This is a genomic window from Anaerovorax odorimutans, from assembly GCF_024459955.1.
In the GTDB taxonomy this organism is placed as follows: domain Bacteria; phylum Bacillota; class Clostridia; order Peptostreptococcales; family Anaerovoracaceae; genus Hominibacterium; species Hominibacterium odorimutans_A.
On the sequence record NZ_JANFXK010000025.1, the window covers coordinates 1 to 41,871 of the forward strand.

Genomic DNA, 41,871 nt, shown 5'->3' on the forward strand with positions numbered 1-41,871 from the left:
CTGGGTGTATACCGAACAGAGAGACGGAAAACTGATGAACGTGGCCCTGGAGCTTCTGGGCGAGGGGCGCAGGCTGTCCCGGGAGATCAGCGGGGAAACGAAGGTGTGCGCGGTGCTGGTGGGCCATGAGACGGACCACCTGATCCAGGAGCTGTACGCCTACGGGGCCGACCGGATCTATCAGATCGACCATCCGCTGCTGGCCCATTACACCACCGACGGATACGCCAGGGCGATCACCGACGCCATCCGGCGGAAAAAACCGGAGATCGTGCTCTTCGGGGCCACCCACGTCGGAAGGGACCTGGCCCCCCGGATCGCCGCCAGGCTGGACACCGGCCTCACCGCCGACTGCACCAGACTGGACATCGACACCGCCGATTACATGGAGTACCTGGAAAAGAACACCACCGCCAGCCTGGCGGGGCTGGACGCGGATGACGGCGACAAGGGCCTCAAGCAGACCCGGCCGGCCTTCGGGGGCAACCTGATGGCCACCATCGTCACGCCCAGCACCCGGCCGCAGATGGCCACGGTGCGCCCGGGCGTCATGGAAAAGCTGGAGAAGGACGCGGGGAGGACCGGGGAACTGGTGAAGCTGGCTCCGGAGCTGGCCCCGGAGGACCTGCGGGTGGAAGTGCTGGAAGTGGTGAAGGAAGCCAAAGAACTGGTTTCCCTGACCGACGCCAGGATCATCTGCAGCGGCGGAAGGGGACTGGGGGACGCCTCGGGGTTCGCCCTCATGGAAGAATTCGCGAAAAAAGTGGGCGGCGTGGTGGGAGCCTCGCGCGCGGCCGTGGATTCCGGATGGATCGATCAGTCGCATCAGGTCGGGCAGACGGGCACCACCGTGAAGCCGAACATTTATTTTGCCTGCGGGATATCGGGGGCCATCCAGCACCTGGCCGGAATGCAGACCTCCGATATCATCGTGGCCATCAACAAGGACCCGGAAGCGCCGATGATGCAGCTGGCCGACTACGCCATCTGCGGCGACCTGAAAAAGGTCATCCCCGAGATCATCGCTCAGTGGGACGCCGAATAATGGAGGTGAGAGCATGACAAGAGAAGTTGTAATTGTAGACGGAGTCCGTACGGCTTTTGGCAGAATGGGCGGCGCCCTGAGGCCGTATACACCGGCACAGCTGGCAGGTATGACCATCAAAGGCCTTTGCGAAAAGACGGGGATACTGGAAAAAGGCGCCATAGATGCCGTATTCGCGGGGAGCGCGTCGGGAGACGTAAATACCCATAACCTTGCCAGATACGCCACATTGCTGGCAGGGCTTCCCTATGAGACATCATCCACATTTATAGAGATGCAGTGCGGTTCGTCCATCGCCTGTATCAACAATGCGGCCCTGCAGATTCAGGCCGGTCTTATTGATACGGCTGTCTGCGGCGGAGCGGAATCTCACAGCCAGACATATTACAAATATTCCACAGCCGTGGAACCATATAAAGCGATTGCTCCCGCAGCGGCGCCGCTGCGCCTCGCGCCGGACGATGCCGACGATATCTCTATGATTGCCATCTCCGACTTAATGGCTGAGAAGTGGGGCGTTGACAGACAGTCCTGCGACGAATTTGCGCTGAGGAGCCAGGAAAGAGCAGCGGCTGCTGTTGAAAAAGGATATTTCAAAGAAGAAATACTCCCTATTCCCGTAAAATACGGCAGGAAGGGGCCGGAAGTAACCGTAGATAAAGACGAACATCTGCGGCCGCAGACAACGATGCAGGGGCTGGAACAGCTGAAACCGGTATTCGCGGATGGCGTGACGACAGCCGGCAACTCCTCGGGAAGAAATGACGGCGCGGCATTTGTCCTCATGATGAGCAGAGAAAAAGCCGAAGAGCTGGGATATAAGCCGATGGCAAAATGGGTAGTGGGCCTGGATGTTGGCGTTGATCCTAAGATTATGGGAATCGGGCCGGCATACTCCAATTGCAAAATTTTAAATAAAATGGGTCTGAAAATGAACGACATTGATATCTATGAGTGTAATGAGGCCTTTGCTGCCCAGAATCTCAGTGTAATCAAGGAAATGGAAAATATGACCGGAGAGACGATGAACATGGAAAATTGGAACCCCAACGGGGGAGCTATCGCCTTCGGACATCCCAACGGAGCATCCGGCGCCAGAGTCTGCATCTTTGCCATGAAAGAACTGGTGCGGCGCGGCGGCAGATACGGAATGTTCTCTTCCTGCTGCGGCGGCGGGCTTGGTGTATCAACACTGATTGAAAACTTGCAGGGACGTTAGGAGGAAAGAGACAATGGATATTAAAAAAGCGGGCGTGGTAGGCGCCGGCATGATGGGTGCGGAAATTGCCTTATGCTTCGCACAGGCCGGAATCGAGACAGTCCTCAGCGACACTTCCCGGGAAATAGCGGAAAAAGGTAAAGAAAAGCAGACGGCGATCCTGGATAAAAGCATAAAAAAAGGAAAAATGGATGAGGCAGCAAAGGAAGCTTCTTTGGCAAAAGTAACGCCTACGGGAGATCTTTCCGATATGGCGGACTGCGACTTTATCGTAGAGGCCGTACTGGAAAATCTGGAAATTAAGCAGGGAATCTATAGACAGTTGGATGAAATCTGCAAAGAAAGTACAATCCTTGCCAGCAATACCTCCAGTATCTCCATTACAAAACTGGCATCAGCCGTGGGGGAAAAGAGAAAAGGTAAATTTATCGGCACCCACTTCAACTCACCTGCCAGCGTCATGAAGCTGGTGGAAGTCATCCCGGCCCTTTTGACCGATAATGAAACAGTTGACATTACCACCCAATTATTGCAGGACATCGACAAAGAGCCGGTAAAAGTAAAAGATGTGGTGGGCTTTGGCCTCAACCGTCTGTTCCACTGCTTTTATCTGGAGGCCTGCAGGCTGGTGGAAGAAGGCGTGTGTACGCCGGAGGATGTGGACAAAATCTGTAAATACGGACTGGGGCACCCGATGGGGATCTTCGCCCTTCTGGACATTACAGGACACGACCTCAATCAAAGCGTTGACCAGATCCTGTTTGAAGGTTACGGAGAACGCTTTCGGCCAAGTCCGGTAATCCAAAGACTGGTGGATTCGGGGAGACTGGGCAGAAAAACGGGCGCAGGCTTCTACGATTACAGTAAATAGGAGGCGGACCACATGGCACAGGTATTATTGAAAAAACAAGGAACCATCGCGATCATCAGCGTTGACAGACCGGAGGCTTTAAACGCCCTCAGCAGAAGTATCATTGATGAAATGGATGATCTGGTGGAAGAAGTTATGAAGGATCGGGACATTCGCTGTCTCATCCTTCATAGCAAGAAAAATTTTGCCGCAGGGGCGGATATTAAGAAGATGATCGAGTGCAATGAGCAGGAGGCGAGAGCCTTTCTCTTTTCCCCCACCTATAACAAGATCGCGGATCTGAGCATACCGGTCATAGCAGCCATTGAGGGTTACGCGCTGGGCGGCGGCATGGAGCTGGCTATGACGGCGGATATCCGCATTGCCGGTGAGGGCGCAAAGATGGGATTCCCGGAGGTGACACTGGGAATCATGCCCGGAGCAGGAGGAACGGTTCGCGTTCCAAGGATCATCGGCGAAGCCAGAGCGAAGGAACTGATTTTTACAGGCGACGTTATCACGGCAGAGAGGGCGGAGGCAATGGGCCTTGTCAATCGCGTGACTGCGGACGATCAGGTCTTTGATGAAGCTATGAAGCTGGCTAAAAAGCTGGCTAAAAGAGCGCCAATTGCTTTGGCCGCCGCTAAAGCTACAATCAGGTCGGGCCAGGAAGAGCCGGACCAAAACAAAAGTATTGACATTGAGGCAGCAAACTGGGCAAAACTTTTCACCACCGAAGACCAAAAAGAAGGTATGCGTGCGTTTCTCGAAAAGAGAAAGCCGGCCTTTCAGAACAAATAGCCAAGAGGAGGCGACACAATTATGACATCAAAAGAAATGCTCAATCATCTGGTGGCAAAGCACTATGAAGGTGCTCTGCAAGCTAAGAAAGAGGGACGACCCGTCGTCTGGGCCACTTCGATCTGCCCGCAGGAACTGCTGGAAACAATGGGTCTGGTGACCGTTTACCCAGAGAATCACGCGGCTGCCATCGGAGCAAGAAAAGAGGCGCTGACCTTTATTGAACATTCCGAGGCCGAAGGCTATTCCGCGGATATTTGTTCCTATGCCAGAGTAAACATGGGATACGCGGATATCCGACACGCCGAGGCGCAGGACATTCCGCTTCCGGATTTGATTTTCTGCTGCAGCAACATCTGCAATACGGTCATTAAATGGTATGAAAATCTGGCAAAAAAGCTGAATATACCGCTGATTATGTTTGACATGCCATTTAACCATACATACGAGGTGCCGGCCCACAGTGTAAAGTACATGAGGGGGCAGATCGAATATGCCATTAAGCAGCTGGAGGATTTTACGAAGAAGAAATTTGATTATGATAAGTTCGGTGAGGTTATGAAGCTTTCCAATGCTACCTGTGAGTGGTGGAAAAAAGCGACCGATTGGGCCAAAGTAAAACCATCGCCGTTAAACGGCTTTGATATGTTTAACTATATGGCGATGATTGTCTGCATGAGAGGTAACGAGGACGGACACAAGCTGTTCAAGCTATGGCACGATGAGATGGAGGCCAAAGCCAAGAAAGGAAAGGGACCCTGGAACTCCGCTGAGGAAAAGTATCGGATCATCTGGGACGGGATCGCCTGCTGGCCGCATCTGGCCGTAACCTTCAAAACTCTGAAAAAATACGGCATCAATATGGTAACGTCCACTTATCCCGAATCCTGGAATGTGCGCTACGAGACCAATGATCTTTCCGGTATGGCAAAGGCCTATGCATCCAACTATGCCAACCGCAATTTGGATTACGACACCGACAATATGAAAAAACTGGTCGATGATTTCAGCGTAGAGGGAATCGTTTATCACTCCAACAGAAGCTGCAAGCTGATGGACTTCCGCCAGTATGAGGTTCAGAGAAGAATCGCCGAAGCAACAGGAATTCCTTCAGTTGTGTTTGACGGAGACCAGACGGACCCCAGGAATTTCTCAGAGGCGCAGTACGAGACAAGAATCCAGGCGTTGGTCGAGATGATGGAAAAAAACAAGGAAGCGAAGAGGAGGGGTTAAGATGAGCTACCAGGATATTATTAAGAAATTAGAAACCGCGGCTCTCCACCCGGCAAAGACCGTTACCGAGCAGATTCGTAAGACCGGAAAGGACGCTTTCGGCTGTTTCCCGATCTACACGCCGGAAGAAATCATCTATGCGGCAGGTCTTCTGCCCGTAGGCATGTGGGGCGGAAAAACAGAGCTGAAGCTGGCGGATAAATACCTGCAGAGCTTTTGCTGCTCCATCATGCGCTCCAACATCGAATACGGCTTGAAGGGGACTTATAACATGCTGAAGGGAATTATCCTTCCTACCTTCTGCGATACGCTGAAATGTATCTGCGAAAACTGGAAGGCCGCGGTTCCCCATATACCCATCGTACCGATTGTTTATCCCCAAAACCGCAGCATTGACGCAGGTTTTGTATATATGACTGAGGAATTACAGCGGGTAAAGGGAGAAATGGAAAAAATAACAGGTCGTACACTCAGCGATGACGATTTGGAAGAAGCCTGGGAGCTTTACGAAGAATACCGACGGACCATGAGGGAATTTACCGATACGGCGGCCGAGTATCCTCAGATCATTGGAGCCAAGAGGAGGCATCTGCTTATTAAAGCCGGATACTTCATGGATAAAAGGGAATATACGCAGGATATACGTGAGATTATCGCTGGCTTGAAAGACGAAGAAAAGAAACCGTTTGCCGGAAACCGAGTGGTCGTCACCGGGCTTCTGGCGGAGCCCGCGGAGCTGCTGGATATATTTGAAGAAAATCAGCTGGCGTTTGCTGCCGATGACCTGGCTCAGGAATCGAGACAATTCCGCACTCCGGGAGGAACAGAGGGCAGCGTATGGCAAAGGATGGCCGGAAGAATCTGCGATCAGCGGGGAGATACCTTTCTCTATGAAGAGGAGAAATCCAGGGGACAGATGCTCATTGACATGGTGAAAGAGAAGGAAGCCGACGCAGTTGTAATCTTCATGATGAAGTTCTGTGATCCTGAGGAATTCGACTACCCAATCTATAAAAAAGAGCTGGAAGCAGCAGGCATACCGATGCTGTATCTGGAGATTGATCAGCAGATGGATTCCTTTGAGCAGATCAGAACCAGAGTTCAGAGCTTTGCGGAGATGCTTGCTTAAGAGGCAGGGACAACGCAGAAAGGGAAAGGACGATGTATTTAGGAATTGACATTGGCTCATCTTCATCGAAGGTTGCCATTTTAGACGAACAAAAAAGAATAGCGGCAGTCTCTGTTCTCAATCTGGGCACCGGAACAGACGCCTATGAAGAGGTGATGAAAGACGCAATGGAGCAGGCAGGGGCGCGCAAAGAAGATATCAAGTTCGTCGTTGCCACCGGTTATGGAAGAATCAATTTTAAGGGCGCCGATAAACAGATTACGGAGATTACCTGCCACGCAAAAGGCGCAAGCTTTCTAATGGAGGATATCCACACTATCATCGACATCGGCGGGCAGGACGCAAAAGCGATCAAGCTGGGCGAAAACGGGCAGGTGGCCAACTTTGTCATGAATGAAAAATGTGCTGCCGGAACCGGCCGCTTTCTGGAGGTCATGGCGAGAGTCCTCGGCTGCAGGATTGACGAACTATCATCCTTTGCCGAAAAATCCACAAAAGAAATATCGATCAGCAGCGTCTGCACAGTCTTTGCTGAGAGTGAAGTTATTTCAAGGCTTTCTGCGGGTGAAAAGGTATCAGATGTCGCGAGAGGCGCCCATATGGCTATTGCCAAACGTGTTATGGGCATGGCCGGAAGAGTCGGATACGAACCCAAAGTGGTCATGACCGGCGGTGTCGCTTTGAACCAGGATATGGTAAGATGTATGTCAAAGGAAATGGGCTGCGAGGTTGCGGTAGCCCCCTACTGCCAGGCAGTGGGTGCCATCGGAGCCGCGGTCTCGGCATACGATATCAGCCATAAAAAGGAGAAATAAAATGGAAACGATTAAAATGAATAAAAACCAGATTAAAGAAATCATCCCACACAGAGAGCCAATGCTTTTAATAGACGAGGTGCTGGAAATGGTACCCGGCGAGACAATCCGAACAGCCTTTTATCTGGATCCGGAGCTGGATTTTTTCCGGGGACATTTCCCGGGCGAGCCGGTGATGCCGGGCGTGCTGACCGTGGAATCCATGGCGCAGACCGCGGATGTGCTGCTTTTGTCCATGGACAAATACGCGGGCAAAGTGCCTCTTTTCATTGGCATTGATCAGGTGAAGTTCAAAAGAAAGATTGAGCCCGGCGATAAAATTGAGATTGAAGCAAAAATTGTGAAAGTAAACGAACCGAAAGCAGTCGTTACCTGTGAAGCTGTCGTCCATAATAAGGGCGAAGTCTCTACGACAGGACTGGTGACGCTGGCAATGCGCTGAAAAGCGCCGGACAGAAAGGACACTGATATAAGATGGACTGGAAAAAAACATATAGAGAAAGAACTGTCAGCGCTGAGGAGGCGCTGAGCCATATAAAATCAGGCGACAGTATCGTACCTGCTCACGCAGCGGCAGAGCCTCAGTACCTGATTAACAAACTGCTGGAAAGAAAGGACGAACTGCAGGGCGTAAGAATCAACCAGGGCCTTAACATAGGCGATGCGCCCTATGCGGCTCCCGAATACAAGGAGGCCTTTGTCAATGTGAGCTTTTTCTGCGGAAAAAACAACAGAAAATGCATCCAGGAGGGCAGAGGAGAGTTCCTGCCGATTCATTTTTATGCGCAGCCGCGGGCTATCCGTGAAGGAATCATGCCCTGCGATATCGCATTGGTGCAGGTGACGCCTCCCGATGAAAACGGCTATGTCAATATGGGAACCTCGTGCGATCAGACACGTGTAGCCATTGAGAAAGCAAGGGTATCTATCGCACAGGTCAATCACAAAATGCCTCACCTGTGCGGCGATACTCTGGTACACGTATCGGATATTGACTATTTCGTAGAGCATGACGAGGATATCTATGAGATCCCGCTCATCAGCAGCGACGATCCGGTAGCCGAAAAAATCGGCTATAATATTTCGACCCTGATTGAGGACGGAGCTACTCTGCAGATGGGGCAGGGAACCATTCCCAACGCGATTCTTAAGTTTCTGGAAAATAAAAAAGACCTGGGAATCCACACGGAGGTATTTTCCGATAATCTGATTCCCCTTGTAAAAGCGGGTATCGTTAACGGCAGAAAAAAATCCATTAACCGGGGAAAGATTACTTCCACCTTCGTGCAGGGAACAAAGGAATTGTATGAATATGTGGATAACAACAACATGATCCAGCTGATGCCGGTGGACTACACCAATGATGTCGCTGTCATTGCCCAAAACGATAATATGGTCGCTATCAATTCAGCATTGGAGGTGGACCTCATGGGGCAGGTGGTAGCCGATGCCATTGGCTCGAAAACCTTCAGCGGAGTGGGTGGACAGCTGGATTTTCTTCGAGGCGCTGAGCAGGCGAAAAATGGGAAACCGATTATTGCTCTGCCGTCAACGGCCAAAGGCGGCGAAATTTCCCGAATCTCCGCTGTACTCAAACCAGGAACTCCGGTCACTACCACAAGGCAGGACGTACACTATGTAGTTACGGAATACGGCATTGCCCATTTGTTTGGCAAATCTATCAAACAGAGAGCGGAAGCGCTAATCGGAATTGCCCATCCGAAATTCAGAGACCAGCTGAGAGAAGAATTTAACGACTATTGTAAATCAGCGGGCCAGATCTATTTTTAAGAAATACGACCTTCTTTTAACATTAACAATATATAAACAGAGAGAATGTCTCCAATCTTTGATCGGCAGACATTCTCTCTGTTTTCAATAATATAACGAAAAAAATTTGTTTTAGTGGTCCATTCGTACTTTTTGTTTTATAATAAAGAGTACGCATAAAAAGGCGCAAACGAAAAAATTTATTTAAAGGAGGATTTTACATATATGGAAGCACGTTTTCAGGAAATTTTAAACCATATAAAACAGCCCAAGGAGATACGGCTCAACAATATGCTGGACCCTTTCTTCCTGGGAGCCGATGAAGAGGAAATGACGGCGGACATTCTGTTCTGTACCCAGGAGTGGGAGTGGAATCAGAGGAACGAAATTCACGGAGGCGCGATCGCGTCCATGTTCGATACGGCAATGGGAGTCTGCGCGGCGGCCTTTCAGGGGCAGGGCAGCGTTTCCACCGCCGATCTGCAGGTCAGCTTTATCCGGCCTTTTCTCAGCGGAGCATTCATCTTTTCAACCCAGATTACCAGCATGGGCAAGACCCTGATCCGCGCTACCTGCGTAGCCAGGGAAAAACAGAGCGGTAAGATCGTAGCGACAGCTTCCGGAACATTCGTGCCATTCAAGAAATAAGCCGCAAGCCGTTTTTGACAATTCAGGGAGATAGACCACTATGTACGCAAAATATTTTGTTCTGTTTGCGATTCTGTTTACGGGATATTTTTTAAGAAGGATCAATTTTTTAGACGATAACATGAACCACGGGCTCAATAAGTTTATCGTCTATTTTGCTTATCCCTGCATGATCGTACATAACCTGGGCACGCTGGAGATGAACAGCCGGCTGGTTTTCAATTTCCTGCTCATGCTGCTCCTGACGCTGGCCTGTTTCTTTATCTACGCAGGCTACGAATACTGGTACTGCCGGCTGCGCAAGACGCCCCGGGAGCTTTCCCATATCGTGGAATTTTCCTCGTTTTGCCCCAACAATGGCTTTATGGGATTCCCCATTACGCTGCTTTTTTTCGGGGAAGAGGGCCTTTTCCTGATGCTGGCCCACAACGCGGCCATGAACTTTTTCTTCTTCGCCTATGGGGTCCGGCTGATGCGGCGCAACAAGGACGAGGTGAGAAAACGCACGCCCCGGGCTGTAATCCGGGCGATTCTCAAGGTATTGTTCAATCCCAATATCATTGCTTTGGTAATCGGATTTCTGGTCAGTGTGACCCACGTGGGACTGCCCGGGCCGGTGGATGAATATCTGCTGTATATCGGAAACGTTTCCACCCCTATGGCAATGATCTTCATCGGTTCCACGCTGGCAGGCTGCAATCTGCTGGAGATTGTAAAGGACCATATCGTCATCGAAGCGGCTGTCAACAAGCTGTTTTTGCTACCGCTTTTGACTTATGCTCTGACCGTATTCCTGCCCATTGATCCCCTGATTAAGGCGATGGTGGTGCTGGGATGCTGTTTCCCTGCCGCTGCGATGGTCTCCATGCTGGCCGAGCAGGAGGGCGAGGATCAGACCATGGCCAGCAAGATTTTATTTTTGAGCACCCTGATCTCTGTGGTGACGATTCCGCTGTCCATTAACATTATCAATCAGGTGATCCTGTAAGCAAATTAAAAGGGGAGCTATCGCATGAAGACGATAGCTCCCTTGTCTTATCTATTACAGAAGATGTTCAATTGCGGAAAAGAAATCCTTTTTGGTTTTTTCCAGCTTTTCTTCCGCGTCCTGCTTGCAGGTCCCGGCAATGCAGAAATAAAAACGAATCTTGGGTTCCGTACCGGAAGGTCTGGCTTTGATAAAGCCGCCGTTTTCAAAGGTAAGGCCCACAATGTTGACCTTGGGGAAATCCATATCCTGAAGCCGCCCGTCTTTCAGCTGCCTGCCTTGGCCGTAGTATTCCCGGCTGACGATTTTCTGCCCGCCCAGGCTGCTGCGATCATCCGCGCTGAGGAGTTCCATGATCTTTCCGATCCGCTCCTTTCCGTCCTTGCCCATCAGGGTACAGGCTACCTGCTCATCGAGGAAATAGCCGTACGTTTCAAAGAGATCTTCCAGGACATCCGGCAGGGTTTTTCCTTCCGTCGTCTTGTAATAGAGCGCCGCCTCCGCAACCAGCGCAGCTCCCAGGATCGCATCCTTATCTCTTGCGTAAGTTCCCTTCAGATATCCCAGGCTCTCTTCAAAGCCGAAGAGAAAGCTTCCTTTCCCGGCTTCTTCCATTTTTTTAATCTGCTCTCCGATGAATTTAAAGCCCACCGGAACCTTTTTCAGCGGCACGCCGAATCCCTCCGCCATCTTTTCCGTCAGAGCCGTGGAAACAATGCTCTGGAGCATGATGCCGTCCTCAGGCAGCAGGTTTTCCGCTTTCTGTGAGCCGATAATATAGTTGGCCAAAACCGCTCCCACCTGATTGCCTGTCAAATGCTGATATTTGCCGTCTCTGTCCCTGCACTGGACGCCGAGACGGTCCGAATCCGGGTCCGTGGCAAGGAGCAGATCCGCCTGCTGTTCTTCGGCGTACCTGAGGGCCAGCTCCCAGGCGCCGCTGTCCTCGGGATTGGGCACTTTCACCGTGGAAAATTCGGAATCCGGCTGCGCCTGCTCAGGCACTGTGAAGACCTGGGAAAATCCGTTGTCTGCAAGAATCCGCTCCACAAATACGCGGCCCGCCCCATGGAGCGGTGTATAGACGATTTTCAGGCTGCCGCCTTTTTCCTGATCCATTTTCGGATGAAGCAGCTGCTCCTGAACACAGGACATATAAGGGTCGTCCACATCCTTTCCCACCATCTGTAAAAGTCCTGATTTCAGGGCCTCGTCTTTAGAAAGGACAGGAACGTCCCAGCCGCACTGCGCCATTTTTTCCATGATTTTATCGGCCTGTGCGGGCGGAAGCTGCGCGCCGTCCTCCCAGTAGACTTTGTATCCGTTGTATTCTTTGGGGTTATGACTGGCTGTTACCATGACTCCGGCGATCGCACCCATGTACCGTATGGTAAAGGACAGCTCCGGCGTGGAACGAAGGGAGGAAAACAGATAGGATTTGATACCGTGGGCCGCCAGAACCAGCGCTGTTTCCAGAGCAAATTCTTCGGAAAAACGACGGGAATCATAGGCAATGGCTACGCCCCGCTGTTTGGCGTCTTCTCCGTGATCCGCGATGACCCGGGCAAAGCTTGCGGTCAGCCTGCGAATCAGGTAAATATTCATACGGTTGGTGCCGGCGCCCAGCATCCCCCGCATACCGCCGGTCCCGAATTCCAGATCGCAGTAAAACCGGTCCTCGATTTCCTTTTCATCGGTCAGGGCCGCCAGCTCAGCCCGGGTATCTTCGTCGAAATATGGGCTGGAAAGCCACTGCTGATAACGGTCATTGATTTCTTTATTTAACATATCTCTCTTCCCTCACTTCCTGAGTTGATGTGTGATATACTGAATATATTTAAGACACGGAGGTCCCATATGATTATAACATTGGATATCGGCGGAACAAAGACCCAATCCACATTTTGGGAAAACGGCGTGCCGGTGGAAACAAACAGGATCGACACCGGGTCGGTCACCGACATTAAGCAGCTGCTTTCCGCCGTCATCGGAGGAAGATCCGCAGAATGCCTGTGCATTGCCGCCGCAGGTCCTGTCCGGGGGTCTGTCCTGGAGTTGACCAATACCGGCCAGTGCATTGACCCTCTGCTGCTGAAAAAAGAGTTTCCCCAAATCCCCAATATCCTGCTGCTCAACGATCTGGAGGCTGTCGGATACTCCCTTGCCGCCCTTGGGGCGGATAACCTGCATCCTTTGAAGCCGGGGCGTCCGCAAAGGGGCACAAAGGCAGTGATTTCTTTAGGCACCGGTCTGGGCGTCTGTCTGGTGACTGCCGAAGGAGAAGTTCTCCCTTCGGAAGGCGGCCACATGGACTTTGCCCCCGGAAACCCGCAGCAGCAAAAGATTTTCTCCGTGCTGCGGAAAAAATACGGCCATGTCAGCTGTGAAAGGCTCCTTTCCGGGCAAGGTCTTGTCAACATCTACGCCGCCCTCACCGGAGCGTGGAATCTGTGCCCTCAGCAGGTTACAGAAAAAGCTTCCCGCAGAGAAGCGGCCGCCCTTGAAACTATGGCCTTATTCTCCCAGATCTTGGGAGCTGTCTGCGGCAGCTATGGGCTGATCTTTTTAGCATCGGGAGGGATCTATCTTGGAGGCGGCATTGCTCCCAAGATTTTGCCTCTGCTGGATCGAACAGCTTTTGAAAGGGCTTTTCTGGATAAGGGGCGGCTCAGGGATCTCCTGGAAGAGATACCGGTCCATGTCATACTGGATGAAATGGCTCCGTCCCGGGGAGCTGCCGTCTATGGCGCCAAACTATCGTCCGCTGTCTGATGCCCATTTGCGTACCTTTGATGCCAGCTCCCGGGTCAGCTGCTCAGGCTCCGCACGCCAGGTCCAGTTCCCTTCCGCCCAGCCGGGAACGTTCATCCGGCTTTCATCACCGAGGCCCAGCAAGTCCTGCAGGGGCGTGATAACCCAGGCACCGCTGCTTTTGTACAGTGATTCTATTATAGCATCACTCCCCCGGGGCTGGGTAGCATTTTCTTTGCGCCAGCCTTCAAGGGTCTGATTGTCGTGGGTTCCGGTGTAAAATACCTTGGCAGCAGCCTCCTGCTCCGTCAGCCGCGCCATTTCGTCCCGGGAAAACTGATAGACCAGCATGCCCGGATATCCGCACAGGGCTGCCAGATTTCGCGCCTGGCTGTCCAAAAGACCCAAATCCTCCGCCAAAATGGGAAGCGGGCCCAGCTTTTCTGTTAAGACATCAAAAAATTCTTTGCCAGGTCCGGGAAGCCATAGGCCTTCTTTTGCCGTTTTCCCCCGGGGTATCGCATAAAAGGATGAAAAGCCCCGGAAGTGATCCAGCCGCAGATAGTCAAAGCGCTTCATTGCCTGGGAAATACGCTGCTGCCACCAGGCGTACCCGTCCTTTTTCATCGTGTCCCAATCGTATAAAGGGTTTCCCCAATTTTGCCCGTTTTCGCTGAAATAATCCGCAGGTACTCCGGCTCCGGCCAGAGGCAGGCCGTCGTCCCCCAGAAGAAAAAGCTCAGGATGAGCCCAGGTGTCCGCGCTGTCAAGTCCCGTGTACAGCGGAAGATCGCCAATGATAGAGATCCCCTTGTCGTTGGCATATCTTTTAATGGCGTTCCAGCGGGTCCAAAATCGGAACTGCTGCTGCCGGACCGCCTCTAAAGACTGGGCATGATCCTGCCTGCATTGATCTAAATCCAGCCGGTCCCTCTGGGGCTGAGGCCAGCTTTGCCACGGCAGGCCGGCGAATTTTTTCTTAAGCACGGTATAAAGGGCGAAATCATCCAGCCAAAAGGCCTCGCGGCGGCAAAAATCCTCATAAGCCGCCGTATTGACAGTCTCAAAATCCCGGCAGGGTTCCATCAGGTCCGGGTTTCCCGCAAAGACGGCCGTACTGGAATAGGGGGAGCCTCCCTGGTCTCCTGTGGGATTGAGGGGGAGAATCTGCCAGAGCTTTTGCCCGCAGTCAGCCAGAAAATCGATAAAGGTTTCCCCATGGAGATCCATCCGGCCCGACGGCAGGGAGGAAATATGGCAGAGGACTCCCGCCCGGCGGCCCGGCAGGCGGGGCTGCGGCGAATGTTCCCGGCAATCCAGCACCATGGCCGATAAGGGCGGAAGCTCAACAGGCATAACCCCGTCCCGGGGTCTCAGCTCCTGGGAACGCAGCAGGTCCAGCACATATCCGATTCCCTTTTCCAATTTCAGCTCAAAGGAGACTTCGCCGAAGAGGTGGCGGTTGATAAGAACCAAAAGGCGCTGGCTGCCGCCGGAAAAATACCGCTCGCAGATAAATACATGCTCCCCTTCCCAGGAAAGGCGGTAATCGCCGTCCGTAAGGACCGGATACTGTTTTCTGAGGGCGGCCAGCATCCGGTAATGAGCCAAAAGTTCCTGATCCTCTTTTCCCCAGGGATAGGTTCCACGGTTATAGGGGTCCTCATATCCCTGGCAGCCGGCTTCATCCCCGTAGTATACGGCAGGGACTCCCGGAAGGGTAAACTGAAGGAGGGAGAGCAGCTTTAGCCGCTGCCTGGCCAGCTGGTATTTATCTTCCGGCAGCCGATAGGCTTCCTTCTGCCAGTCTTCAAGAGCCTGCGGGGGATCGCCCAGCAGGGTGAGGATACGGGGCTGATCGTGGCTTCCGATGAGATTGAAGGCGGCATAAAAGTTTTCCCGGGGATAATTTTCCGCCAGGCTCAATAGACCGCGCACCGTGTTTTCCGCCGGCTCGGCACCGCGCATATAATCCAGCAGAAGGCTGCGGAAAGGATAATTCATCGCAGCGTCCAGCTCTTCACCGAGAAGATAGCGCCGCCGTTTGCCGTAGCTGATTTTATTGCTGGCATCCTCCCATACTTCTCCGATGAGGACTCCGTCCGGGTTCTGACAGCGTCCAGCTTTTTTGATTTCCGCGATAAAGGTGTCGGGCAGCTCATCGGCCACATCCAGCCGCCATCCGCTGGCTCCGGCCTTCAGCCAATGGCGGATCACGCTGTCCTTTGCTGCGAACAGGAAATCCTGATAGGAGGGATCGTCCTTATTGACAGCCGGCAGATCCGTTACACCCCACCAGCAGCAATACTGGTCGGGAAAACGGGTAAACCGGTACCAGCTGTGGTAAGGTGAATCGGCCCCCTGACAGGCTCCCGGCTGCCGGTAATTTCCAAAGCGGTTAAAGTATTTGCTGTCAGCCCCCGTATGATTAAAGACTCCGTCGAGAATCAGGCGGATTCCCAGGCGGCGGGCATCCCGGGCCAGCCGGTGAAAGTCCTCCTCCGTGCCAAAGGATGGGTCGATCTGAAAATAGTCGGCAGTGTCGTACTTATGGTTGCTCCGGGCGGCAAAGATAGGATTAAGATAAATGGCGCCTATGCCCAGGCTCTTTAAATAAAGGAGCCGGCTGCGGATTCCTTCCAGGCTGCCCCCAAAAAAAGACCAGCGAGTGACTTCTCCCTGGGAATTCCGGGTGTAGAAAGGCGTGTCCTGCCAGCTCTGCTGAATGACGCGGGGTGGACCAAGCCAGTCCGGTCCGCGGTCAGCTCTTGCCTGTCTGTCCAGCCAGTCCGGATCGCGGGCAAAGCGATCGGGGAAGATCTGATAGACAACGGCGTTTTTGTACCACGCAGGAACCGGGCAGGGTGTATAGACCGTGATCTGAAAGGGGTGGGGGAGGCGGTCACAGAGGCATCCTTCTCCGCCCAGCCGCCGGCTGTTGTTGCCGTAATAAAGCTCCCGGCCGTATCCGTCGCTAATGATAAAGGAATACCAGCACAGAGACGGGACTGAAGAAATGACGGCTGAGACTGAAAAAAGCCGCCTTCCCTGAGAGCGTTCAGCAAGATCCATGGGAAGCCGGAGCTCATCTCCGTCCTCCTGCCGCAGATGCAGCACGCAGCTCAGGTCCGGGCCGCCGCCCTCAATCAAAAGGGACAGCGTGACCTGCGTCCCGGAGGGCACAGCGCCCTGCGGATCCCGGTAAGCCGTATCCTGTGAATTGTGGTAAGCGTTCATAAAACCTCCCTTCGCTGTGAAACAAGTTCCTGATAAAGTCCTGCGTATTTTTCCGCGGAGGCTTTCCAGGAAAAATCCTTTTCCATTGCCCGCCTGACAAGGGCCTCCCACGAAGCCTTATGATTGGAGAATATATCCAAAGCGCGCTTAATTGTAAAGAGCAGCTCGTGGGCGTTATAGTTGGCGAAGCTGAATCCATCGCCGGTCTCTTCATATTGGTTATAGGCGATCACGCTGTCGGCCAGACCGCCGGTTTCCCGGACAATGGGCACCGTTCCGTAGCGCATAGCCGCCATTTGCGAAAGGCCGCAGGGCTCGAATTTGGACGGCATCAGCAGCATGTCGGCCGCTGCGTAAAACCGGGAGGACATAGCGGGATCAAAGGTGATGCAGGCCCGCATTTTATGGGGCTGCCTCTCCTGACAGCTGCGGAAGGCGTTTTCATATTTGGCGTCGCCTACGCCCAGTACCGCCAGCTGGATGTTTTCGCAAAGCAGCTCATCCAAAATCCCCAGAATCAAATCCAGTCCCTTTTGTTCCGTCAGGCGGCTGACGATGACCAGCAGGGGAATGTCCGGATTTCCCTCCAGCCCCAGATCTCTCTGCAGTGATCGCTTATTGGCAGACTTGCCCCGCCGAAAATCCGCAGGACCGTAGGTTTCGCTGAGGTATTCATCACTGATGGGAGAAACTTTGTCCGTGTCGATACCATTGAGGATTCCGGAGAGAATTCCGCTGCGCCGCCGAAAGATTTCATCCAGCCCCTCGCCGTAATAGGCAGTGCGAATTTCTTCCGCATAGGTTGGGCTCACCGTGGTAAGCCGGTCGCTGTAACAGAGCGCGCCCCGCAGAAAACCAATCACATCGCCAAATAACAATTGATCTGCGGCGGACTTAACATTTGCCAGACCAAGGACGTCGGCAAGCATGGCCTTTGGAAAAATTCCCTGAAACTTCAGGTTGTGGACAGTAAAAACCACAGCAATGCGGCCATACGCCGGGAGGCCCATATACTGTTCCCGGAGAAAGACCGGAATGAGCCCGGTGTGCCAGTCGTTGCAGTGGAGTATGTCGGGAAAAAAGCCGGGCAGATGCTGCAGGGACTCTAAAACAGCCTTGCAGAAAAAGGCGACCCGCTCGCCCTCGTCATTATAGCCGTAAGCACCCGGTCGTTTGAAATAATATTCATTGTCTATGAAATAATAGACAACGCCTTTTTCTTCCAGCTTCTGTACCCCGCAATACTGCCGCCTCCATCCCAGGGGGACTTCAAATTCCGCAAGGGTTTCCATCCGGCTCTTATATTTATCAGGTATGGAGCTTAGCTTTGGCAGAATGGCCCGTGTCTGTGTTCCGGCCCGGCAGAGCGCCCCGGGAAGAGATCCGCCCACATCGCCGAGACCGCCCGTTTTGATAAAAGGATCGGCTTCAAATATGGCGTAGAGAACCTTGATGGGTTCAGCTTCTTTTGTTTTTTTCGTCATAAAAAATTCCTCTTCTTCATACTTGTTCGTTTTTTCCCATTACCAGCGGCGTGTAGTGGTTTCCACTGAGGCGGGTATCCCGGCCTACCCGTACAAATTTATCGCAGATCACGTTATCCAGGTAAGCTCCCTCGGCAATGTCGCCCTGCTGCATGATAACGCAGTTCTTGACCACCGCTCCTTTTCCGACGCGGACACTCCTGGAGAGAATGCTGTTTTCCACCGTTCCCTCGATCACGCATCCGCTGGAAATGAAGGAGTTGGATACATGACAGCCGGGCAGGTATTTAGAAGGGGGAGCGTCCTGTACTTTGGTAAAAATCTTTCTTCTGTTATCGAAAAGTTCGCTGCGGATCTCCGGCCTGAGCAGATCCATGGAACACTGCATATAGTTATATGTGCTGTCTATGGCCCCTACATAGCCATCAAATCGGTAAGAGGCGATCTTCATATCCACGATATTTTCATTGATAATCTCCAGCAGATCGACGTAACTCATAGTTTCATACCAGTCCATGAGAGCCAGCAGATCTTCCTGATTAATTATGAGTAAGTCCATAAACCAGGCGGCGTGGCCGGAGGCCTCCCGGCCAATTCCCAGCAGCCTGCCATCCTGGCCAAGATTAAGGAAGGGCCCCTGCTTCATATGGGCGTCGGAAATCTCCTTATAGGCCATCGTAACCTGGGCCCCGGACTCGCGGTGCTGTTTTACCAGGGGACGAAGGTCCATGCTGAAAATTTTATTGCTGGCGCTCACAACCACCAAATGGTCCCTGGCGCGGGCCAGATAAGGCCGGTTTTCAATGAAATCCCGCAGCAGGAATTTTCCTTCAAACCGTTTCATGCCGTAAATCGAACCGGGCAGAAAAAACAATCCTCCGCTTTTGCGGTCCAGGGACCAGTATTTGCCGTCTCCCAAGTGGTCGATGATGGAGCGGTAGCAATGGGAGGTGGTAATGCCCACAGAACGGATTTCAGAATGGACCATGTTGGACAGTGGAAAATCCACCACACGGTATCGACCTCCGAAAGGGATCGTGGCGACGGGCCGTCCTTCGGCCAGAGGGCCGAACCGGTTGTTGCTGTAATTGGTGGTAATCAATCCGATGACCTTATTCATGGGCTCCTCCTTTCTGACGGTTTCCTGCCAGCTCATTATCTCCGATGACCGTAATCTCCCGGCCTTTTCTGTTTCCCAGGACGGAATTGGCGGCTACTGTGGAATTTTCACCGACAATGCTGCGAAAGACCTGTGCGCCCTTTTTTACCGACGCGCCGGGGAGAAGAATAGAATCAGCCACACTGGCGCCTTCTTCAATGGAAACGTCAAAGCTGAGGATGGAGCTCTTCACATCCCCCAGGACACGGCTGCCATTGCAGATAAGACTGTTTTCAACGGCTGCGCCGTGTCCGATATAGTGAGGCGGATAGATGTTGGAGTTGCTGAAAATGCGCATATCCTCCTCAAAGATGTTGAACTGTGAATCGGGGTCCAGAAGCTCCATATTGGTATTGTAATAGCTGTCGATGGTCCCCACGTCCTGCCAATAGCCGGTGAAGGTGTAGGCGTAAAGCTTTTTCCCTTCGCCCAGGAGCATGGGAATGACGTTTTTTCCAAAATCGTGGTCTGACTGGGTGTCGAAACTGTCTTTTATCAGAGCCTCCTTTAGAACGTTCCAGTTGAAGACGTAGATCCCCATGGACGCCAGATTGCTGTCCGGGCAGCTGGGCTTTTCCGCGAATTTGCTGATTCTCCCGTCCCGGTCAGCGGTGAGGATTCCAAAACGGCCGGCATCCTCCCAGGCCACTTCCATAACCGATATGGTCAGATCGGCCCCGGTCTGTTTGTGGAAGTCCAGCATCAGGCTGTAATCCATCTTGTAAAGATGATCGCCGGAAATTACCAGCACATATTGGGGATCGTAGCTGTCAATAAAATCCACATTCTGAAAGATCGCGTCCGCCGTTCCCTGATACCACTGGCCGCCGGCTTCCGTGGCATAGGGCGGCAGGACAAAGACTCCGCCGTAGGCATCGTCCAGATCCCAGGCCGCTCCCGTGCCGATATAGGAATTGAGAAGCAAAGGCTTATACTGGGTCAGCACCCCTACGGTATGAATGTTGGAATTGGTGCAGTTGGACAGGCTGAAATCAATGATCCTGTACTTTCCGCCGAAGGCCACCGCGGGCTTGGCAATGTTTCTGGTCAGCGCTCCCAGACGGCTGCCCTGGCCGCCGGCCAGCAGCATCGCTACGCACTCTTGCTTTCTCATAATAAACCCTCCTTGGTAAAACGTTCCTGATGATTCATAAATCGTTATTTTACGTTCCAGATCTCTTCGGCATACTGTAAAACCGTCCGGTCGCTGGTGAAATAGCCGGCCTTCGCTATATTGGCCAGAGACATGCGGTTCCATTTCCTCCTGTCTTCAAAGGCTTCGCCCGCCCGGAAAAAGGTTTTCAGATAGTCCTCAAAATCGGCAAGTACGAAGTATTCATCGTTATAGCGGATAAGCGCATCGTGTATACTCCAAAAGGCATCTGTCTGCCCGCCGAAGAATCCGTTGACCAGCTGATCGGTAATCTGCGCCAGATCCGGCAGCCGGCGGCAGATATCCTGTGAATGGTAATCGCCCCGAAACCCATATTCGGCGACTTCCCGGGCAGAGAGACCGAAAATGAAGATGTTGTCATCGCCTGCCAGCTCATGAATCTCCACGTTGGCTCCGTCCATGGTACCCAGGGTGACGGCGCCGTTGAACATAAATTTCATGTTGCCGGTACCGCTGGCCTCCTTGCCGGCGGTGGAGATCTGTTCGCTGATGTCCGCCGCGGGATAGATCAATTGCCCCAGACTTACTCCAAAGTTTTCAAGAAAGACGACCTTGATCTTTTCACTGACCTGGGGGTCGCTGTTGACCTTATCTGCCAGCGCATGGATCAGCCGGACAGTTTCCTTGGCAAACTCATAGCTTTGGGCCGCTTTTCCGGAAAAAATAAAGGTATGAGGGTGCAGGTCCATATCCGGGTCCCGTTTCAGCCGGTTATAAAGATGCATTATCTTAAAGATATTGAGAAGCTGGCGTTTATATGCGTGAATTCGCTTTACCTGCACGTCAAATAGGGATGCGGGATCTATGATAATTCCGCTGCTTTCCTTGATATACGAGGCCAGGCGGCATTTGTTGCCATATTTGATTTTTTCCAGCTCATCAAGGAAGGCGCTGTCATTTCCGTAAGGAAGCAGGTTTTCCAGCTGTCCGGCGTCAGAGATCCAGCCGCTGCCTATGGCGGAAGTAATCAGCTCGCTGAGATCGGGGTTGGATTCCAATAAAAAGCGGCGGTGGCTGACGCCGTTGGTCTTGTTGTTGAATTTCTGAGAATCTCTGTGGCAGAAAGCTTTAAAAACGTCATTTTTAAGAATATCGGTGTGGATGGCGGCTACGCCGTTTACGGAATGACTGCCAATTATGGACAGATTGGCCATGCGGACCTGTCCGTCCCAGAGAACGGCGGAGGAGGAAAGGCGTTCCTGCCAGCCGGGGAGGCTGCGGTCAAAGCTTTCGCGGTAACGGCGGTCGATTTCTTCGATAATCATGTAGACCCGCGGCAGCAGCTGCTGCATCAGGCCGATGGGCCATTTTTCCAGGGCTTCCGGCATGATGGTGTGGTTGGTGAAGGATATGGTTTTGGTGACAATGTCCCATGCGTCGTCCCATTCCAGATTTTCCTGATCCAGGAGAAGGCGCATCAGCTCCGGGACACAGAGGGCCGGGTGGGTGTCGTTGGTGTGGATGGCGACCCGGTCAGGGAAAGCGCGCCATGCGGAAGCTCCGTATTGGTGCTTGTAATGGTCGATAATGGAAGCGATACCGGCGGCTGTCAGAAAGTATTCCTGCTTTAGCCGCAGCTCTTTTCCGGCGGGAGTCGTGTCATCGGGATAAAGGATGGCGGTGATGGCTTCAATTTCGTTGCGTTCCCGTACCGCTTCGCTGTATTCACCGCGGCTGAAGGCCGCAAGGTCGATCTTTTCTTCCGGCGGTTCGGCCTGCCAGAGGCGCAGCATGTTGACGGTTTTTCCTCCATAGCCGACGATGGGGACATCGTAGGGAACTGCCAGCACGGTTTGGTAGGCGGTATGCTCGAAAGAGATTTTTCCGTTTTCAAAAGTGCGTTCAACTCTGCCGCCAAAGCGTATCTGCCTTGCGCTGTCCCAGTTGCGAATTTCCCAGGGATAACCGTTGACCAGCCAGGGGTCCGGTTCTTCGGTCTGTTTCCCATTTTCGATCTTCTGCTTGAAGAGGCCGAAGCGGTAGCGTGCGCCCATTCCTGTCGCGGCGATATCTTCAAATGCCATGGAATCAAGAAAGCAGGCTGCCAGCCGCCCCAGGCCGCCGTTGCCCAGTCCGGGATCCGGCTCCATGCGGCTCAGCTCATCCAGATCCTCGCCCAGATCTTTCAGCCCGGCCCGCACCGTGGCCTCTGCGCCAAAGTTAATCAGGTAGTTGGTAAGAAGCCTCCCTAAAAGAAACTCCATAGAAAAGTAGTAGACTTCCTTGCGCCGAAGGGTGCTGTGGCGTAAGCGGGTTTCCGCATGAAGCTTTGCCGCCCGGCTGCAGATCATCTTTGCCAGGACCTCGTATTTTTCCCTCCGGGTACATTCCCCAAAAGGCTTTGCCATTGTTTCGCTTACTTCCGCCAGATACTGCTCCTTAAAATCCTCTTTTCCCGAAAACATAATTGTTGGTGTCCTCCTTTGATTTTGCCGGTCCCTTTCTTTGCGGGCAGAAGGAAAGGATCATTCCGCCGACCGGGGGAACGGAGACCTCAATGTGCTGCTTCTGTCCGTGGTATTCCCCCTTTGCCGATTGGAGGGGCCCGGGGTTGATATGACCGCTTCCGCCGAATTCTGCCGCATCTGAATTGAATATCTCCCGGTAGGTACCCGGCTCAGGCACGCCTATTCTGAAAGCTTCATAGGTATGGGGCCGGAAGTTGAGCAGGATTACTGAAAAGTTTTCCGGGTCCTTTCCCTGACGCCTGAACACCAGAATGCTTTGTCTCCGGTTATCCGCGTCAATCCATTCATAACCACTCCAGGTGTAGTTCTGCTCCCAGAGAGGGGTTTGCTCAAGGTAACAATGGTTGAGAGCTTTTACAAACCGCAGATGCTTCGCGTGGGCCTCATAGTCCAGCAGAAACCATTCAAGCCCTTCATAAAAGCGCCATTCGATGAACTGGCCGAACTCGTTTCCCATGAAGTTAAGCTTTGCCCCGCTGTGGCACATCTGATACAGCAGCAGAAGCCTCAGCCCTGCAAACTGACGCCAGTAGTCGCCTGGCATACGGCCGATCAGCGAGCGTTTGCCGTGGACCACTTCATCGTGGGACAGCGGCAGAATAAAATTTTCGTTAAAGGCGTACATCATGGAAAAGGTCAGCAGATCGTGGCCGCCCTCCCGGAAGGGGAAATCCAGCGCGCAGTATTTGAGCGTATCGTTCATCCAGCCCATATCCCATTTGTAGTGAAAGCCCAGGCCGCCTTCCCCGGGAGGATAAGTCACAAGAGGCCAGGCGGTGCTTTCTTCTGCGATGGTGAATACATCGGGAAAGAGGCGGCCTATAGTCTCATTGAGCTTTTGCAGAAAGGCTTTGGCATGGAGATTTTCTTCCCCGCCCTGCGCATTGTATTTTTTCTGACTGGGGTCATCGATCCCGTAGTTGAGATAGAGCAGGCTGCTGACGCCATCTACCCGCAGGCCGTCAACATGATACTCCTCCAGCCAGAACACGGCGCTGCTGACGAGGAAACTCACCACCTGGGGGCGGCTGTAATCAAAGTTGAAGGTCCCCCATTCCGCATGTTCTTCGGATTCGTAAAGCTTGGAGCCGTTGAAACGGCACAGGCCATGGGCATCGCGGCAGAAGTGGCCGGGCACCCAATCCAGGATTACCCCGATGCCCGCCCGGTGCAGGCAGTCGATCAGGTATTTGAAGTCCCGGGGCGATCCGTAGCGGCTGGTGGGGGCGTAATAGCCGGTAATCTGATATCCCCAGGAACCATCAAAGGGATGCTCCATCACCGGCATCAGCTCCACGTGGGTATATCCCATATCCCTGACGTAGGAAGTCAGTTCCTTTGCCAGCTGGCGATAAGCGTAGAATTCAGGCTCCTGGGAATCCTTTGCACGCGGCTTTTGTTTCCAGGAACCCAGATGGACTTCGTAGATATTCATGGGTTTTTGAAAATGAGACTGATTTTTTCGCGCTTTCATCCAGCCATCGTCGGACCAGGCGTAGGAGAGGTCTGTCAGACGGGAAGCAGTGCCCGGACGTTTTTCAGCAAAAAACGCAAAGGGATCGGCCTTGTAAAGATACTGCCCCGCAGAGGTTTCAATCAGGTATTTGTAGAGCATACCTTCCCGGGCGCATGGGACAAAAGCTTCCCAGACTCCTTTCGCAGACGTTTCTTCCATAAAAAAGGTCCGGCCCTGCCAGTCGTCAAAATCTCCAGTGACCCTTACGCTTTTCGCATGGGGCGCCCAGAGCGCGAATCGGTAGCCGTTTTTTCCGCAGCGCCGTTCCTTGTGGGCGCCGAAATTTTCATAACAGCGAAAGCTGCCGCCCTTCTCAAAACGGGCAAGATCTTTTTCGTCCAATGTGCTGCGCTGCGTCATATGTCGCCTTCTTTCTTTATAAAATCCATGCAGAGGAAATCCGAAAACCTAAATTAGATATTATGAAAGCCGGCCTCAAAATATGAGTACCGGCTTTTAATTTTTGGTGTTAATAGTCCACCTGCAGGGTTTCTTTTCGTCTCAGGATATCCAGCCGGGCCAGTTCTTCGGCCCGCTCCAGGAGCTGCCCCTTGGACACTTCCGAAAGCCGCGAATAAAGCTTCAGCAGCTGACGTTCATTCTTGGAAAGATTCTGGTGGAGGAAGTAATCGCTTAAAACCGATTGAACATCGCACTTTACCAGAACGTCCATTGCGACGTGGTAAAACTGTGAGAGCAAATAAAGTGTATGGAGGTCCGGCAGACGCTCGCCCTGTTCGAGCTGACTGTAGGATGATCTGCAGAGCCCGATTTTCGTGGCCAGCTCCGTCTGACTGAGCCGTACGGTCCTTCTCAGTATCTGCAGGTTCCTGGAAAGTCTTAAATGGTCATCAATTCGCATAAACACCTTCTTCCTTCAATACATGAACCATAATTTAAAAAAATTATGCCTGTATAGATGACAAATTTCGACAAAAAGCCTTGAGTTTCGACAAAAAATATAAAATTTTCCAGAAATTCTCTTTAAAGATATAGAAATTTACGCCTAAAGTTTATTTCAGTGGAGAATGAGGATACTAGACTGTAAGTAGAGAAAACTGTAACTAAGGGTGGAAACTGTTTCCGGGAGGAAGAACAATGAAGAAAAAGACTAATTTAAAAGAGATCGATCTAAAGAAAATGGGAAGAAGAATCCGGACTCAGCGCGAGGCTATCCATATGACGAGAAGCCGGCTGGCAGCCAAGCTGGGTGTTTCCAGTAAGTTTGTGGCGGATATTGAATATGGTGATAAAGGCGTTTCGATTCAAACGCTGTACAGGCTGAGTCAGATTTTGAATCTGAGCGCTGATTATATTTTGGCCGGAGATAAAGCGGTGAGCGGCAATGAGGACCCTGAGACCGAGAGGATCAAGGAGAATATCATGGGACCTCTTTCCGCCTGCTCCGTAGAGCAGCTGAAGTGCATGGAGCAGATTGCCAGGTATTATGTGGAAGGCATCGTAGGCAAGGAAGAGTAAGAGTTTTAGAATACTAAAAAAATTGCATGTACTGTGGTATTGAATTATAATACGGGTAACTGATGCACCGCAAAATAAAAAGGATAAGGGAAAACCTTACGGAAAGGAAAGTAATATGGCTGAAAATAGGAAGGGTGGACAAGCTACAGCAAGGAACAAAGTTGAGAAAGCGCTGATACAGGCCTTGGAAGAGGATATGGGGGAGATTCCGGAGGCCTCTATTACCGTGGATGAATTGAAGGCTTTGGAATCTGCCGACAAGAAAAAGCGGAAGAAGCGGACGGTACGATATGTCAGTGTGGCGGCAATTGCGGTAATTGTGTGTGCGGCGGTGGTTTATGTGGCGTGGCCGGAGACAGCAGTCCCGGTCGACGCCGATAAGAATACGGAGCAGAGGGTTGAGACCGGGGATGGGGAGATCGTGATTAATGAAGGGGACGGTGTTGGGGAAATTGGGATAACTGAATATAATGAAACTAATTGGGATGCAGTTAGAAGTTACCAAGAAAAGTTTCCGGGACTGGGAATTCCCCAGTATATTCCAGAAGAATACAATTTTAATAATTTAAATATAGAAAAGTACAGTAAAGAAGAGTTCTATGCGTGCTTTACATATGAGAAAGGTAAAGAGCCTTTGTTAATTGAACAAAGAACATATCGAGAGGATGCAGCAAAAACGTCCTTTATAACAGAAGGAGCACAAACTATAAAGACAAAACTAGGGACAGCTTATGCAATGCCACAAGAAGGAGGCTCAACATTTATAATAATTAATTTAAAGACTGGAGACCTTTCTGTAAAGGGAACGTTGGATACTAAGGAGTTAATAAAAATTTTAGATAATGTAGAAATGCCTTAAATATATGTTTAAGGCATTTCTAAAAAGTATTAAAAGACACTACTGTAGCAAGTACGGGAAAGGCTGGAGCTTCCTTTTTTACTAGTGAAGACAGCTTTTATACGATAGACTTTACCTTTGACAAGCGTGAATGTGTAAGGGAAGTTAAGGGTTGAAACTTTAGTCTTTGTGCGTGAAACGGTTTTTACAGAAACGCCAGTTGCTGTTCGCCAAGAACCGTTATATTTTTCTTGCAAAGTCATTTTATTGGTACAAGAATCTACAGTGGTGGTATAGCGAATGTCTGCAGAAACTCGTGCAGATGTATTACTAGTGCGAGCAGCTGACACTGTTGCAGCACTTGTATACGCACTGACCACACTCACCGATCCGAAGACCAGCACCAACGCAATAACGAGAAAAAGACATTTTCTTTTCATTTTTTCCTACCTTTCTTCAATAAACATAAGTAATAAATATGCTGGTTTAATTTACCGTGATGAAGGCCTAAAAGACAATAATTGTCCGGGAACGGAAGTCGTATTGTCTTTTTTTCTGTCAAAAGTTCAAAAAAGTGGCCGATAAAATGGAGAAAAACGCATAAAAAGACTATTTTTTTTGTACTGCGCCGGGATATCAGAAAAATATCTTCTTGAATAACTGCAAAAGGCAGATTACAATGAGAAAGACAGGAAAGAGGAGGTTTTTGATGGATATAAAAGCAGACGTTTCCAGAAGCCAGCTGGCAAAAGAGGAGATCGACAGCAAAAGGGCTGAGGCCGATGCGGCGCTGGAAAAGCTTTGGTCTGGAAAAGAGGATTTTACAGGGTGGGTAAAACTGCCCATGCAATACGATAAGGCTGAGGTGGAGAGCATTTTGGCCGCAGCTGATCTTATTCGCCAGCAGTGTGAGCTTTTGATTGTCATAGGAATCGGAGGCTCTTATCTCGGCGCCAAGGCGGCTATAGAGGCTCTGCCCAGGGAGCCGGGATCACCGGAGATAAGATTTGCGGGAACTAATCTGAGCGCAGCTTGTCATGCCCAGCTGCTGGCGGAAATGCGTGGCAGGGAAGTGAGTCTATGCGTGATTTCCAAGTCAGGGACGACAGTGGAAACCGCGGCCTCTTTCCATATATTTAAAAAAGAGCTGATCGATACATATGGACCGGAGGAAGCCAAAAGGCGCATCTATGTCATAACCGATCCGGAAAAGGGCGCGCTGAGGGAAGAGGCCGAAAGGGAAGGCTATGTCAGCTTTTCCGTTCCTTCCGATATAGGCGGCCGGTATTCGGTTCTGACCCCGGTAGGACTGCTGCCCATCGCGGCGGCAGGGGCTGATATAAAGGCGATGCTGGCCGGAGCCGAGGCCATGGCGGTCTGCCCGGACTGGGATTTTTCAGCAAAGGACTATGCCATTGCAAGATACCTGCTCCTGCAGAAGGGCAAGTCGATCGAAGCGTTTCCATATTTCGAGCCGCGGCTCAGATCCTTTGTGGAATGGATTCGGCAGCTTTACGGAGAAAGCGAAGGGAAAAAGGGAACGGGACTGTTTCCCGCAGGTCTGGAACTGACCACAGACCTTCATTCCATAGGGCAATTTTTGCAGCAGGGAAGTCAGGTGTTTTTCGAGACCATACTGAATGTCCTGGAATCAGAAACAGACTTAACCATTCCTTCCGGGCCTCTTGAGGGAAAAACGCTGAATCAGCTCAACCGGGCTGCGGTCAAAGGTGTCATTGAGGCTCACGGCGGAGCGGAAATCCCCATCATCCGCATTGACATTCCAAAGCTGGATGCTTTTTATTTCGGGCAGCTGATCTACTTTTTTGAAACCACCTGCGCCATCACGGCCACACTGATGGGAGTCAATCCCTTCGATCAGCCGGGAGTCGAAGCGTACAAAAAAGAAATGAAAAAAGAAATTTCCTAATGCAAAGAGGGCAAAAATAGTTTACAATAGATAAGTGTATGGTATATAATATCCCATAAGGATAAAGTTAATTTTTTAACAATCGGCTCCGAGAAGGCGGGTTGTTACACTACAAGGAGGACATACAATGAAAAAAGTAGGAGTATTAGGAACAGGCACAATGGGTGCTGGAATTATTCAGGTTCTTGCTCAGAACGGATACGAAGTAGTACTGAGAGCCAGAAGACAGACTTCCGTTGACAACGGTATCGCTACCGTTACAAAGAATCTGGACAAAATGGTAAAAAAAGAAAAGATTACAGCTGCTGACAAAGATGAAATCCTGAGCAGAGTTCACGGTTCAACCGATATCAGCATCGTAAAAGACGCTGACCTGATTATCGAAGCCGCTACTGAAAATATGGAAGCAAAGAAAGCACTGTTCCAGGAGCTGGACGAACTGTGCAAGCCGGACACAATCATCGCTACTAATACTTCCGCTCTGTCCATCACAGAGATCGCAGCTGCAACTAACAGACCGGACAAGATCATCGGCATGCATTTCTTCAACCCGGTTCCTGCTATGAAGCTGGTTGAGATCGTAAAAGGTCTGACAACTTCCGATGAAACAAGAGAAACAATTCTCGAACTGACCAGAAGCCTGAAGAAGACTCCTGTAGACGTTGCCGAAGCTCCTGGATTCGTAGTAAACAGAATCCTGATCCCGATGATAAACGAAGGTATCGGCATCCTGGCTGACGGCGTTGCTGACGTTGAAGGCATTGACACAGCTATGCAGCTGGGCGCAAACCACCCGATGGGACCTCTCGCACTGGGCGACCTGATCGGACTGGACGTTTGCCTGGCAATCATGGAAACTCTGTACACAGAATTTGGCGACACAAAATACAGACCGCATACACTGCTGAGAAAAATGGTTAGAGCCAACAAGCTGGGAAGAAAGACTGGCGTTGGTTTCTACGACTACAGCAAATAAACGGATACATACTGCAACCTGCGTATAGAACGTAAATTCAGAGCTATTGTGCCGGATTGATCCGGCGCGATAGCTCTCTTTTTGTGCGGAGAAGCGAAAACCATCGGCTACTGCCGATGGAAAGCTGCCGATTTCTATACGGCTTCCTCTGCTGCGCCCGGCAGCCTGCATCCGAAAAGGATAAATGTCACACAGACTCCGAAAAAAGTGGAAAACTGATAGTTCTGTCGGAGTTGCCCCGGGAAAATAAGGAGGAATATCGTAATATGCGATCGTTTGAAGGACAAATGATATTTTTAGGAAAGAATGAGGTGAGATTTTTAAAAAACTGTCAAAATCGCGCAATCAAATACTCCTGATTGATATTTAGCCGCGCGTCCCTTCCCGAATCGCTATGAAACTATCAAAGCAGTGCGATAAAATACGCCCCATTGATATTCATACGCTGTGACCCAGTGCAGCTGCGATAGCAGGCCGGATTCCGTAAGAAGCTGCGGTAACTTTTTCTGAAATTTGCAGACCGGTTACCAAAGCCACCGCTTCAAACCGCCGGGCATAACATAAGGATTAGTTTTCCCCTTCCCATACCGAAAAAAGCATCTGATTCCGCTGTATATTGGTACCTCATTGCCGCCATCCGCTATAGGAATGGCGGCGGCTGTCAGCTATAATTTTATTATGGCATCACGAAAAAGCAGGATAATAGGAGGGACCATGAAAAAGAGTGTTTTGCTGCCGCTTTTGGCGATTAACTTTTACCACGTTATGGGTGGCTTTGATTTTATCGTTATCGACAAACTGACAGAGACGGCTTCGCCGGTAACCGTTATTTTTCTGAGGCTTTTACTGGCTGCGGTTATTTTGATGGCTTACGCCGCAGTGCGGAAAATCAGCCTGAGAATTAAAAAAGAAGATCTTCTGAGAGTGATCTTGTGCGGCGGCATTGGGTTCGCTCTTTATTATACCCTTGAGGCAACCGGTATAGAGAAAACCTCCGGTTCCCTGGCATCGCTGATCCTGGCTTTGATTCCGTTTTTCGGCATGGCCGGGGACAGACTCGTTTTCAAGAATCCGATATCCTGGAAGAAGGGAATCTGCGCATGCTGCTCTTTGGCAGGCGTTTTTCTGATCGTAACAGGATCGGAAGGATCCAATCTAACAGGCACGGTGTATGGGATTCTGATTATGTTTGCCGCCGCTTTGTCCTGGACCTCTTATATCATTTTAGTAAAGCCGCTGCAGGAAAAATACGATTTAATTGCTGTTACGGCGGTTCTTTTCCTTGTGGGAACGATTTTCGAGCTTCCGTTTTTCCTTGCGTCCGGTCCGGCAGAGGTTCTGAGCCTGAGCGGATTTGACTGGACGATTCTGATCGCCACGGGGGTGGTATGCATTGCCCTGGGGCAGGCGATGTACATATATGGTGTTGGCAGGCTGTCTGTCACAACCGTCTCCCTCTACGCCAACCTGCTGCCCCTTGTGACCGTGGTTTTTTCCTTTCTGTTTTTTGGGCAGGTTCTGAGTCTGCGGCAGCTGCTGGGAGGCGCGGTTATTCTGATTGTAGTCACCCTGTCATCGGTGCTGCCGGACAAGGGGACGGATAGCCCTGCGGATACGGAGTAAGCGGGAAAGCATAAAGAAAGCTGCCTGAGCATATTTTTTCTTCCGGTGCAAGAAAAACGTTGTACCCTTCCTCGAATTGGTATATATTATTTATATTAGAGATCTGAAAATCTTATCTGTTTTATCTATTTACACGACCTCCAGTGAAATCACCAAAACAGGACGACAAAAGCAAGAAAGGAACGCATGGCGTTGCTGTGCGTGGAATGTGACTTATGGAAGAAAAAATACTTAAGGGGAAGAAAGTAGCCGAATTGAGAGCAATGGCAAAGGAATTGGGGCTCAAGGGCTGTGACGCTATGCGTAAAGCGGAGCTTATCGAAGCGCTCTTGCAGGTGCCTGCGCAGCAGGCAGAGGACGCCGAAACGGAACAGACGGAAGCGAAGCCCAGGAGTAGGGAGAAAAACGGAAGAACTGCCAAAATGCCGAGGGGAAGGGCAAAAGCAAAGGACGCAGATCCGGTCAAAGAAGCCAGGCCCGGCGGAGAAGAAAAACCTGCCAAAGAGACAAAGGCAAAGGATAAAGAGCCCGAAGCCGCCGCGCCTCCAGCAGAAGACGAGGCTGCGGAGAACAAGGGGAAAAGGGGCGAACGGAAAGTAGTGCCGGACAAAGAGGATCGGCCTGAAGTGGAAGGCATCCTGGAACTTGCCGACGGCGGCTTTGGCTTCCTGCGTTTTTCCAATTTCCTCACCAGCGACAAGGATATCTATGTTTCCCCTGCCCAGATAAGAAGGTTCAATCTGAAGACCGGTGATAAGATCCGGGGAATTTCAAGAAAACCCAACGAAGGGGAGCGGTTCGGAGCGCTGCTCTATGTGGTGACGGTTAATGGGGATGAGCCCGGCGTAGCGATAAAGCGGCCGCATTTTGAGGATCTGACGCCGATCTTTCCCGATCAGAGGCTGACTCTGGAGGACGGAAGCAGAGATCTTTCCATGCGCTTGATCGACTTGATCGCGCCCATAGGAAAGGGACAGCGCGGACTGATCGTAGCACCGCCGAAAGCAGGAAAAACCGTTCTTTTGAAAAAGATTGCCAACAGCATTGAAAAGAAATATCCGGACGTTGAAATGATCGTTCTTCTGGTGGACGAAAGACCGGAGGAGGTTACGGACATGAAACGTTCTCTCCAGGGGGGAGAGGTTATCTACTCCACCTTTGACGAGCTGCCGCAGCACCATGTAAAGGTCGCGGAAATGGTATTGGCGCGGGCCCAGCGTCTGGTGGAACACGGAAAAGACGTAGTCATTCTTTTGGACAGCATTACCAGACTGGCCAGAGCGTATAACCTGGTAGTTCCCGCATCGGGCAGAACCCTTTCCGGCGGACTGGATCCGGGAGCGCTCCACAAACCGAAAAAGTTCTTCGGCGCGGCCAGAAACATGGAGGAGGGCGGCAGCATTACGATCCTTGCCACTGCGCTGGTGGAAACAGGCAGTCGTATGGACGACGTCATCTTCGAAGAATTTAAGGGAACGGGAAATATGGAGCTGCATCTGGACAGAAGGCTTTCCGAAAAGCGTATCTTCCCGGCCATTGATCTGAATAAGTCGGGAACCAGAAGAGAAGATCTGTTGATGAATCAGGAAGAGCTGGGCGCGGTATGGGCTATGCGCAGAGCGCTTTCAAACGGAAGTACGCAGGATGTGACAGAGACGATCATCGACAATCTGACCCACACCAAAAACAACCGCGACTTCATTCAGGTAATCAGAAAAGTAAGACTTGAGGGGTAAGCATGGATCTGAAACGAATATTTGTAAAAGACGCCTGTCCTACGAAGGTAGGAGGACAGGCCGTCTTAGACGGGATTATGATGAAAGGGGAGGATCGGACCGCAGTGGCTGTCCGTTTTCCCAATAAAGATATACACATAAAGACGGAGAAATTAAAGAAACCGGCCAAGTGGATGAAAATTCCCATCATCCGCGGCGTCGGTGTTTTCGTGTCCTCGCTGGTTACAGGAACCAGGACCCTGATGTATTCGGCTGAGGTGCTGGAAAGCTATGATGGACCGGATGCGGTCGAATACGAAGACGACAAGCTGAGCCTCTGGCTGGAAAAAAGGTTTGGCGAAAAGGGCGCCTGGAATGTGATGCTCTACGCTTCCGTGGTGATCGCTCTGCTTTTGACGGTGGGCATCTTCATCATTATGCCTACGGCCGCCGTCAACTGGCTGGGCCATTTCACCTCCAGCGGCGTAGTGCTCAACCTGGTAGAGGGCGTACTGCGTATTATGCTGTTTATCATCTATGTTCTGGCTATCTCTAAAATGCCGGATATTCAGAACGTATTCCGATACCACGGAGCTGAGCACAAGTGCATCCACTGCTTTGAAAATGGGCTGGAACTGACCCCGGATAACTGCCAGGGTTTTTATACCCTGCATCCCAGATGCGGAACCAGCTTTCTTATGTTCGTAATGGTAATCAGCCTGGTGCTGTTTTCTCTTTTAGGATGGCCCAATCTGTTCTGGCGGATTGCCTCAAGACTGCTACTGATACCGGTCATCGCGGGACTTTCCTATGAACTGCTCAGATGGGCGGGCCGCAGCGACAACTGGCTGGTTAAGGTTCTCAGCCTGCCGGGGCTCTATCTGCAGAAGCTGACGACCGCTGAGCCGGATAAGGAACAGCTGGAAGTGGCGATCGCGGCTATGAAGGCGGTAATGGTAGATCCGGACACGCCTTGTTATGAGGGACTGTGCGATAAGGACGGGAAGCCTCTGGCAAAAGAGGAACCGGAGACACAAGAAAATTCAGAGAAAGAGAAGAAGGACGACGACACATGCTTGTAAGAGAAATGATAAAGGCGGGGGAGATCAGGCTCATTGAGGCCCACTGTATGGACCCCTGGCTGGACGCGGAGCTCTTATATTATTATTTGACCGGAAAGGACCGGGTGGACCTTTTTCTGGCAGCCAACCAGCCTGTGGATAAGGAGCTGCAGCGTAGATATTTCGATCTCATCAGCCAGCGGGAAAAACGGATTCCCCTGCAGCATATCACGGGTTCGCAGGAATTCATGGGACTGACCTTTCAGGTAAACCCCGACGTGCTGATTCCTCGTCAGGATACGGAGATTCTGGTGGAAGAAGCAGCGAAGATCATCCGGGGAGACAATCCCCGCATACGGCAGAAAAGAGGCTGGAAGGTACTGGATCTGTGCTGCGGCAGCGGAGCCATCGGAATATCTCTGGCAAGGGTCTGTGAGAATATAAAGGTGACGGCCAGCGATTACAGTGAGGCAGCGCTGGAGACCGCGAAGCTGAACGCGGAGAAAAACCGCGTCAAGATCAAATTTTTTCAGGGAGATCTCTACCAGGCGGTGAGAAAGAAACGCTTTGACATGATCGTTTCCAATCCGCCCTACATCCGTACCCATATGATTCCCATTCTGCAGGATGAGGTGAAATCCTTTGAACCGCTTATGGCCCTCGACGGCGGGGAGGACGGCCTGGATTTTTACAGAAAGATTATCGCGGACGCGCCGGCGTATCTGCGCAAGAATGGCGTTCTGGTCCTGGAGATCGGCCACGATCAGGCGCAGGATGTGACCGCGCTGATTAAAGAGACGAAAAAATTTACCAAGGTCAATGTGGTTAAGGATCTGGCCGGACATGATCGGGTTATATATACAGCAACATTGTACTGAAAATTCAGTGGTTGGATTTCCATTTTTGTGGTAAAATTATACTACACCTGAGAAAAAGGGGGATGCCCGATTTCAAAGGAAACAGAAAAGTAAATCGTACTGAACCAGAAAGAAGGGATTCTTATGGAAAGGCGGTGGCATACGAAATATGTGAACGATCTCTGTATGGCATGGCCGATGCAGAGATTTTTTGATTTGAATGGAGTAAATTATGGAAAAGAAAGAGCTGGCTCAGCTGCTGGCCCTGGATGATTTCAGCCCGGTCTATGAAAAGGCCGATGCTGTGAGACGGGAAAACGTGGGCGATGAGGTACACATCAGAGCGATCATAGAGTTTTCCAATATCTGTGGCAGAAAATGCAGATACTGCGGCCTCAACAGCACCAACAAAAGCGTTATTCGCTATCGAATGTCCCCGGAGGAGATTCTGGATACGGCCAGGCAGGCTATAGATGCGGGATACAGAACCATCGTTCTCCAGTCCGGCGAGGACCCGTGCTTTCACAAGGAGAGCCTGGGGCAGGTAGTGAAGGAAATTAAAAAAGCGGGCGCTGCCGTGACTCTCAGCTGCGGCGAGCTTACCTTTGAGGAACTGGAATATCTTCGGGACTGCGGCGCGGATCGTTACCTGCTCAAGCACGAGACGGCGGATCCTGAGCTGTATAAGCAGCTGCATCCCTGCGGCACTCTCGAGGAGCGGGTGACCTGCCTGGAAAATATCTATCGCCTGGGCTATGAAACAGGCAGCGGATTTATGATCGGTCTTCCCGGCCAGACCCTGGAAACCATTGCCGACGATCTGCTGCTGCTGCAAAAGCTGCACTGCGCCATGGCGGGAATCGGTCCTTTTATTCCCCATCCGGATACCCCGCTGGGAAAGGAAAAGGAAGGCAGCCCGGAGCTGACCAAACGGGCCGTTGCTCTGGCAAGGCTGCTGCTGCCCAAGGCCAATCTTCCGGTGACAACCTCTCTGGGAGTCATCAATCAGAAGGAAAAAGAAAACGCTTTCGCCTGCGGCGCCAATGTTATTATGAAAAAGGTAACGCCGGACCCATACAAAGAGGCATATGAAATCTATCCGGCAAAGCTGGAAAAGACGGATATTAAAAAAGACAGAAAACTACTAGAGGAACAGATCAGAGGGCTGGGAAGAATCCCCCTCTAAACAAAAGGAAGGAAGAATCATGTACAACAGTAAATCCAAAATCGCGACTGAATTTATCGACGACGCTGAGATCAAACGCACCTTAAAATATGCGGAAGAACACAAAAATGACCTGGAGGCCATGCGTCAGCTTCTCAAACGGGCGGAGGACTGCAAGGGCCTGACCTATCAGGAGGCGGCGATGCTGCTGGAGTGCGAAGACCCGCAGATTCATCAGGAAATTTTCAGCCTGGCCGAAAGAATCAAAGAGAAATTTTATGGCAACCGTATCGTTATGTTTGCGCCGCTGTACCTTTCCAACTACTGTATCAACGGATGCAAATACTGTCCGTATCATGGCCAGAATAAGCACATTCGCCGCAAAAAACTGACCCAGGAGGAAATCGTGCAGGAAGTGACGGCTCTGCAGGACATGGGGCACAAGAGATTGGCCCTGGAAACCGGCGAAGATCCCAAAATGAATCCCATTGAATACGTTTTGGAATCCATCAAAACCATCTATGGCATCAAGCACAAGAACGGGGCTATCCGCAGAGTCAACGTCAACATTGCGGCGACCACTGTGGAAAACTACAAGAAATTGAAGGATGCGGGAATCGGTACATATATTCTTTTCCAGGAGACTTATAATAAAGAAGCTTACGAAGATCTTCATCCGTCGGGACCAAAGAGCGACTACGCTTACCATACCGAGGCTATGGACCGGGCAATGGAGGCCGGCATCGACGATGTGGGCTGCGGCGTTCTCTTTGGACTCAATCTGTACAAATATGATTTCGTAGGAATTCTCATGCACGCCAAGCATCTGGAAGATACCTTCGGCTGCGGGCCGCATACGATCAGTGTGCCGCGGGTACGGACCGCCGATGACATTGACCCGGATGAATTCGATAATGGTGTACCGGATGAAATTTTCAAGCGTATCATCGCCCTGCTGAGAATCGCAGTTCCATATACGGGAATTATCATGTCCACAAGAGAGAGCAAGGAAATGCGTGCGGCAGCTCTGCACCTGGGAGTTTCCCAGCTCAGCGGCGGCAGCAGAACCAGCGTAGGCGGCTATGTGGAGGAGGAAGATGAAGAGGACAATTCCGCACAGTTTGAGGTCAGCGATACGAGAACCCTCAATCAGGTAGTGGATTGGCTGATCGATGAGGGACACGTACCCAGCTTCTGTACCGCCTGCTACAGAGAAGGAAGGACGGGAGACCGCTTCATGAGTCTGGTAAAGAACGGGCAGATCGCAAATATCTGTCAGCCTAACGCACTGATGACCTTAAAGGAATATCTGGAGGACTACGCGTCACCGGAAACCAAAGCCAAGGGTGAGGCGATCATCGCCAAGAGACTGGAAATGATTCCCAACGAAAAAGTAAAAGAGGTTGTCAGGGAGCATCTGGGAGACATTCAGGAAGGCCGTCGGGATTTCAGACTGTAACTTTTGAGGAGGACACTATGAGTTTAAATGAAACACCGAGAGCGGACCGGCTCCATGTCGGTATTTTCGGAAAGAGAAATACGGGAAAATCTTCGCTGATTAACGCCCTTACCAATCAGAACATCTCTCTGGTATCCGATCGTCCGGGAACTACCACAGACCCGGTGTTTAAATCGATGGAGCTGCATCCCATAGGACCCGTTGTTTTCATCGATACGGCGGGATTTGACGATGACGACGGAGAGCTTGGAGCTCTGCGGGTGGAAAAAACCGCCGAGGTGATGGATAAGACCGATGTAGCCATTGTAATTTTTGAGGATGAAGACTTCACAAAGGAAAAAAGATGGATTCAGAAACTGGAGGCGGCGGGCATTCCGGTGATTCCGGTCATTGGTAAGTCCGATGAAATCTATGGGGAGAGCCTGCTGGCAAAAGCGATAGAAGAGGAGTTGGGGATTGAGCCTATTCTGGTCAGCGCGCTGCGAAGAGAGGGCATGGAAGATATCAAGCAGGCCATTGAAAAGGCCGTACCGGAGGACTTCAAGCGGAAACGCATTCTGGGCAATATGGTAAAGCACGGCGAACTGGTCATGCTGGTTATGCCTCAGGATATTCAGGCGCCAAAGGGCAGGTTGATTCTGCCGCAGGTACAGACCATCCGCGAACTTCTGGATAATAAATGCACGACCGTATGCACCACTGCCGACGGGTTCGTTCGAAGCCTCAAAGCTTTGGCGAAGGCTCCGGGACTGATCATCACAGACTCTCAATGCTTTAAAGAGGTTTATGAGCACAAGCCGAAAGAAAGCCGGCTGACCTCCTTTTCCGTTCTCTTTGCCGCATATAAAGGGGATATCGGCGTTTTTACCAAAGGAGCGGATGCCATCGACCAACTGACTGCCGATTCAAAGGTTTTGATTGCGGAAGCCTGTACCCACGCGCCGCTGGAAGAAGACATCGGGCGGGAGAAAATTCCCCGGATGCTGAGAAAGCGTTTTGGGGAAGATCTGCAGGTTAATGTTGTAGCGGGATCGGAATTCCCTGATGACTTGAGCGACTACGATCTGATTATACATTGCGGTGCATGCATGTTCAACAGAAGGCACGTCCTTTCCAGAATCGCGGAAGCCCAGGCGGCAGGGGTGGCCATTACCAATTACGGAATTACGATGGCCAAACTCAACGGTATTTTGGATAAAATCCGGATCCCGGAATAGACCGCTGCGTTATCGTACATAATATCTATAAATTACATGGGCAAATATGTTTTATTTGCCCATGTTGTGTTATAATGATCCCGGCTGTTACGAGAACCAGACATTAAGGAGATTTACCGGAAATGAAATCGAAAAGACTAAAACCCAGGAGGATGGTTGTTCTTGGGTTTTTAAGCATTATATTATTGGGAACCGTCCTTCTCATGCTGCCCATATCCGCCGCCGCAGGGAAAAGCGTTTCCTTTGTGGACAGTTTGTTTACTTCCACAAGCGCAGTATGCGTTACAGGGCTTGTGAGCGTGGACGCGGGGACCACTTTCTCTTTCTTCGGACAAGTTGTGCTGGCGGCGCTGATACAGATTGGCGGTCTGGGCATTACTTCCATAGGTGTGATCGTCATACTGACGGCGGGCGGCCGATTCGGTATCGGAAAACAACGGCTGATTAAGGAGTCGCTGAACCTGTCCTCAGGAAAGGGTCTTACAGCTGTCGTAAGAGCGGTTTTGTACGTGACTGTGGCTTTTGAGCTTGTAGGCGCTGCCGCCAGCTATCTGTCTTTTTCGCAGGATTTTGCCCGTACAGACGCAATAGGGATTAGCCTTTTCCATTCCATTGCAGCCTTTAACAATGCGGGGTTTGATATATTGGGTGATTTTCAGAGTCTGATCAATTACAGTTCAGACGTGTGGCTCTGCCTGGTAACAAGCGGTTTGATCATTTTCGGCGGCCTGGGATTCTTTGTTATCAGTGAGATGGCTTCCGGGAAGTCACCGAGGCGGTGGTCGCTTCATACGAAAGTCGTTATCGCCACTACTTTTTTCCTATTACTGGGCGGAACGCTTCTGCTCAAATGTACGGAAGGCAGTTCCTTTACCTGGCTGGATGCCTTTTTTCAGAGTGTTTCTGCCAGAACCGCCGGATTTGCCAGTGTGGATATTGGCGCCGTGAGCAAATCGGGGCTGCTGGTCCTGATGGTGCTCATGTTTATCGGGGCATCGCCGGGCTCCACGGGAGGGGGCGTCAAAACCACGACGTTTTTTGTCCTCTGCCGGAAAGCCAACAGCGTTATCTTTAACAGGCATTGCACGGCGTTCAGAAGAAAGCTGCCGGAAACGGTTGTGACCAAGGCTTTTACGGTTTTCACCATGGCGGTCAGCGTGATTATACTCAGTACGTTTCTGGTGTCCATGCTCGAGCCGGAATTTACCTTTCAGCAGATATTTTTCGAGATAATCAGCGGGTATGCGACAACGGGACTGTCCACGGGAATTACGCCTTCTCTGTGCGCGGCGAGCAAGATTATTATTTCCGTTACCATGTTTGTAGGAAGATTGGGGCCTTTGACGATCGCTACGATCTGGCTCAATCGGGATGTTCCGGCGGTCACATATTCGGAAGAAGATGTGACTATAGGATAGGGAGGTTTGTATGAAAGAAGGAAGAAGATCGGGATTTGGGATCATAGGGCTGGGCCGTTTCGGTCTGGCGCTGGCAAAAACTCTGGCGGAGTCGGGAGCAGAGGTGATCGCCATTGACGGGGATGAGAACAAGCTGAGGCTGGTCCGCAATCATGTGCAGGATGCTTTCCGGATGGGCAAGCTGACGAAGGACGCGCTGGAGGAAACGGGGATCGGCGAATGTGAAACGGTTGTCGTATGTATTGGTGAGAAAGTGGACGTGAGCCTTCTAACCACTCTCAATGTGCTTAATCTGGGGGTGCCCAGAGTTATCGCCAAGGCGGACAGCATTGAACACGGCATCATTCTGGAAAGAATCGGAGCCGAGGTCGTTCATCCCGAAATGGAGACTGCCACCCGCCTGGCTGCCGTTCTGCTGGGATCAAAGGCGCTGGACATGATGAGGCTCAACGACGATTATGTGGTATCGGAGATCAAAGTCGATAAACGTCTCCACGGCAAAACAATCCACGATCTGCATTTGGATAAATACGACCTGAAACTGATCGCTCTGGAAAAGGAGCCCAACATAACGCTGCCGGACGCCAGCCTGGATGAGGTGCTGACAGAGGACGACGCTATTTTAGTCATAGGGAAATTTGCCGATGCCGACCGCTTTGAGCGAAAGGTAATGAACCGGGGTTAAGTCTTTTGTGCCGGGGCCCGCAGGCCCGCGGGCCCCGGGCGGGCGGGCGGCGTAGGCGGCGCGGCCGGTTTGATGGGCAAGCAGCTGGCTTGGCGGATAAGCGGCTGGTTTGGTGAGCAAGTCAGCCCGTTTGGCGGGGAGATCGGCCGGCTTGATGAGCAGGCGCCCGGCTTGGCGCGCAGTCAGCGAAGGCGAATTTAAAAAAATCGGTGGTTTCGGCGGTTTATGTTCCAAATGGACGATTTTACGGCATAAGTGAACATAAAATAAGCGCAGTTAAATTGTCGCTGCCACAAATTTGCTGCTATTGTAGCTAGCATATGAATAAGTTTGCCTTTTTAGATTGCTTCACCCCTGGAATTGTGCGAAATTTTAACACAATTCCAGAAAAATATGTTCACAAAGCAACTTTGGAAGGGCATTTGGAATATAAAATGGAAAAAAGCTTATTCGACGATTTTACGCCAGGGAAATATTTCCCGCACAGGCTGCCAGAACAGACCGCCAGATTGCAAAAAACACTTGTTTTTCGGGCCAGGCTGTGATATATTATATAGGCTGCACGGCAGTAATTTATGCAAAGGGTGGTAAGACCCGAGCAGGAAAGAGGTGAGAAGCATGAAGGAAGGAATCCATCCTGACTATAAGGAATGTAAAGTAACTTGCGCATGCGGTAACACATTTGTTACAAAGTCCACAATGGAAGAAATTCGTTTGGACGTTTGCTCAGAGTGTCATCCATTCTTTACAGGTCAGCAGAAGTTCATCAACCGTGGTGGACGTGTTGAAAAGTTCAAGAACAAGTATCATCTGGACTAAGAAGATTATTATCGATAGCCATCTTTCGAGTGGCACGTATCCCGGAAAAATTCGGGGCGGACGTGTCAGCAGGAAGGTGGTTATTTTTTATACGGAGCGAACACGATTCCGTCATAATACGGCAGGCGGCATAGTTTGCGACCAAGGTGTTTCTTTTGGCCCAATGGTCGCGGGATCCGCCGGCAAAATCGAGATTTGGTCGCAAACGTCGCAAACAAACTTACGGCCAATTTTCTGTACTGATTGCTATATTTGGAGCCGATACAACAGTGATAGGAACTCCAATATGTCAATAACTTGAGAAAATGTCTCTTTTTGCGAAGGAAATTCACTTGAGAAAAT

At 51.2% G+C, this 41,871-nt stretch carries 35 protein-coding genes; 26 read left to right on the plus strand and 9 right to left on the minus strand.

Translation table 11 applies throughout. The features are described 5' to 3' along the window. From NE619_RS16150 to NE619_RS16200, 11 genes are all read left to right on the plus strand, one after another. A partial coding sequence (locus NE619_RS16150) for an electron transfer flavoprotein subunit alpha/FixB family protein (protein ID WP_256133496.1) occupies nt 1–1,045 on the plus strand: 1,045 nt, incomplete at its 5' end. A 13-nt stretch (nt 1,046–1,058) separates the two neighbouring features. Continuing rightward, on the plus strand, nt 1,059–2,264 hold the full coding sequence (locus NE619_RS16155; RefSeq protein ID WP_256133497.1) for a thiolase family protein: 1,206 nt from the start codon (nt 1,059–1,061) through the stop codon (nt 2,262–2,264). A gap of 13 nt (nt 2,265–2,277) precedes the next feature. Next, nucleotides 2,278–3,135 carry a 3-hydroxyacyl-CoA dehydrogenase family protein gene (locus NE619_RS16160; protein ID WP_256133498.1) on the plus strand — a complete coding sequence of 286 codons (858 nt, stop codon included), beginning with the start codon at nt 2,278–2,280 and terminating at the stop codon, nt 3,133–3,135. 12 nt (nt 3,136–3,147) lie between these two features. Next, nucleotides 3,148–3,915 (plus strand): enoyl-CoA hydratase/isomerase family protein, encoded by a 768-nt coding sequence (locus NE619_RS16165; RefSeq protein ID WP_256133499.1) that lies wholly within the window; start codon nt 3,148–3,150, stop codon nt 3,913–3,915. 21 nt (nt 3,916–3,936) lie between these two features. Next, nucleotides 3,937–5,148, plus strand: a complete 1,212-nt coding sequence (locus NE619_RS16170) for a 2-hydroxyacyl-CoA dehydratase subunit D (RefSeq protein ID WP_256133500.1) — start codon at nt 3,937–3,939, stop codon at nt 5,146–5,148. 1 nt (nt 5,149) lies between these two features. Then, complete coding sequence (locus tag NE619_RS16175; protein ID WP_256133501.1) at nt 5,150–6,277, plus strand: 2-hydroxyacyl-CoA dehydratase subunit D; 1,128 nt, start codon at nt 5,150–5,152, stop codon at nt 6,275–6,277. A 32-nt stretch (nt 6,278–6,309) separates the two neighbouring features. Continuing rightward, the gene (locus NE619_RS16180; protein WP_256133502.1) at nt 6,310–7,092 is read left to right on the plus strand and encodes an acyl-CoA dehydratase activase; all 783 of its coding nucleotides are present in this window, start codon (nt 6,310–6,312) and stop codon (nt 7,090–7,092) included. 1 nt (nt 7,093) lies between these two features. Continuing rightward, nucleotides 7,094–7,534 (plus strand): 3-hydroxyacyl-ACP dehydratase FabZ, encoded by a 441-nt coding sequence (gene fabZ / locus NE619_RS16185; RefSeq protein ID WP_256133503.1) that lies wholly within the window; start codon nt 7,094–7,096, stop codon nt 7,532–7,534. 32 nt (nt 7,535–7,566) lie between these two features. Beyond that, complete coding sequence (locus NE619_RS16190) at nt 7,567–8,883, plus strand: acetyl-CoA hydrolase/transferase family protein (RefSeq protein WP_256133504.1); 1,317 nt, start codon at nt 7,567–7,569, stop codon at nt 8,881–8,883. 204 nt (nt 8,884–9,087) lie between these two features. Next, nucleotides 9,088–9,510, plus strand: a complete 423-nt coding sequence (locus tag NE619_RS16195; protein ID WP_256133505.1) for a PaaI family thioesterase — start codon at nt 9,088–9,090, stop codon at nt 9,508–9,510. 40 nt (nt 9,511–9,550) lie between these two features. Then, complete coding sequence (locus tag NE619_RS16200; protein ID WP_256133506.1) at nt 9,551–10,498, plus strand: AEC family transporter; 948 nt, start codon at nt 9,551–9,553, stop codon at nt 10,496–10,498. Nucleotides 10,499–10,552: 54 nt separating this feature from the next. Here the strand turns inward: NE619_RS16200 and NE619_RS16205 are convergent, their stop codons facing one another. Continuing rightward, nucleotides 10,553–12,286, minus strand: coding sequence for a phospho-sugar mutase (locus NE619_RS16205; RefSeq protein ID WP_256133507.1), 1,734 nt, complete (start codon nt 12,284–12,286; stop codon nt 10,553–10,555). 69 nt (nt 12,287–12,355) lie between these two features. Between NE619_RS16205 and NE619_RS16210 the strand changes: the two genes are divergently transcribed. Beyond that, nucleotides 12,356–13,270 (plus strand): glucokinase, encoded by a 915-nt coding sequence (locus NE619_RS16210; RefSeq protein WP_256133508.1) that lies wholly within the window; start codon nt 12,356–12,358, stop codon nt 13,268–13,270. Here NE619_RS16210 and NE619_RS16215 read toward each other — a convergent pair. The 7 genes from NE619_RS16215 to NE619_RS16245 all read right to left on the minus strand — a co-directional run bounded on the left by NE619_RS16215 (nt 13,253) and on the right by NE619_RS16245 (nt 25,149). Further along, nucleotides 13,253–16,486, minus strand: a complete 3,234-nt coding sequence (locus NE619_RS16215) for a 4-alpha-glucanotransferase (protein ID WP_256133509.1) — start codon at nt 16,484–16,486, stop codon at nt 13,253–13,255. The two genes, NE619_RS16210 and NE619_RS16215, sit on opposite strands and share 18 nt — an antisense overlap. Then, nucleotides 16,483–17,970, minus strand: a complete 1,488-nt coding sequence (gene glgA, locus NE619_RS16220) for a glycogen synthase GlgA (protein WP_305146663.1) — start codon at nt 17,968–17,970, stop codon at nt 16,483–16,485. The genes NE619_RS16215 and glgA overlap by 4 nt, the downstream gene beginning before the upstream one ends. Nucleotides 17,971–17,986: 16 nt before the next feature. Continuing rightward, a complete protein-coding gene (gene glgD / locus NE619_RS16225) occupies nt 17,987–19,090 on the minus strand; it encodes a glucose-1-phosphate adenylyltransferase subunit GlgD (RefSeq protein ID WP_256133510.1) in 1,104 nt (367 codons plus the stop codon). Further along, nucleotides 19,083–20,243, minus strand: a complete 1,161-nt coding sequence (locus NE619_RS16230; protein ID WP_256133511.1) for a glucose-1-phosphate adenylyltransferase — start codon at nt 20,241–20,243, stop codon at nt 19,083–19,085. The genes glgD and NE619_RS16230 overlap by 8 nt, the downstream gene beginning before the upstream one ends. A gap of 44 nt (nt 20,244–20,287) precedes the next feature. Beyond that, entirely contained in the window at nt 20,288–22,708 is a 2,421-nt protein-coding gene (locus NE619_RS16235) for a glycogen/starch/alpha-glucan phosphorylase (protein WP_256133512.1), read from the minus strand. Continuing rightward, nucleotides 22,683–24,647 carry a 1,4-alpha-glucan branching protein GlgB gene (glgB, locus tag NE619_RS16240; RefSeq protein ID WP_256133513.1) on the minus strand — a complete coding sequence of 655 codons (1,965 nt, stop codon included), beginning with the start codon at nt 24,645–24,647 and terminating at the stop codon, nt 22,683–22,685. The genes NE619_RS16235 and glgB overlap by 26 nt, the downstream gene beginning before the upstream one ends. Nucleotides 24,648–24,756: 109 nt before the next feature. Beyond that, nucleotides 24,757–25,149, minus strand: a complete 393-nt coding sequence (locus NE619_RS16245) for a helix-turn-helix domain-containing protein (RefSeq protein ID WP_256133514.1) — start codon at nt 25,147–25,149, stop codon at nt 24,757–24,759. 236 nt (nt 25,150–25,385) lie between these two features. Between NE619_RS16245 and NE619_RS16250 the strand changes: the two genes are divergently transcribed. Further along, entirely contained in the window at nt 25,386–25,766 is a 381-nt protein-coding gene (locus NE619_RS16250) for a helix-turn-helix domain-containing protein (protein WP_256133515.1), read from the plus strand. A gap of 115 nt (nt 25,767–25,881) precedes the next feature. Beyond that, on the plus strand, nt 25,882–26,625 hold the full coding sequence (locus NE619_RS16255; protein ID WP_256133516.1) for a DUF4367 domain-containing protein: 744 nt from the start codon (nt 25,882–25,884) through the stop codon (nt 26,623–26,625). Nucleotides 26,626–26,654: 29 nt separating this feature from the next. On the opposite strand, the gene NE619_RS16260 is transcribed toward NE619_RS16255, so the two are convergent. Next, entirely contained in the window at nt 26,655–27,044 is a 390-nt protein-coding gene (locus NE619_RS16260) for a hypothetical protein (protein WP_256133517.1), read from the minus strand. Nucleotides 27,045–27,313: 269 nt separating this feature from the next. On the opposite strand from NE619_RS16260, the gene NE619_RS16265 reads away from it, so the two are divergent. The 12 genes from NE619_RS16265 (at nt 27,314) to rpmE (ending at nt 41,529) form a co-directional block, all read left to right on the plus strand. Next, entirely contained in the window at nt 27,314–28,534 is a 1,221-nt protein-coding gene (locus NE619_RS16265) for a glucose-6-phosphate isomerase (RefSeq protein ID WP_256133519.1), read from the plus strand. A gap of 127 nt (nt 28,535–28,661) precedes the next feature. Then, nucleotides 28,662–29,510 (plus strand): 3-hydroxybutyryl-CoA dehydrogenase, encoded by an 849-nt coding sequence (locus NE619_RS16270; protein ID WP_256133520.1) that lies wholly within the window; start codon nt 28,662–28,664, stop codon nt 29,508–29,510. 714 nt (nt 29,511–30,224) lie between these two features. Continuing rightward, nucleotides 30,225–31,133, plus strand: a complete 909-nt coding sequence (locus NE619_RS16275) for a DMT family transporter (protein WP_256133521.1) — start codon at nt 30,225–30,227, stop codon at nt 31,131–31,133. A 215-nt stretch (nt 31,134–31,348) separates the two neighbouring features. Further along, complete coding sequence (gene rho / locus NE619_RS16280; protein ID WP_256133522.1) at nt 31,349–32,869, plus strand: transcription termination factor Rho; 1,521 nt, start codon at nt 31,349–31,351, stop codon at nt 32,867–32,869. 2 nt (nt 32,870–32,871) lie between these two features. After that, nucleotides 32,872–33,930, plus strand: coding sequence for a DUF1385 domain-containing protein (locus NE619_RS16285; RefSeq protein WP_256133524.1), 1,059 nt, complete (start codon nt 32,872–32,874; stop codon nt 33,928–33,930). Then, nucleotides 33,921–34,787: a peptide chain release factor N(5)-glutamine methyltransferase gene (prmC, locus tag NE619_RS16290; RefSeq protein WP_256133525.1), complete on the plus strand. Its 867-nt coding sequence runs from the start codon at nt 33,921–33,923 to the stop codon at nt 34,785–34,787. Before NE619_RS16285 ends, prmC begins: the two co-directional genes overlap by 10 nt. A 211-nt stretch (nt 34,788–34,998) precedes the next feature. Beyond that, nucleotides 34,999–35,952, plus strand: coding sequence for a [FeFe] hydrogenase H-cluster radical SAM maturase HydE (gene hydE / locus NE619_RS16295; RefSeq protein ID WP_256133526.1), 954 nt, complete (start codon nt 34,999–35,001; stop codon nt 35,950–35,952). Nucleotides 35,953–35,971: 19 nt separating this feature from the next. Further along, the gene (hydG, locus tag NE619_RS16300) at nt 35,972–37,390 is read left to right on the plus strand and encodes a [FeFe] hydrogenase H-cluster radical SAM maturase HydG (RefSeq protein WP_256133528.1); all 1,419 of its coding nucleotides are present in this window, start codon (nt 35,972–35,974) and stop codon (nt 37,388–37,390) included. Between the two features lie 17 nt (nt 37,391–37,407). Continuing rightward, nucleotides 37,408–38,607: a [FeFe] hydrogenase H-cluster maturation GTPase HydF gene (gene hydF, locus NE619_RS16305; protein ID WP_256133530.1), complete on the plus strand. Its 1,200-nt coding sequence runs from the start codon at nt 37,408–37,410 to the stop codon at nt 38,605–38,607. Between the two features lie 122 nt (nt 38,608–38,729). After that, nucleotides 38,730–40,025, plus strand: a complete 1,296-nt coding sequence (locus tag NE619_RS16310) for a TrkH family potassium uptake protein (RefSeq protein WP_256133531.1) — start codon at nt 38,730–38,732, stop codon at nt 40,023–40,025. A gap of 10 nt (nt 40,026–40,035) precedes the next feature. After that, the gene (locus tag NE619_RS16315) at nt 40,036–40,710 is read left to right on the plus strand and encodes a potassium channel family protein (RefSeq protein WP_256133532.1); all 675 of its coding nucleotides are present in this window, start codon (nt 40,036–40,038) and stop codon (nt 40,708–40,710) included. A gap of 618 nt (nt 40,711–41,328) precedes the next feature. After that, a complete protein-coding gene (gene rpmE / locus NE619_RS16320) occupies nt 41,329–41,529 on the plus strand; it encodes a 50S ribosomal protein L31 (RefSeq protein ID WP_256133533.1) in 201 nt (66 codons plus the stop codon). The last annotated feature ends 342 nt before the right edge of the window (nt 41,530–41,871 follow it).

What these genes read in the sequence shown, in the direction of transcription:
- NE619_RS16205 (WP_256133507.1), bottom strand. Translation starts at nt 12,286, where the DNA reads ATGTTAAATAAAGAAATCAATGACCGTTATCAGCAGTGGCTTTCCAGC.
- NE619_RS16310 (WP_256133531.1), top strand. Translation starts at nt 38,730, where the DNA reads ATGAAATCGAAAAGACTAAAACCCAGGAGGATGGTTGTTCTTGGGTTT.
- NE619_RS16255 (WP_256133516.1), top strand. Translation starts at nt 25,882, where the DNA reads ATGGCTGAAAATAGGAAGGGTGGACAAGCTACAGCAAGGAACAAAGTT.
- NE619_RS16200 (WP_256133506.1), top strand. Translation starts at nt 9,551, where the DNA reads ATGTACGCAAAATATTTTGTTCTGTTTGCGATTCTGTTTACGGGATAT.
- NE619_RS16265 (WP_256133519.1), top strand. Translation starts at nt 27,314, where the DNA reads ATGGATATAAAAGCAGACGTTTCCAGAAGCCAGCTGGCAAAAGAGGAG.
- NE619_RS16195 (WP_256133505.1), top strand. Translation starts at nt 9,088, where the DNA reads ATGGAAGCACGTTTTCAGGAAATTTTAAACCATATAAAACAGCCCAAG.
- NE619_RS16270 (WP_256133520.1), top strand. Translation starts at nt 28,662, where the DNA reads ATGAAAAAAGTAGGAGTATTAGGAACAGGCACAATGGGTGCTGGAATT.
- NE619_RS16245 (WP_256133514.1), bottom strand. Translation starts at nt 25,149, where the DNA reads ATGCGAATTGATGACCATTTAAGACTTTCCAGGAACCTGCAGATACTG.
- glgD (WP_256133510.1), bottom strand. Translation starts at nt 19,090, where the DNA reads ATGAATAAGGTCATCGGATTGATTACCACCAATTACAGCAACAACCGG.
- NE619_RS16180 (WP_256133502.1), top strand. Translation starts at nt 6,310, where the DNA reads ATGTATTTAGGAATTGACATTGGCTCATCTTCATCGAAGGTTGCCATT.
- hydG (WP_256133528.1), top strand. Translation starts at nt 35,972, where the DNA reads ATGTACAACAGTAAATCCAAAATCGCGACTGAATTTATCGACGACGCT.
- NE619_RS16215 (WP_256133509.1), bottom strand. Translation starts at nt 16,486, where the DNA reads ATGAACGCTTACCACAATTCACAGGATACGGCTTACCGGGATCCGCAG.
- glgB (WP_256133513.1), bottom strand. Translation starts at nt 24,647, where the DNA reads ATGACGCAGCGCAGCACATTGGACGAAAAAGATCTTGCCCGTTTTGAG.
- NE619_RS16165 (WP_256133499.1), top strand. Translation starts at nt 3,148, where the DNA reads ATGGCACAGGTATTATTGAAAAAACAAGGAACCATCGCGATCATCAGC.
- rpmE (WP_256133533.1), top strand. Translation starts at nt 41,329, where the DNA reads ATGAAGGAAGGAATCCATCCTGACTATAAGGAATGTAAAGTAACTTGC.
- NE619_RS16250 (WP_256133515.1), top strand. Translation starts at nt 25,386, where the DNA reads ATGAAGAAAAAGACTAATTTAAAAGAGATCGATCTAAAGAAAATGGGA.
- hydE (WP_256133526.1), top strand. Translation starts at nt 34,999, where the DNA reads ATGGAAAAGAAAGAGCTGGCTCAGCTGCTGGCCCTGGATGATTTCAGC.
- NE619_RS16190 (WP_256133504.1), top strand. Translation starts at nt 7,567, where the DNA reads ATGGACTGGAAAAAAACATATAGAGAAAGAACTGTCAGCGCTGAGGAG.
- hydF (WP_256133530.1), top strand. Translation starts at nt 37,408, where the DNA reads ATGAGTTTAAATGAAACACCGAGAGCGGACCGGCTCCATGTCGGTATT.
- NE619_RS16260 (WP_256133517.1), bottom strand. Translation starts at nt 27,044, where the DNA reads ATGAAAAGAAAATGTCTTTTTCTCGTTATTGCGTTGGTGCTGGTCTTC.
- NE619_RS16315 (WP_256133532.1), top strand. Translation starts at nt 40,036, where the DNA reads ATGAAAGAAGGAAGAAGATCGGGATTTGGGATCATAGGGCTGGGCCGT.
- NE619_RS16170 (WP_256133500.1), top strand. Translation starts at nt 3,937, where the DNA reads ATGACATCAAAAGAAATGCTCAATCATCTGGTGGCAAAGCACTATGAA.
- NE619_RS16230 (WP_256133511.1), bottom strand. Translation starts at nt 20,243, where the DNA reads ATGAGAAAGCAAGAGTGCGTAGCGATGCTGCTGGCCGGCGGCCAGGGC.
- prmC (WP_256133525.1), top strand. Translation starts at nt 33,921, where the DNA reads ATGCTTGTAAGAGAAATGATAAAGGCGGGGGAGATCAGGCTCATTGAG.
- NE619_RS16160 (WP_256133498.1), top strand. Translation starts at nt 2,278, where the DNA reads ATGGATATTAAAAAAGCGGGCGTGGTAGGCGCCGGCATGATGGGTGCG.
- NE619_RS16275 (WP_256133521.1), top strand. Translation starts at nt 30,225, where the DNA reads ATGAAAAAGAGTGTTTTGCTGCCGCTTTTGGCGATTAACTTTTACCAC.
- NE619_RS16175 (WP_256133501.1), top strand. Translation starts at nt 5,150, where the DNA reads ATGAGCTACCAGGATATTATTAAGAAATTAGAAACCGCGGCTCTCCAC.
- rho (WP_256133522.1), top strand. Translation starts at nt 31,349, where the DNA reads ATGGAAGAAAAAATACTTAAGGGGAAGAAAGTAGCCGAATTGAGAGCA.
- NE619_RS16235 (WP_256133512.1), bottom strand. Translation starts at nt 22,708, where the DNA reads ATGTTTTCGGGAAAAGAGGATTTTAAGGAGCAGTATCTGGCGGAAGTA.
- NE619_RS16155 (WP_256133497.1), top strand. Translation starts at nt 1,059, where the DNA reads ATGACAAGAGAAGTTGTAATTGTAGACGGAGTCCGTACGGCTTTTGGC.
- glgA (WP_305146663.1), bottom strand. Translation starts at nt 17,970, where the DNA reads ATGACGAAAAAAACAAAAGAAGCTGAACCCATCAAGGTTCTCTACGCC.
- NE619_RS16285 (WP_256133524.1), top strand. Translation starts at nt 32,872, where the DNA reads ATGGATCTGAAACGAATATTTGTAAAAGACGCCTGTCCTACGAAGGTA.
- fabZ (WP_256133503.1), top strand. Translation starts at nt 7,094, where the DNA reads ATGGAAACGATTAAAATGAATAAAAACCAGATTAAAGAAATCATCCCA.
- NE619_RS16210 (WP_256133508.1), top strand. Translation starts at nt 12,356, where the DNA reads ATGATTATAACATTGGATATCGGCGGAACAAAGACCCAATCCACATTT.